Genomic DNA, 54,005 nt, shown 5'->3' with positions numbered 1-54,005 from the left:
AAACGCCCGCAGCGCGGGCGCTACTTAATCAATTCACCGTAAGCCTAGGCTCATGCTTCTGCCCAGGCTCACCACGTTGCACAACGCCGTGCTCGCGCTCCGCCAGCAGCCGACAAATCTCCGCGTGCTTCTCCTCGGTAAAGGTAAAGCGCGACATAAACACGATTCGGATCAGCGACCCTATCGCCGGCAGCAGGCAGATCCCGAAGAACAGCCCCGACAGCACGCCTTCGCTCTGGATTTGCGCCTGCGGCACGTAGCCGATCGTCGTCAGGAACACGCCGATTAACCCGCCGCCCACCGCCACCGACATCTTGCCGGTAAAGGTCTGGCCGGAGAAGGTGATCGCCGCGCAGCGCTTGTGGGTGTGGTACTCCGCGTACTCGATGGTGTCGGCAATCATCGACGAGGTGAGGATGTTGGTCATCATCACGAACAGCGTGCTCAGGCCGAGCAGACTAAACAGCATCGTCACCTGCTGATACCCGACAAACCACATAACCACGCGCACCGCCACGTCCAGCCCGCAGAGGATCATAAACAGCTTCCGCTTCTGCATCCGGCGCGTCAGCATCGGCGCGATCAGGCACAGCACCGCCGCCACAATGCCCATCACGCCAATCGCCATCTGCAGGCTGCCGTCGCCCAGGTTGTTGATAAAGAAGTAGATATACAGCCCGCCCGCCACGTTGTGGAACACGCAGAAGAAGAACGACAGCAGGACGATAAACAGCGGCTTGTTCTGGCGCAGGTTGTGGAAGGTGTCGCGGATGGTCACCTTCTCCGGGCTCGGCGGCACGCGCTCTTTGATCTGCATAAAGCCGTTGAGCATCAGCGGCAGGCCCACCAGCATCATCACCAGCGCCGCCATAAAATAGCCTTTATCGTTGCTGTACTGGGCGAAGAACGCCGCCAGCTTCGGGAAGAAGATGTTGGCGCAGGCAATCCCCGCGTTCACCCCGAGCATCGCCGCCGTTACCGCGCGGGTGCGCTGGGCGGAGTCGTTGGTCATCACCGACGACATCGACCAGAACGGGATATCGGAGATGGCGTACAGCGTCCCCCACAGGATATACGTCACCCCGGCGTAGAGAATTTTTGTGGTCATGTCCGCTTCGATTTTATAGAACGACAGCAGCGTGACGCCGGTGATCAGCAAAGGGGCGATCAGCAAAAAGTGGCGAAATTTTCCGAACCGGCTGTTAATGGTGTCCATGATGCTGGCAAACAGCGGATCGTGAACTGCGTCCCAAGCGCGGGCAATCAGAAAGATGGTGCTCGCCGCCAGCGCCGAAATCCCCAGCACGTCGGTGTAAAAATAGTTAATAAACGAACCCACTAAACCAAAGCTAAAACACTGACCTAAACCATAACCAAAATAAGACCACAACTCGCGAGACGGTATTTTCATTGTCGTTGCCATTGTTATATGCCTGCCTGGTTGCCCGGCGGTGGTCCGCCGGGTCGATATTATTAGCCCTTAACTTTCGGGGCGATCTTGCGCAGCTGCTGCATTAATGCGATTTCACGGCGCGAGAACGGAATGCCGTTCTCCTCGAACACGTCGTGGAACCAGAGGCGGCAGTAGTCCGTGGACTCTTTCATCACCACCGGCCACGGCAGCCAGGTCTGGGTTTTGCCGCGCACCAGCCCCCACTGGTACGGCGCGACCTTCGCCGCGTACATCAGCGGGAGCTGCTCTTCGATGGTGCTGCCCACGTGGCGCGCCAGCCATTCGGTGCAGAACAGCGGGCGGCCGAGCTTTTGCAGCTGCTGGATAATCGCCGTCATCCGGCCCGTGTGGGTGTAGGCGTGGAAGCTCACCACGTCCGAGAGCGCCAGCGCGGTCTGGTCCAGCGGATGCCGGAAGAACGTCTCTCCCTCCTCCTCCGGCGGCAGACGCCACGCGCAGACGGTGAGCGGCTGGGTCGGGTCTTCTTCACGCACCCACTGGAACGCCAGCTTCATCAGCGCGTGGGCGCAGGTCTCCAGCTTCGCGTCGTACTGCACCTCCTGCGTGCCGGTCGCGAAAATGCCGCGATTGCCCGGCTCGTTGTAGAGATCCCACACCAGGATGCGCTTATCCTCGCGGAACTGGCGGACAACGTCGCGGATATAGCGCTCAATGTCTGCCCAGCAGTCGGGATCGCACACCTTATCGCGCCCCGGGCTCGCCGCCGCCTGGCTGTTGTGCTTGCCCGGCACCGGCGGCTTTTGCGGGCCGAGGTACGGCTCGTCGCCGGAGAAGCCGCAGTCGTCCATCAGGGTCAGCATGGTGCTGAACCCGCGATCGTCGGCAATCGTCAAAAAGCGGTCGATGCGCGCCATCAGCCCGTCGCGATCGTGCTCCCAGACGATAAACGGCAGGTTGATGCGCAGGGTGTTGTAACCCGCGTCCGCCGCCCAGCCCAGCTCGCGGTCGATGGTTTCGGCATCGAAGGTTTCAGCCTGCCAGATATCGGTCCAGTTCACCGCCGTCGACGGCAGATAGTTAAACCCGCACAGCCAGCCTTTTTGCTCATACCACGCCTGTGCCTGCTCCCTGCTCCACTGCTCTTTCATTACGCGTCCTCTTACTGATAATATTTAGCTAATAAATATTAGTTGCAGGATAAATGCGCAAATCATGGCGTGAAGAAAAGCGATGCCCCTCACAAAGTTCACGCTTCGATGAATGAGAAACGTGATCGACGGCGCTAAAGCGTGCGGTTAGGGTATGATGCGAAGTCGCGAAAGGGAGAGGACGGATGAAGCGAAAAACAAAAGTGACGATGAACGATATTGCGCGGGCGGCAGGGGTGTCGCAGGCGACGGTATCGCTGGTGCTTAACCAGTCCCGCAACATCAAGCTCAGCGACGACACCCGTCATAGGGTGATTAGCGTCGCCACCGAGCTCGGCTACGACCGCCTCCCCGCCGTTCACGCCCCGCGCAACCAGGAAGAGATCGCCCTGCTGGTCAGCTCCATGCAAAGCTTTGACCCGTTTATCGACGCCATCAGCCAGGCGCGGGAAGCCGCGTGGCGCAACGAGACCCTGCTCACCGTCTACGACTACGGCGACGACATCGAGCTGGCGCTGAACATCATCCGCCAGTTGGAGAAGCGCAACTGCATCGGGATTATCCTCGCGTCTCCGGTCACCACGCTAGTGGACATGACGGCGTTTCAGGACTGCACCCGCATCCCGCTGGTGCTGCTCAACCAGCGCGACCCCGGCTCGCCGCTGCTGCCGTCGTTTATCCCGGACGACTACGCCAACGCCTTCCAGGTTACTAAACACCTCATCGCCTGCGGGGCCACGCGCATCGCCCACATCACCGGCGAGAGCTGGATGGAGGCCTCGCGCCAGCGTCTGGCGGGCTACCAGGCCGCGCTGCAGCAGGCCGGACTCGCGTGCGACGACGACCTGGTGCGCCAGACCAACTGGCAGTTCAGCGAGTCCTTTACCGCGACAGCTTCCCTACTTGAACTGGCCGAGCGCCCGGACGCCATCTTCTGCGCCAGCGACTGGCTGGCGATTGGCTGCTATCAGGCGCTGGCGGTGAACGGCGTGCGCATCCCGCATGACATGCTGCTGGCGGGCTACGACGACCAGAAGATCTCCGAGCAGCTCACCCCGCCGCTGACCAGTATCCAACTGCCCTACAGCGAGCTGGGACGGCTGGCGGTGGAGTACCTGTGCAATCAGGAAGATGCCGCCACGCACGTGACGCTGGCGGGCAGGCTAAAGGTGCGTGCCTCAAGCCTCGTCTGAGGTAAACACCATGCCCGCATAGGGCTTCTCGCGACACGCCGCCAGCCGCGCGGCGAGGCTGCCCACGTGCAGCTCCAGCTTGTGCCCGTCCGGGTCGAGAAAATAGAACGACGCTCCCTCGCTTTTGTTCTGCTTCCAGACGGTGACGCCCGCCTGCTCAAGCCTTTGCGAGAACGGTTCAAAATCCGCTTCCGCGACGGTAAACGCGTAGTGGGTGTAGTCGCTCTCCTGCGGCGGCACGAACTGGCGCGCCTCATCGTACGACAGGCAGACCCACAGATCGCCGCAGGTGAGATAGGCCCCGGTATTCCAGTGGGCGTGCAGCGCAAGCCCCAGCAGCTCGTGCCAGAAGGTGACGCTTTTTTGCAGGTCGCTGACCGCGAGAGTCAGATGGTTGAGAGATTGCAGCATGACGTGCCCCATATGACTGAAATTTAGATAATTGATCTTACTTCTACAGAGCCTTTTCAAAACCATTTCGGAGTAATTTGCATTAAGTAAACTCCCTATTTAGCCCCCCTATAATTGACAGCAGTAGATGCAGAGGATCTTGTTATATGATACTCGCTATCATATACCTCGGACATATAACCAAATGAAAAAAATCATGAAATATCGTTTAAGTAATCTTCAGACATTCATAATTTCTTTTTTCTTAATAATTATCGGTTGTAGTATAACGCGGTATACCAGCTTTGAAACCGCATGGCTTTTTTTGTTGGGTGGGCTTTTTTTAGCATTTATATCACTTCTGGAAAGCAAGCGTCTTTCGCGCGTTGAAAAAGGGGTTTCGCTAATTTTATTTGGGATATTCATGGGATTAGGAATTCCAGAACTGTTCCAAAAAAACTATAAAGACTTAATGCCCCCTGATTTCAACGAGAACCTTGCTATATTTACTCAAATGGCTTTTTTTGTTTGTGCCGGAGCCGGAGGAGGTGTACTCGCCAACCATGCTGAGAATATTAAGACGGTCGACGTCACACCAAATACTCAAAATGGAAATGTTGATACAGCATTAAACTATATAAAAACATTGCAAGTAGAAGCCATATCACAGCGTAAAAAAATAGAGCAGTTAAGGTTAGTTATAATCGTAGCTGTAGGCTTGGGTTTGGCAAACCTTATCGTAACCATTTTAAAGTAGAGAAGGATGCAATTGAATTGTTCAACAATTATGATACTGTAGTTCTATGAACATAAACCACGCCGTGCTCACCGTAAACCGCTGGTGGCTGCCTTCTTAAAGGCGGCACGGAGTAGTTTTCCCCATTTTCAGATAGCCGCCGAAAGGCGGCTTTCTCACATCTAAGACCCCTTTCGGCATTACAACGTTAAGGAGTCTTTATGAACCCGCAAACCATCCTCACCGGCGACCGCCCAACCGGCCCGCTGCACCTCGGCCACTACGTCGGATCGCTGCGCCAGCGCGTGGCGCTCCAGCAGACGCACAACCAGTTTGTGCTGATTGCCGACCTGCAGGCGCTGACCGACAACGGTAGCAACCCGCAGAAGATCCGCGACAACATCCCCGAAGTGCTGGCCGACTACCTCGCCGCCGGCATCGACCCGAACCTGACCACGATTTGCCTGCAGTCCGCCCTGCCCGCCCTCGCCGAGCTGACGATGCTGTATATGAACATCGTCACCGTCGCCCGCGTGGAGCGTAACCCGACGGTGAAAAACGAGATTGCGCAGAAGGGCTTTGCCCGCTCGCTGCCGGTCGGGTTTATGGCCTACCCCATCAGCCAGGCGGCGGACATCACCGCGTTTAAGGCCGAGTGCGTGCCCGTCGGCGACGACCAGCTGCCGATGATTGAGCAGACCAACGAGATTGTGCACAAGATGAACAGCCTGCTGCCCGCCCCGGTGCTGCGCCACTGCAAGGCGATGCTGAGCGACACCAGCCGCCTGCCCGGCATCGACGGCAGCGCCAAGATGTCGAAATCGCTGGGCAACACGCTGCTCCTTTCGTCCAGCGAAGAGACGATTCACCGTGCGGTCAGCGCCATGTACACCGACCCGAACCACCTGAAGGTGAGCGACCCGGGGCAGATTGAGGGGAACGTGGTGTTTACGTACCTTGACGCGTTTCATCCGGACAAGGAGAAAGTGGCGGCGATGAAGGCGCACTATCAGGCTGGCGGGCTTGGGGACCGGGCGTGCAAGAACGAGCTGGAGGCGTGTTTGCAGGAGCTGATTGCGCCGATGCGGGAGCGGAGGGCGATGTATATGCAGGATAAGGGCGAGTTGATGGCGATGCTGAAGCGCGGGACGGAACGGGCGCAGGGGGTGACGCAAGGGACGTTGAGGGAGGTGAAGATTGGGCTGGGGGTGCCGGTGTTTTGAGAGCGGCATAAATAAATATCCCGGCGCAGGGCCGGGATATTTATCAGACGTTGCGCTTAATCACCGGAATATCGCCGGTGTCATTCAACGCGCCCGGAAACGTTTTTAACCACTGCGCGACTTTCTGCTTATTTATATTCACCACACTCATCCCTTCCAGGCATCCCCATAATTCTCTTGTATGCTGCGGCGTAATCACAATGCAGTCTTTCATGGCGCGGATTTTTACCGGCATACCGTTGATAAAGCCTGCACGGGTTAACCAGTCGCCGCCCAGAAGAAGGTATTTCATGTCTATGCGCGCATACAGTTCGCAGCAAGCTGCACTGTCCTGCGGCGTTTCCGCGCGAGGATGGACGGGGGCCGCGTTGGGCGGGTTGCCGTGAAGACGGCGGGCGCTGTTTTTGCGTACCAGCTCGCGGTTTTCAATCATGCCGGTGAAAGCGTCTGATTCTGTTTTGCAAACAGTAAACTCTGGCTTAAAATTCGTCGCAGCCATTTTCAACTCCTTTTCAGTTGTTGGTGGTTAGCGGTATGGGGGTGTTGCAGCACCTTCATATCGCGAATTCTTCTTTAATATTCTTTGATACTTCCTTTTGCCGGTTGGCGTAATTTCTGGTGCTCATTATACAGGGCTGAATATAAATACAGCGGTTTGGTGTTGGGTAAATTTGGAATTTGCGAGGGGGATTCAGGAAATAGGGTTGGGTGCGGTAAAGTGATGTTTTTATTGATTGCGGGTTGATTGGTCTGGGTTTTGCGAGCATCATCGCAATTATTTACCTTCTTCCGTAACGCAATGGCTTCCAGTAAAACTCTCGAACAGGCAATTGCCGACATCACCATCTGGCGCAAAGGCGAACAGCGTGCGCCGCATAAGCCTTTATTGCTGCTTTACGTGCTGGCGAACTATCAGCAGGGGCATGCGCGACTGTTTGATTACGGAACTGAGGTCCACAACCAGCTACTTAACCTGTTACAACGCTTTGGCCCGCAGCGGAAGACGCATAAGCTTCAGCGATGCAGCTCACGTAATAACGGACTATATCGTTGGATATTACAGCGAGCTAAGACCGCACGAATATAATGGTGGATTACCGAAGAGCAATAAAAATACCTGAATCCTGAGCATCAACATCGTTTTCGTCGTTTCCCATTGGTATGGCCCCCCAATAGGAACAAAATATGAGCGTACACGACGAAAGACCATCAGGGAATAACATGTCAGAACATTAAGAACCAAATACTAATTTAGACAATATAATTTAACTTCAAATCGCAAAATATGACTTCAGTATAAAATTTGTGGTACAATCTCTTACTATAGTCAAGACAACTACAAGAGGCATCGCCATGGTCCGCTGCTGTAGCGCGGCGAAATTTTTCGCACCGAAACGCATAAAATTATGCACCGCAGCAACCGAGCGAAATACCGCTATTGCGCACAGTGCAAATTAAAACGCCACGCAACTCACCTGATTAAAATGATGAAGCCGGGAACCGACGATAAAGAGTGGATATACCGGCATCGAAAATAAGCGCAACTCGCTGCCGTGTTTCTCCGGCTGCAATTAGTCTCCCCATCTGATCCCACTGTTCAGCTGTAAACTTCGGGCGTCTTCCTCCCACTCTGCCTTGAGCCCTTGCTGCTGCCAGACCAGCTCTTGTACGTTCCACAATTAATTCACGCTCCATCTCAGCCAATGCGCCCATAACGTGAAAGAAGAAACGTCCCATTGGGGTAGACGTATCTATACTGTCGGTCAGGCTGCGAAAATTGATATCTCGAACCCTCAACTCCTCTACCAGCAGGACAAGATGGCGCATGCTGCGCCCAAGGCGATCTAGTTTCCAGACCACAAGCGTATCCCCCTTTCCCAGCGTCTTAAGCACACGTTTTAGCCCTGGACGCTCCGAGGTTTTACCGCTGATCTTGTCTTCAAATATCAGTTCACATCCTGCGCATTCCAGCGCGGTTCGCTGCAATGCAGTGTTCTGGTCATTTGTTGACACCCTTACATACCCAATAAACATGGTTTTATCCCCTGCAAAAGGCAGAAAGCATGCCACTGGTGAGCTGGATGGTCATTCTCAAAAATGTTGGTTTGGGAACAGCGGCAACAAAGAACGTCGGAGTCGGTGCCGGACAGATACCTGATATGTCCAGTTTTACCAACGCGAGTGGGTGGCAAAAATTGCCAGGTGGGAAAATCTTACAGTGGGGAAAAGCTGGTTTCCCTGTAGGGCAAACACAGATTTCAGTTCCATTCCCTATCAATTTCCCCAGTGTGGTAAGCAATATTCAGCTTACATTTTCCGATATTAACTTTTCTGGTGGAACCCCCTCGCCAACTTTGGCAGTGGTGAATAACACCGTTAACGGCGCAGGGTTTGGGGCGTACATGTCCGGTGCAGGGGGTTTCAATGCATACTTTTTTGCTATTGGGAGCTAACGTGAACACATATTTTTATAGCGCTAAATACAACAGTTTTTTCCCTCTTGAGCTTAAAGATGATTATATCAATGGCATCGGTTGGCCAGAGGATGCAGTCGAGGTAACAGAGCAGATATATAACGAATTTACGGGTGAGCCGCCTAAAGGACAAAAAAGAGTAGCTGGAAAAAAAGGATTACCTGGATGGGAAGACATTCCTCCTCCGACCCATGAAGAAATTGTAGCGCAAGCGGAGGTTGAAAAGCAGAGCCGTATTGATGCTGCAAACGACTACATAAACAGCAATCAGTGGCCAGGAAAAGCGGCTATGGGCCGCTTAAAAGACACTGATAAAGCGAGATATAACGCGTGGCTAGATTACCTGGATAATATTGAAGCCGTTGATGTCTCAACGGCCCCGGATATTACCTGGCCTATCTCACCGGAGATGTAGGCCACTTGATATTGGGTGCTCCGGAGGTGTCAACCGCCTCCAGCGCATCAAGGTAATCCAGCCACTGATTATATTGAGTTAAATCGCCACCCTTGAGGCGTCCGATCGCTGCCTTGCCGGGCCATTGCTTACTGTTTATGTAATCGTTAGCCTGGCTGAGCAGTGATTGTTTCTCTGCCTCAGCTGCTGCCAGCTGTTCCTCATGGGTCGGCGGCGGCGTATCAGCCCATGAAGGATAGCCTTCATTATCCGCAAGCCTCATTTTACCCTCTGGCGGATTCTGAAATTCTGCAAAAATAACTTCGTCAACCTCTACGCCATTTTCTGGCCATATCCCCTTGGCAAGGTAGCTATCTTTTAACTCAACAGGATAGAAAGCATTCGTTTTAGCATCATAAATATATTTCATTTTATCTCCCTATCGCTATCCAGTTACACCCGGCGTTTACGCCATTAGTTCGTGAACTCATAAAATAAGCCCAATTAACCGCCTGTGGAGAGACTGCAAAACTAGGGCAATCGTTTGAAGTACCAGAGGCCTGATCAAAAGATGTAGTGACCTTGTAACCCATCTGTGTAAATGGGATCGGAAATGAAATAGCCGTTGGTGATGAAAGGGACCCTACAATAGCCGTTCCTGTCTGGATAATGGTTCCGTCAGGGAAGCGCACCCAACCTGGCCCGGATGTAAATTCGCTATGCTGTACGGCGTTAACGATACGACTATCATTACCCGCTGCTACGGTATTCGCAGTTGTACCGACATCGCGCGTAGCTGAATTACCCAGCCCAAGGTTAGTACGTGCTCCAGGAGCATCTTTTGCACCTGTCCCACCTGATGCTAATTGCAATGCAATATTTCCCGCTGGGGAATTTATCGAATACGCCCCCCAAACCCCATTCTGAATAAAAATATAGGACTTTTTATCTGGTGACCAAATGCGGGTTTCGCTTGAGTCCTGGTCAAATCTTCCCAAACCAAGGTTTGAGAGAGCGGTCGCAATAGCAGCCGCACCATCGGATTTGATATCAGCAAATGGATTTGAGCGACTCAGTAACAGCGCTTTAAGTGCTGTTAACAACTGATTTTGTTTAGATGGATCAACATTAACACCGGCAGCGGTCAGGACAGTAATAAGCTCCGACTGCGCATCTCTGACAGCCCCCTGCACGTTATTCAGATGCTCAGCATCAACAATGGTCCCCAACTCACCTGTGAGCGGATTACCATCATGGAAAAGATTATCCGGCGTCTGCACCGGTGGCATTAAGGGCCGCATTATTCATTCTCCTGATATGCGAAGTAGCAAAATGTATGGGCTGGTTTGAGATCACGGAAGACTTCTTCAATAATCGGATCACCAAACGTTGTCAGACGCTCACCTGCAGCTGAGCTGCCTGAGCGAAAGCGATAGGATTGCGTTCCTGAGTTCTGAATATTGACGCGCCAGACCCAAATAATGTCTTCAACCCAGAGGCGATCACCGGCGCGGTTAACTCCCGCTCTGAAAGGTTGCGGTTCATCAATTGTGATGATGTAGCCAAGGTTACTGGCCAACTGAATAAAGTACGGAATACTAAGGCCGCCGACCTCGGCCAGTTTAGCCAGAACACGCTGCTGGCGTTGCTGGTATGTGGCATCTTCAGCAGGAGTAAGGTCAAGAACGCGCTCCCAGTCAGCTAAAAGGCTGCGGGCATAAAATGGAGTAACGCCACCTTCGACAAGTCCTGCAGACGTATCGAGAGTGTCGAACACGCCTGCTTCTGATCGCAATGATGCATCAAGCAGGGGCTGACCCGGACTGTACGAAATGAGTGGCAGCAGGCGATTTAACAGCGTGAAGTAGCTCATAGCAGCTCTACCTCAACATTTCCTAATCTGAGCCATTCGACTTTCGTGGCATCGATTACCGGTTGAATATTTGCCGATGGTGTAACGATGTCATAGTCGGTGATACCCGGAATTAGAGAAATTAATGTCCCCGCCTGGCTGCGAATAAATGCCACCCCAGGCTCACGGCGTGAGTCATCATCCTCCAGCGTTGCGGTGACTTCCTGTTTGGCGGTTGCAAGGGTGATGCCTTCCAGTGATACCTTCACGAGCACGTCAAATGTACGGATGACAGGCATGAGCACCAGCGTGTTTTTTGCTGTAACAGGCCGGACATCGTCAATGTGAGCCTGCACCCTGTCGATCACATCCTGAGACGGCAGCCCACCTGCAGACGTGATCACGACATCAACGGTACCCAGCCCCCGCCGCAAAGGGTAAACATATGCGGCGGATACGCCCGATACCTCCAGCGCCCAGCGTTTGTAATCATATTTATTACCGCCTGCAGGAGGCCTGCGGATGATTTCAAGCAGACGGGCAAGCAGCTCTGCATCCGTTTCCTCATCCGTCCCGCCAGTCATCAGACCGACTGTCACTGTGCTGTCAAACCCGTCAGGTGTAGTGGTCAGTGTGGCCGATGTGACGGAGGTGGTGTTACCAGTGGTTCCGGCCTGAGAAGACACTGCGTTTACCGATGATTTTCCATCTGCCCCGACAATAATATCTTCGGTTGTTGTCCACGAAACACTGTCGCGTTTGAACACAAGACCGGCAGCGGCCACCGCTCCTGGTTCGCCGGTAAACGTGGCAGGCCCGGAGGCGCTGTTGGCTGCTTTTTTGCTTAAACCACGTAAACGGGCGTGCAGATAGAGGAATTCCGAATCAGCAGTATCCGGGAAGATCTGACGGACTATCCATCCCTGATGCTGATAAAGCCCCTCGGCAACGCTGGCTACACTCGATGCCCTGATGTACCAGTCGCTGTCCGGGCCCAGCTTATCATCTGACAACTGCAGGAGATTTTTGATATCCCGCAGAATGTCAGTGCGTATTTGCGCGGCATTTTTGGTAATGAATGGCATCAGCTGACCTTAACCGGATATTTCCAGGTCTGCGGCGTTCCGCTCGCGGACGTGACGGTGATATGAAGCAGCATCCAGCCTTTTTGCCAGTGCTCTGCAGTAACGGAAATGGACTGGGCGCGACCGTCGTCAATAATCGGCTGCAGGGCCTGCTGCGAATACTGCACCGCGAGTTTCTGAACGCGAGACACATCCTTTTCGCGGCGGAGTGTATGCAAAAGAGAGCCCAGAGTTGGATCTGCCCACCATGAGCCAAGGGGCGTCATCAACCGTAAGTAGACGGCATTCGCTAAAGAGTCTGAGCTGTCGCCGGTATAATCGCCGGTCGTTGGATCAATCAACATTTCCATGCCGTAATACTATCGGCATGGAAATTTAAATTATCGGTGAAGGGGTTCAGTGGGTATTGCTTTTGAAGGAGAACTTACGTTACCACAAATTACATTTGCTGATTAGGTTTCTGCGTTGTGCCTGCGTCGCCGCCGTGGTTGTGGTCGTGACCGTCATAAGTCTCACGCATGGTGTTCAGCGTAGACTTACCGTCAGCGACTTCATTACTGCCTTTCAGCAGTGGTGTATCAAAATCTGCCCGCTCTGAGGCTGTGGTTTTATACGTTCTGGTATTAACAATATGTTGTTCGGTATTCACCGTGTGCTTTTTAGTATTAACGATATATTCATCGCAGTTTACTTCAATTATTTTTCCGCGCTTCAGAATAATGTTGCTGCCTTCATCAGAATAAATGGCAAGCTCACCACTTTTCAGGCTCTTTAGCCTGTATGCAGCGTGTTCCGTGGCAATCACCACACTATGACTGGTGCGCCCGTTAAGCGGGAGCATAATGGCTTTAGTCCCCCTGGGCGGGTTGGATGTAAAACCGTACTGCTGGAACATCTCCACATCCTGCAGAGACTCAGTAGCCAGACCTTTACCCTGAATGGTCTGAATATCACCGCCGCTGTTGACCCTTATTAAAACTCCCCTGAAGGCTTGTCTTATACGGTTTAACGCCGTGTTAATACGAGAATCAATTTTGTTCCACATCGATAATCTCCAGCTCTTTATTTACTTTGGCGCGACGCTTACGTGATTTGCGTTTTTTCGGATAAGCATCTGGTATCCATATGGCGTCCTCTTTGAGACGCAGGGTGGTAATGGTGTTGTCTGGCCGTCCACCTGAAAACTCTCTTCCCATAAGGAAATAAATGTCATCTATGTCGTGTGGCTCGCTTCGGACACGTATACGCTGGCCCGGTTGCCATAACTGACCGTTATCCATGCGATGGCCTTTAACAATAGCCGTCAGATCAAACCCGTTCAGACGGGCGTCAGCCATGGCCTTTCTCGCGCGATAATCAACCTGCGCCTGATTATCAGCATCACCGGCAACCATAATCTGCGGACGATAGAAAGGTACTGTACTGTCGCGAACGGTACTACGTAAGCCATGAAAGCCATTCTCTGCAGAGCCAGTGCTGTCATAAATTGCGTCGGCATCATCATCATCGTCTTCAGCCTCAGCGCTCTGGTCATCAACGTCAATAACTTCCAGTTTCCCTGACTTTTTCCCCTGACCGTGTCCCTGTGCCAGCATTGTCAGTTCAGAGAACGCCCCGGTAATGGATGACCGGTCACTGAGATCGAGGACATTATTTCCCCGACCGTCACGATTCAAAACAAGCGTGGCCACGGGGTCTTTTGTGTAGTCCGGCCCTCCAATTACCAGCGTGCCATCTGGCTCAAACCATGGCCATAACCCGCGTGCAGCAGCTGCACGTTCAAGGGTATCCCACGCACGTTCTCCGGGCTCCACGCTGACCTTGTCATTACGCAGGGATGATTCAGCCTCGATGCGGATGTTCGTTATCCCCAGCGGTCTGACAACCTGCGCGATCACTTCTTCAAGACTGAGCTGGCGGGAGGTAAAAACGGGTGAAGCGCAGTCAACAAGCACGGCTGCGCCATCGCGACCGGAAAGCGATAAAGAGACCTGCTGACGGGATACCCGGCGCTGAACCACATCCACCCGACCGGACATGACAACATCATTACCCACCCTGACCAGCACCGGCACACCACGTTTAATGGCCGGAGGGAAAATACCATCAGGCAGCCCAAGCGTTACGCTCCATGCATCGGAGGGGATCAGAAAATCGGAGTCAATCTGATAACGGCTCCATGCACTATGGATTTTGCCATCAATAACCAGGCTCACTGTATTCTGCGAATCTTTATCTTGAGTAGGCATTCAGAACGTCACCGGCTTTGATATTGTTAGGATTACGTAGTGTCGGATTAAGGCGCAGCAGCTCGGCGGCGCGCGTGTAGTCCTCGTACCACAGGTGGGCCAGCAAATGCAGGTTAGTGTCGGACAATGCCACTCGCGTAGTCAGTGGTGGTCTGCTGGTAATAACCGCTGCGCCCAGCTCCTGAACGGTCAGGGCGATATCCTTGAGTCCTTCAACCACGGGTTGCCAGGTCACGCCACCAGGTGTTTCACCGGCACTCACGTTTTGCGTATCGGCAGCAAAGGTGTCCCGCGTCTGGTCGATTGCCTCCTGAATGGCCGTCCTGGTGTCATTGGTGATTTGCTCAATATCGACAGGAGACAGAATATCGCTGATGCTGCTGTCACTGAGTATGTCTGAAGCATCAAGTGCCAGCTGGATTGCAACCTGAATTTTTACCGCCGTTACCAGCTCGGTAATATCCGAGGTTGATGACCCTGCCGGAACGGAAACAGCAACCGTCTTTTGCCCGGTCACTATCTGCTGAGGTAATGCGGCCACATCCTGCAGATTATTACGGCCATTCTTCCAGTCGGCCATCACGATGCCCGTTGTGCCGGAAACGTCTGAGGACTGTGAATAGCTTCCGGGATTATTACTGACACTTGATTTGGACTGAAACGACGTCAGACTCAGCGCACTCTGCAGGTCATTCATGAACGCTTTTGGGTAATTAACAAAGTCCGAGGTGGTACTGACAAATCCCGTCAGTTCCCCCTTAAGCACGGTCACCATATTCAGCGTCGTGGTTGCCAGCGATTTCGCTTTCTTCATCCACTTTTTCGCAGTACGCAGAGGCGAGAGGATATTGTCGATAGCCGTCTGGGCTTTCTCCAGAGCAGATTGCGCCTGGTTGAAAATGATATCGGCTTTCGACAGCGGGAAGTCGCTGCCAAAGAAAGGCAGATTAAGCCCTCCCTGGATAAAGACCACCTCGACAACGCAGTAATCAACGTTCTCCGCTTCATGCGAAGCCTGATACTCAATGCACTGCATGCCCGTCATGGAGCCGAAAACCGGGTGGATTAACTCCGCGCTGCCGCGTGTATCCAGCGCGGCCAGAAACGCCTGCAGTCGCACATCGTAATCGTCGCCCCAGAAAAGGACCGTCATTCGCAGGTTACGAGGCTTGCGGCCAAGGTCATCAACATCGCCACCGTCCACATAGGGATACTCATACGTCGCAATGTCGCGGCTGGCGCTGTCACGGGTATTAACCACATCGAAGCGAACGCCCCTGAATGAGGCATCCTGTAATGAATCTTCCCAGCTCACTGCGGGCCTCCTGTTGAGCCGCGAACGGATTGATCGCCGTTATACTGATTGACGGCCTCGGCAATCTGACGCTCATCGAGCATGACTTTAGTGGTGATGTTTACTGGCTGAGGCTTTTGTTGCTGCTGAGGCAACAGATAAGACGGCACGCCTGTTGTTGCTGGTGTGTTTTGCCCCATTGTGGCCGGAGAACTCCACCATGATTTGACCTCATCCACGGCATCCAGCAATCCGGGGCGGGCTTTTACTGCATCTAGCATGCGTGCTGACTCATTGGAATAGTTGTCAACCTTAAGTCGTTCACGTGCATCTGAATCACCTCGCTCAACGTGAACGAGTGGGGCATCCTGCATACCCTGATAAAGGGCCAGTGGAGCTAATACCTTGCCAGCTCCGCCACGAATAACGGACCAGGCACGTCCCAGAGCAGAACCTCCTGCAGATGGCACTCCACCTCCAGGAGAGCCTGGCATTTTTATTCCGCCGCCCGTCAGGAAATTGAGCCCTGCAAAAGCTACCGCAGCCGCTGTCATGGCTTTAATGCCAGTAGTGGCACCAGAAATAGCCGTGGTTAGCTCAGGATATTCTTTAGCGTAATCGGTGAGTTTTGACGTCAAATCACCGTATAAATCGGCAAGAGGTTTCATTGCATCCTGCTCGGAGAACATTTTCTCTGATTCAAATTGTTGCGATTTAAAATCATTGGTTGATGACATTACTTCAAAAGATGCAGCTCCAGCCCCGGACGAATTCTCAGTTCCTTTTATTTGATCTTTTATAAACTCACGCTTCATTATATTTGTTTTCAAAGCAGTACTAGCTTGCTGGTCAGCAATTATTTTTGACGTGATTGAAGAAACAACAATATCCAAAGCTGCGAGGATATCGCTTTCTTTATCAGTGCCTTTATATTTCTTTGCCTCGCTCCTTAGTTTTTGAACTCTTTTATCTGCTGATACAATCCCCGATACGGCATTCATAACGATATCTGGTGTACTTAACCCATTTGTCTTTTGCTCAGCCAAATAGTCAATGTAACCAAGTGCCTTTCCACCTTTTCCTCTGAATTTATAATTCTTCAAAGTATTTTGAATATCAGCACTTGTGATTTTATCAAGTAAATTATTTACGTTAGTAGATGCAGCACTGTTATCACCTGCTGTTTCCGCATTTGCCTGTAATAAGGCTAATATCTTATCAAAATCACCAAGACCAGACATACCGATACTCTTAGCTTTGGTGAGCGTTAATGATAAAGATGACGCCATATCGGCAAGTTCATACTTGCCATTTTCCCCTGAACGAATCGACTTATCATAAACAGTAGGTAAGTCTTTCGGATCAATGTCAAAGTTTTTTATAGCGCTGATACCAATTTTAGCCAGGTCTTGTGGGTTAGCACCTGATGCTGAAGCATAACGAGTAATATCAGGCAATATTTTCATAGCCGTCTTTTCATCAAGACTACCTGCAAACAGAGCATTCAGCGTATCCTGTGCTGCTTCAGGCGTACCGCCACCGTAGCGCACCGCATTGCGGATAGCGTTATTGATAACGGGGATTTTTTTAATACGCTCAGGTCCAGACAGCTCGTTATATGCAGTGTTGGCTATTTCTGCATTACGTCGTTCGAAGGCCATCTGACGCTGAACCGGGTCTTTAATAATCATACCCGCAGCGGTTAACCCACCGGCTACTGCTGCCACGGTTGAACCTGCAGCACGGAAGCGCTGCATGCGCGTCATTGAGTCATTCACGCCACCAAGCTCAGTCCGCAGCGTTTTGACCCTGTCAGTCATCGCCCTGAAAGCCCGATTCTGCTCATTCGCGGACAGCATACCTGTGCGGGTAAGGCGGTTATAGGCCGCCATGGTCTGCTGTATTTCACGCTGAATCTCGCGCTCTGAGCGAATGCCAAGAGTTGATCGCGCCGAACTGGCGCGGCGGTATTCCTCAATCAGAGAACGGGAGGCGCGAATCGCTGTGGCTGAGTTCTGCTGGCGGGATTTCGCCAGCTCGTCATCGGTCTTTTGCGCCGCTTTGGTATCACGGCTGATGCCCTGCACCGCCTGCTTAAGCACTTTGGAGCCGGTGTCACGGGCAAGCAGCTGCAGCGCCAGTTGTAAGTTACGCGCCATGGATTATCTCCGTTTGCCGACTTTCTTCCGGCGTTGCGATTTGACAGTGCGGGTTGTGCGGGTGGTGGTTTGCCCGGTTTTCTTTCCATGTAACCGGGCAAGTGCTTCGGTGTAGCCGTCGAGTTCCGTTCGGGTCATGCTTCCGATTTGTTGTTCACTGATCCCGTATCGCCCGAGGGCGAGGACGAGGGTTCGGTACCCGGTGAGCTTTTGTTCAAATCCATCCGCTTTTTTTTAATGGCTTCAATCTGAGCATCGATGAGATCGAAATCATCGTCATTCAGCTCGTTAAGGAGCAGCTCCGCCGTGATTTCTTCCTTCGGCAGGTCTCCGAGGGAAGTAATTGCACACGCCATCACTGCAACGCGATAATACATGTTTGCGGCGGCACCCTCGGTCGTGCCGCAGGCTTCATCGGTTGCCCGAAGCGCTTCAATGGTATCGCTCACCACAGGCAGCCTGACGGCAAAGTCAAAATGGACTTTATCACCGTATTTAACGCCATATAAAAGCTGCTGCTTTTCCATTTATTCCTCCACCCGACGAAGCGCATTCATGGTGATATCGCGCTTCGCTTCGTTGTCGACGGTGTACTGAGCCCCGGCCTGAGTGCTGAAACAGTCCAGGTAAGAAACACGTTTACCGCTGCTGTTAAGTGGATACTGGGTGATTTTCGCACCTTCAATACCGCCCCAGTTCAGGTCGCCGGACTGCGGGATGACTACCGTAACGGTCAGCTGAATCTCTTCGATGCCACGGGAGAAGCCTTTGGCGCGGCCCGTTTTATTCATCGTCTTCACAAGCTTTCGCCCGGTGGTCACATCTTCCTTGAGGTCGGTCACTTCAATTTCCTGGCCGTCGACTTCCATGACGATCGCGCCAACATATTCTTCAAGAGACATTCTGGTTTACTCCTCAGAGCAGCAAATCAATTCGACCGGCAAAGACGTGCAGGCCATTCACAACATCCGCAGGAATGCGAGCGTTCAGCTGGTTAACATCCTGCAGATCGCGCTCCACAATAAGACCGTCTTTGTTGGTATCCACCTCCTCGACAATCTCCAGCTCCTCCAGCTTGTAAAGCACATCAAGCAGTTCACTGCGCACCTTCGGAGGCGTCCTTGAGCTGAGCTTGTCACGCGGGAATCGCAGAGCGATGCGTTCACGGCAGGCCTTGCGCACGTAGTCCAGCGTTCGGATGGTGGTGATATCCAGCAGCGCCACATCATCCACGCCCTGGGCGTTTTTGGTGTAGGTGCTGATAGCGCGAACGATCTGCACTTTGTCACCGGGGCCAATCTCAAACGGCGTAAGACCATTACGCAGGGCGTTCTCCTGCTCGGTTCGCCCTGGCTGACTCTCTACTGCAGTCACGTCCAGCGTGCTCATCGCAAGGGTGTTCAGCGGACGGGCCGGGTCCTCTTCACTGGCGATAACAGCTGCATAGGCAGCGGCAATCTGCGCCGGTGTTTTTACTGAACCGCTATGCCAGCCCAGCGTGATACGCCCGTCATTAAGTGAGGCTGCCAGTGCAATGCCGGTGGAAAGCGACTTGCGCCACCCACCCACACCGATTGCGCCGCGCTGTTCCATCGCATTGCTGACGTTTGTCAGATGGTTACGCAGCGCCGTCATCGCCTCCTGGGTGGAGAACGGACAAACAACAATGTTATGACCTGCAGAGAACGCCGCTGCCAGCGCTGGCGTAATATCCGGATCAACATTGCCGCCTGCAAGAGTGGTCGCCGCCGCTGTGATACCCGCTGCCGTCACGCCGGAAGAGACAATAATGTCGTTACCAACCGCCCCTTTATGGCGGCAGGTCAGGGTCACTTCCCCCGCGTTTGCCGTTGCCGTCACTGGCAACCCGTCTTTCTGGGTAATCAGTTCCGTCAGCGCTGCCGCAATGGTCTCCGCCGTATCTGCTGCCGAAATACCGACATCAATACGGGTGCCATTAATGGTTACGCTCAGCTTCCCGCTGGAAGATGCTGTGCCGGTCAGGGTGACTTTGCCCGTCGCGGCTGTTGCAGTGGCCGCATCGCTGACCCCGACGATCTGCAGCTGCAGATAGGGGTAGGCACCGATGGCCGCTGTGGCCATCAGATGCGCCAGTGAGCCACGGCCAAAGTACGTCGCGGCCTCTTCATCAGAAAAAACAGACTGAATGACAAGCGGTGCAGACGAACCGGAGGCAAGCATTGGCGCAATCATCAGCACCTTCTGGGTGTTACCCGGCAGGGTACGAACGGCCAGGCGGGTGTTGAACTCAATATACTGACCCGGCTTGCGGTTCGTACCGATAGTGTCAAAGCTGATATTAGGACTGCTCACCGTTCACCTCCGCGCTGGGCTCGCTGCTTTTGCTTTTGGTGTTCTTGTCACTGCTGGTGACAATAATCAGATCACCGGCCATTACCTGACGCTGGTAATAAGCGGTGTTCTCCACCTCAAGGGGTTCCGCATCGGTAATGTAGCGGCGCGCATTATCTTCGCGCGGCACGCTCAACCCTCTGGCGGCTTTTACTTTAATTTTGCTCATGACTGATAATGTCCTCTGCTGCATTGTCTTTATCAGGCTGCTTAAGATCGTAACTGAGTCGGGTTCTCAGCCATGCCGGGTCATCGTCGGTGGTGGCACCGCCATAAATCCGGAACATATGGTCAGCATGACCTTCCGGTGCATCCGTGAGCGGGTAACGCCCGTTCTCCAGCGCCGACTCAATCCACTTTGTGTCGAACTCACAGGCAAAAACGGAAAATGCCTGAGACTCTATCTGGGTGTTGAAGAGCGTGCGCACGCGACCGGGGCTGAGCGGGTCGATTTTGATACCCGTATCGGCCATATCCTGACCCGACAGCAGACGACGAACGGCGGCGACCAGAATATACGTCCCCACCTCCTGCACATGCGGCCCACCCATTCGGGCCGCTTCTTCACTGCGCAGGCTGCGCTCGCCAACCACCACGACAAAGCGACCGTGGGTGACAAACCGTTGCCGGGCTGTGCTGTATGGCTCGGTTTTTTGTACCCCGCCGAAGGTCACCCAGACCGCAGGGAGCTGGCGCAGTACCTCCGCAGGTTCGCCGTCCAGCTCGCCGCCGTAGGAGCGCACGTTCTTCGCCATACGTCCCATACCTTTGCGAAGGCGCTCCACGATGGCTTTTTCAATATCCGTAACCACCATCAGAAACTTCCTCCGCCAGTCTGGTCACGCCCGAAGACGCGACCACCTGACACCATCCGCGCACCGGTTCCGCTTTTCACCACTTCCCCCGTCGTCGTGCGGCCCAGATTGATTCGCCCGGATGCAACTTTTTCCAGGTAACGAACGGTGTCCTCATACCGCTCGCGGATTTCCGCTGTCATCTGGGTCTCAGAGCCGCACAGAAGATAGCGGGCGATGTTGCAGCAGCGACCGACGAGAACACGGGGCTCATCAGCCCAGGGCACCGGATAGCGACCGCAGAGATAACCGTCGATTTCAGCGCTGGCCTGAGTGAGTGCGCCGTTCAGCACATCATCGTCAATCTGCCCGGTGTAGTTGCGGTCGGTGAGCGACACGCATTCGCGCTCACCAAACGCCCTGACCATGTCCTCCCGGTTCGCGTACATGGCTTACCCCTTGGCCTTTTTGTCCGGGTTTTCCGAACCGGCCTGCAGCGCATCCAGCTTCTGACTCAGTGCATCACGTACCGTCTCCAGCTCCGTGATGGTGCCGTTTGCACTGGCAAGCTGCTGCTTAAGCGCGTCGCCATCCTGGTTGAGCTGCAGAACCGTCGCCTCCAGCTCGCTGACGCGTGCCTTGAGGCCGTCACGCTCAGCGGTCAGGGCGGAAACAGCATCATCACCCCCTGAGGTTTCAGGCACATCCTGCAGGCGGACCACAATCAGATTTGGATCGTTTTCCAGAATCTGGAGTTCGTTCTCGCTGAAATGGTCATCCGGCCAGGTGACAGTATTCGCGCTGTGGGCGATGCCGAGACGGCGAAAACCATCGCGGCGGGCAGTGATTTGAATCGGCATTATGCGTCCTCCCCGGTGGAGCCATACGCCATCTGCCAGAAGCCGTAGCCACCGTTTGCACGGGCTTCAGCACCGAAGATGAACTTCTTGCGCATAAAGACGTTGTCAGCGTTGTAGTCGGTCTGCTCGACAAAGACCGGTTTTTTACGCTCCTGATAAATCAGGGGCTTCACGGGCTTGGTCGTATCCAGCAAGAACCAGGCGGTATCCGAGGTCAGCTCAGGCACAACCAGAACCTCTGCCGTTCCCTTGTAAGGGTTTGGCGTATTGTCCGGGAAGCGGTCAGCCGTCATCAGATAGTTGGCATCGTCTTCAAGAACCGGAGGCACAACCAGGATGGTCGGGCGAATTTTCAGGGACGCGCCTTCATCATCCTTCAGGCTGCGCATGGCGGTTCGTGCAGCGCCGTAACTTGCTTTTGCTGCGGCAAGCGAGGTGACGGCAAGCTTTTTCGTGCCTTTGTTAGAGACCGACTTGCCACCGGAAAGGTGGTCGGTATCAAAGAAGGGCTGACCGTCGTAGCAAAGGTTGGTGAAGCCGTTGTTCAGGAGCGCAAAGACGATATCGGCTGGCAGTTCGGCTGCGGACTGGCCCGCACCTTTCGCCTGCAGGGCATAGCCCATAATCTGATCGTCTTCGATATCGTTACGCTCAACTTCAACCGTCGCTTCCCAGTCTTTATTGCGAATGGTGTAGTTGAACGCGGCGAACGCTTTAATAACCTTGTCGCCAATCCACTCACGCATTTTCGGGAAACGGCTCAGCCAGCTGTAGTCGTTCTCTTTCCCGGTCGACGGCACCACCATCGCAATCTTCTGCCAGTCGGACGGCGTCTGATCAAAGGCGTTCTGGAAGGTCGCTTTCAGATTAATGAAAATCTGACGTACATTTTTTACGTTAATTAACACGGTTCTCTCCTTATTAAATCAGAACCCAGACGCCATCATTCTCAAGACCCAGCACCTTTCCGGCGACCGGGCGGGCGTTGGTATCACTGGTTTTAGCCACTGTCTGGCTGTCCACAACGTAGCAATCCTTGCCGATCTGCGTCTGCGTGACCGCGTCAGCAGTGCTGTTGGCCAGGAACCAGGCTTTACCGCGACGAACCAGCACGTTCGCATCACCGGCTGCACCGGCTTTGTTATCCACCCAGCCATCACAGATGCCGAGGGTGGTATTGGCTGCAGTGGCGCTGCCTGGTACAGCAAAGCCCGCTGCGTTGGCCGCAATAATGTGGCCGCCAAAGAGTTCAGTGGCTGCCGCAACCGGGACGGCAAACAGCTGGCCGTCCCGATAAGGGGTATGACGATCCATTTCGCTCTCCTTTATTTGAGGTATTTCGCGACGCTTTCCGGGTCATTGCCCATCATGGAGCAGATGGCCGGGTCAATCGCATCATCTTCAGCACCCTGTGACGGGCGTGACGGAAGGCCCGCTGGCGGTTGCCCCTGCGTCTGACTGGTCGTCAGTGCGGCAATCTTTGGCGCTTTTTCGATAAAGGCGGTAAGACTGGCCGGATCGGATTTCGCCAGTGACGCAGCCCATGCCTGCTGAGCCGGAAGCAGACGACCGTCGCCAAGGGCAACCGTAATCAATGCTTCAGCCTGCTGCGTGGCGAGTGCGGCGGTATTACCCGCACCGGCTCGCTCTGTTGCCTGCTGAACGGCTGAATGCATGACCTCTACCGAAACCCACTTAGCCGGGTCAGGCGTGTCGAGTTTCGCTGACAGGTCGGCGATGCTCTGCGCGTTCTGGTTCAGGATATCCAGCAGACTAACCGACGCCGCTGCAGTTCCCTGGCCATTGGAAATCATGGTGATGATTTTTTGCAGCTCAGCCATGATCTCTTCTTTCGTTGAAGCGGTTGGCAGATTGAGCATCCAGCGCAGGTTGCTCAGTAGCTCGTTGAGAAATTCTTCATCCATTTCGGTCTGACCCTCTGTGGTTAAATGCGCGGCCATCAGGGAGGCGGCAGCAAGTAACACTTCCTCCATCCCGTCCACCGCAGGTGTATTGGTCAGCGCGGCGTTGAGCAACTCCAGCACCTGACCGGTTTTGTCGTAAGAAAATACGGGGGAAATAAAGCGATACTCTTTCGCCTCGACCATCGCAGCCGCAGCGGTTGTCCACTCGACATCGATGGCGAACAAACCTTCACCTTCACGCCACTCCAGTTTTTTGAAGAATGCAGCTGCAGGCGCAGGCAGACCGTTTTTAGCGGCCCGAAGGGTCTGGTGTTCGTAATCCAGGACGTAAGGGGTATCGCGGGCATCAGCTGCGGCAATAAGGCGCTCTGCAATTTCCCGCGTCATCAGCCAGGCGGCGCATTCGGTCGGGCGACCATCACGGGCGCGGAATTCACCAGCCGGAAAGAGCTGAATGACACCGGGGGTAGCGGTGTTTATTTCCTGGGTGAGTGAAGCGATGAGTGTCTTTTTCATGGTGCCGACGATACGGCACCACTGCGGGGAGGTTCAGATGAAGAGGTTCAGTGGATTAGGGCTGAGGATCGTTTTCTTTGGTTGTCGGCTTATCGGGTTTAGCAGACTGACGCTTCTGATGCCTGCGGGAAAAGTATCGGTCAGTGAACCACTCAGCAACCTTTATAACCAGGCCCCCAAAGATGCCAATGAAAACCCACTGCTGCGGGGTGAAATAATCAAGGAAAGCTTTGAATGTGTCCAGTTGCTCGCTCCCGTAATGCATTTATGAGCCCAGACCTTTTTAAACCGCTTTTAAAAACGTCTGAACACCTCTTTGGCGAATCACTCTAGCACAATCAGACTGAACGCGTCACAGCGCGTTACAGGACGAATTTGCCCTCAGTCTAAAATACGTTTCAGATACTGCTCAGCCGTACTCTCCATCTTCTCCACGTCATCTTCGGTGAGATGCAGGAAAGGACGCGCGGGCATCTTAATTTTATACGCCCCGATAGTGTTCCACTGCTCAAAGTTGGAGCGGGATTTTTTAACGAACCGGTTACCCACTGAACCATCCTTGTTCTGGCGGTACCAGGCTTTCTGGCTGCGGGCCGGAATGCTGATTTCCCCGCCCTCCTGGTGGATGCGGGCGTATTTCACATTGGTCCCGACCGTCGCCTCATCATTCGTGCTGTACTGGGTGATACTTGCCGCCAGTCGACCGCTCTTCTGGAGAATTTTACCGCCCCGGCGCTGACGGGCGTATGCCGGGCTCCATCCCATCCACGCCGGTCGACCCTGTTGCGCGAAGTTTTCTTCGACGGCATCGCCCATGGCAGCGGCCATCTCGCGCATCAGGGGGGCGCGGTTTTCCAGCTTTTTAATGAGTTCACCGAGTGAGCGCTCAAAGTCACCAATGTCATACTTGATGGCGTAACTCATGGTTTCAGCTCCAGCAGCTGCGCCGCGCGTTCAGATAACACATCACCAGGTGTGACGGTGGCACCGGCGTTCATCAGCGACAGACGCCAGCCATCGTCAGACGGCACACCACGTACCGCGCGGATGCCGTTCTGCCCGGAGAGGAGCCACACCAGAGCATCATCATCAAGCCAGACACCAGCTGGCTGACGGAGAAGAACGGGAAGCTCTGACCACATCGGGCCCGGAGCCAGCCGGACATCCTCTTCGTGAATGCTTAATGTGATCGCACCGTTAACCCCACGCTCTTCGAGGTGATTCAGCAGCTCAGGCTGGATTCCGCCAACGCGCCTCAGGTCGCCACGGGTCTTCTGCCGCACGCTGACGGTGTCGACCCAGCGACGCACATCATCGCTGACGGCATCCAGCACAGCAGGTTCGGACAGGGTTTCATGGATGGCCTGAGAGGCAATCCGGGGCGTGGTGGTTGCAGATTTATCCATAAGACGCTGTCCGAGAGAAGAGAGCCAGCCCTGACCTGGATTGTGCCCGAATCCGGCATCAGGCGTGTAAAGCTCGCCATTGAAGCGTAACGCCTTAACGTCACGGGTTTCTTTCGGTCCCCATGCCTGCTGTACCGTGACAATGTCCTGCTCCCACGATTTAACCTCAATCCCCATGCGGTCTGCATCCGCCTGAGTTCGGGCACGAATGCGGCAGCGGCAGTGGTATCCGTCAGGCGGGTACATGAACTGCCACACAGGATCGTCATAGCGGGCTGTGAAACCATTAAGTCTGGCGTGGAGTGGCCGGGTGTGCATGTCCATGACGGCCACGCGTTCCCATATGGGGCGAAACTCCGCGTTGGCCATCTGCTCCGCATAGCGACCGGCACCATACGCCGCCTGCATATTGGTTTCAAATATGGTGCGCAGACGGCGTGGTGTGAGTTGTTTACCCTCCAGAACGCCATCTTCATCGGCGACCAGCCTGGCACGGTCGGCAAGCCAGCCCTTACGGATCAACGTTGGGGTAATCTGCCGTTCGAAGTCCCGGAGCGTGCCGCCGTTAACAATATGCTCGCGCAACGATTTATGAATATCCTCAAGCACATCCTGTTTAAGGACGCCCGCCACGGTGAAACTGGTGGCGTGGGCGCGGGCTTCAATATCGTGCCAGTTAAAGCCGGTGGCGTAGCCCTTCGATTCGAAGTAGGCAATCGCTTCTTCGGGCTTTAACCCGATGGCGTACCCCAGATCAACATCAGCTTTCGGCATTGAGTCGCCCCCAGACCTCGCTGACAAACAGCGCCTGCTTTATCAGCTGTTGCAGCTGCGCATCATCCAGCTGAGGATAACTCGCAGCAATGATATCCAGTGCCTCATCAGGGCTTTGCCCCTTGCTCAGAGCCGAGACCAGCGGCGCAATCAGCTTATCCATGGCCACCGCGATGCTCTCCCCAGGCGATGTGGCGCTGTCCAGCGCATCCTGCGCAGGGTCAATAACCTCACCCGTGGTGCTCAGTGCCGTGAAATGGCGGAATACCGGCGTGGTGCTCAGCCCCACCGGAGAGGGTGCAGCAGGCGGCGTAAGCACAGCTTCGTTATCTTTTGGTACCGGAATCCCGACCTTTTTGTGTATCCATGAAGTCGGAATAGTGTCCATCCCGGCGCGTACCAGCGCGGAAACACCATTGGCGAAGGTTTCAATGCTCTCCAGCTCGCGGGTATCAAATACCAGGCGCGGCTGACGGCGCGGGCTGACGTTATAACCATTAATGGCCAGTAACATACGAATGAAGCCACGATAAAACCCTTCCAGCTGTCGGGCATCAGCGGTCAGCAGATCGTGGCGGACTTCGTTATGCACATTACCAAGGGCGTTTGTTGAGGACTTACCGTCCGCCTGTGACGTCAGCGTGCCGCCAAGAATGACTTTTGACGCGGTGCGTTCGCACCAGTTAATCATCGCCATGAAAGGATCGGACTGCCCCTCGGCGGCATCCTTAAATTCGATTTTGGTGTTGTCAGGAATAATCCCCGATGCGTTATGACCGATACTGACCAGCGCTTCCATGAGTTTATCCTGCTCATCCTGGCTGGCCCCGGACATATACGACCCGATACGCGGCGGCAGTCCGTAGATTTCCAGGAACTCAGCGAGATCGCGCACGCTGTAGTTTTTAAACAGATACGGCCAGACCAGCACGCGGTATAACCCTGACTGCGCGATATAACCTGACTTGGCGTTGTGCGTATGCACCAGCCAGCCAAACGGCCAGAGTTCTTCTCCACCCAGCGTGCCGGTGTTAAGACGCACCTCGTCCCCGGCTTCCGGCGTGGTACAGAACCAGCGATGCGGACGCAGTTTGATTTTGACGGGCAGCCACAGATTGCCGTCAAGTTCCCATTTTTCAATCTCCTGAGCGGAAAAGCCATGCCCGATAGCTTCCGCCGCGTTCAGGGTAATATCTTCCATCTCCTGAAGGTCAGCGAACCAGCTGGCCACCATCGCGGCGATCTGCTTTTCTTCCGCCGTCGCGTTCGGCGGTGGCTCGATGCTCCAGTCCAGAGTAAGCAGCGCATTCTTGCGCTTGGCCATTTCAGAAAAGATATGCCCGTCCCGCTCAACCATATCTTCGAAAAGGTCAGCCTGAGCTGCCAGGTCGCCGCGCTCTGCCGCTTCAAGCAAACGAGGAAGACGGGCAATAGTCATTCCCCGTGAGGGGTGAGTTGGCCAGTCACGCTGCAGCTCGAACGTGCGGGAGGACTGGGGGGCTTTAAGCACCTCTTTATTTAGCGGGCGACCATACTGGTCAAGAATCTGAACCATAATCAAAATCCTCCTGAAGGACCGAACCTGTCCCCGCTATGGCCACGGCGGGGAACAGCTTTAAACTCGAAATTACCAGCACCGGAAACGGCCAGCATCCAGAGCATATGCAGGGCATCAGGCCCGTCATCATGGTCAGCTTTGGGGAAATGCCGGAGCTGGTCGATAAGTGTGGTCTGGGAAGGATGCAGGCGTATCAGGCCGTTGGCCATATGTGGCTGCAGTGACTCAATGCGCAGGAGCTTATCAACCGAAGGCGTGACGGCCCTGGCAGGAACGGGGATACCCATCGCAGCGGAGCGCTTCACCAGTTCTGTGCGCAGGAACTCCTGGAACTGGACGGACTCGACCGCCCAGACCTGGCAGTTATATTCTCGCTGCAGCTCGATAACGTCAGAGATAATTTTGTCCGGCACACGCTTGCGGATACGCGCTTCAACAACATCCAGAATGCCGGTGAAGCGGTTGAAACCGCCGACCAGCAACGCAGAAGGGTCACGGCTGTTACCGTGTTTACCCAGACTGGGGTCACATGCACCATAGAAGCGCCACTCGTTAAGGCGGTTGACCCAGAAGTTAATGCAGCCGGTAAATGGCGCATCTTCGCCGCTGACGGGATCGTTCTGATATTCCGCATCAAAGGTGCTGTGGCCATCACGGGCACGGATGAGCATCAGGGCATAAAGCGGACGCGCAGCCCATGACACAACAGCTCCTTCATCCATCTCAGCCTGATGCTCACGGTAGTATGCCTGCGCCAGCATCTGACCATCTTCGTCGTTGTTGCGCAGGATCTCTTCCCATTTATCCCACAGCGACATATTGTGCGGCCAGCTGATGAGCGCTTTGAACCGGGCCCGCGTCCATAGCGGATTTTTAAGGGTGCGGGAAAGCACGGAATCGTAGTGCAGGATTGTCCCGATATACACCACATCGAACTTGGCTCCCGCGCCGCCGAGCGGCAGGACGGTTTTTTTGAGCCAGTTATCGAGCTTGTCACGCTGCTCAGGGTTACGTACCAGCTCATCGTTCTCGATATCATCGAGCACAGCCAGGTCAGGACGATACGGGCCATGGCGCAGGCCACGCAGCTTTTTGCCACTACCGGCGACCTGCACCTTAATGTCGTTGCGGGTGAGGATTGTCCCGGCCTGCCAGACGCGGCCACCGCCCGTCGCTTCAGGGAAGTCCATCAGCAGGCGGGGGTTAAACTGCAGTTCCGCCTTTATCGCCTCCAGCATCGGATAGGCCTGGTCGATGGAGTCCATAATGATGACCGGGTAATGCTTGAGCGCCAGCACAATGCACCAGATGACAAAAAGCTGACTCACGATGGTGGATTTGGCTTCACCACGGGGAGCCGCTATTGCATCGTTCTGGCTCCCCGTGGCCTGGATGATTTCAGGCAGGCGCTTGTAGAGATAGTTATGCAGCTCACTGCGGGCGGAATGGCGGACATAGTGCGGGAAATAATGCTGCACAAAGTATTCAAACCCCGTTACAGGGTCTGCAACGAGGCCGCGACGTTCAGCAATTGCCGCTGCGGAGGGGTCAAAGCCCACATCTTCGGCTTCAATGGTGCGACGAAGACTGGCGGAGAGTTCCGCCAGTTCGGCAAGGAAGTCTTTGCTGGATAATTTACTGGTTCTGGCCACTCGATTAATTCCCGTTTAACGCATCGTTAACCGCCTTTTCAAAGCTATCTCTTGTGCGGTAACAATCCCCCATGAATGAAATCTCATGGTGTTCACCATCGACGGTTGAGACAAAGCAGTAACCTGACGCGATGTATACAGATGCCACGGTACTGGCCATGACGCTGACTTTTTCGTTAACGCGGATCAATTTGTCAGCCATAATTTTTCTCCATCTCTTTACCGAAGGGCTCAAGGATCTCCACGAACGCGGCCAGGTGCTTCGGATAGTGCTCTGCGACAAACGCGCTGAGCTTCTGGATAACATCCAGCGCTACCGCCAACTGACTCACCTCCGGCAGTATTTTCTTGTTGGCTGCGACGGCTTTGTTAAATGCATCGGCAAGGCTTGCCAGAAGCTCGACGCGCTCTCCCGGAGGGAGCTGAGACTCGGTTGTGAGCAGTTCCAGCGTGGTCTGATACTGGGTCATTAACCCGGTGAGAATGGCGCGGCCAATCTCTTCAAGCCCATTCCCGGCCATAAGGTGAGCGGCGCGTAACTTATCCCAGTCATCGCCTGCGTCCTGGGCTTCCTTCTTCCAGCGGCGAGCTGTCGCAAATGCCACGCCAGCCTGAGCGGATGCGATTTCAAGCGACATCTGGCCGAAGATATAAGATCGTCGCAGTTTTTCCCGTGTTTCCTGCGGATGCGCCATATCACAGCTCCAGTTTTGCGCGGATGAGCAGAATCGCTACCGTGATGACACCGCCTGCAATTCCACCCGTAATCGCACCGGCAGACGCACCACGGCGAGCAGCATCGTCGCTGATGGTCGTGAGGCGAACATCAATCCGGCTCAGCTTGTCATTAATTCCGCCCAGAATGTCCGGGCTGACGGGGGCCTGCAGGCGGTCGAGCTGAGCGGAAATCCGGCTCAGCGTCTCCTGCTCGCTCTGGTTGATTGTCGCGCGGCGGGTTCGGCGCTTATGTCTGGCTTTCATTTGTCCTGTTTCCTGTCCAGTTTGTTATCAATGCGCTCGATAGCCGCTCGCAGCTCCCTCATCGCATCCATCATTGCGGTGTAGTTACTTTTCGCATCCTCACGGCGCTGGTATTCATCCCGGATGCGATCAACCGCCTTCTCCAGGTCGGTAATGTCTTTTTGCAGACGACGTATCCAGATGGTGCCGAAGGTTGCAGCCAGCGCCAGCGCAATCTGAAAGGCCATATCAAGAGTCATAATGTTTTTCACTTCCTGTAATACTCATTTATTGCCTGTAGCCTGCCCTCAAGGAGCTGGCACCATGCGCCGTATTCCGCTGAAAACGACACTATTCCCGTGGGGGAGAGTCCGCCACCGGTGCCTGTGGTCTGGCCGGTATGACCAGAAGTGCCGCTGGCGGTGGCTGGCAGATGCTGACCAGCGGGGAGGCTTTCGGCTCCTGGGTAGCCGAAGGCTTCCCGGAAGAGCTGCAGGCCGCCAGGGCCAATGCCGGTATAACCAGGACCATCTTTATCAAGTGCATCTTTAAGCCTCTTTTTAAGATCGCGAACAGTCTCGTCATGTGCCTTTTGCTTTTCAGCCAGCTCGCGGGTCAGCGCATCCGCTTTCTGCTGCCAGGCGTTCTGCTTATCAAGTGCAGCCTTCAGGTCAGCTGCATACTGATTCGCAGCGCTGAGCCTCTCCTGATCCCACTGCCGTTCTTTTTCACTGAAACCATCAGTCAGGCGCTGCTTCTCCTTGCTGAAGGCCAGCGCCTGAACGTCCAGCTTGTTGCCTGTGATGAAGGTGCCGAACCATATCCCGCTGCCTGTCAGAACCACGACGACGAGCAGCGGTTTCCAGCTAACCTTCAGGATTTTCAGGGCTGCTTCCCACATCGCGCACCTCTCTGGCTCGTTTTATGGACATATGCTTTGATGCCTGGCTCTGTGCCACCCATGCGCCCAGATAGGTGAGATACAGCTCACCAGGAGTTTCGGGGCGTGTAACGGTGAGCCAGACCAGCACGAAGGAACTGACCAGGAAGGCCAGAAAAACGATGGTGTCTGACGTTGAGAGACGACCGGTGGCCGGGTTCGTCACCAGATCGCGCAGAGATATTTTCATAGCGCCGCCTTAGCGACATTCAGCCGCGCCACGCGGTCAGCCTGACCTTCAGCCGGAGGGTTGATACGCCGGGTGACGGCCAGAAAATCGCCTTTGTCAGCCAGCTCGTTGCAGCCATTTGCCTTCCAGTACCAGGCAGCGCTGCGGGCTGCGTTGAGATACTCCAGTAACAAATCGGGATTCGCGATGAGGTCGAGGCCCAGCGCCTTACCGCAAAGGCGGTAATTATTGCGCAGGGTAATCTGAATCAGGCCACGTCCGCGAAAGCGCCAGCCATCGCCTGACGCTTCATTACCGTTACCACCCTGATTTGCGTAAACATAATTGGCCATTTTTTCAGGGTTACGGGTATAGCGGCGGGCAAATTCAACCTCGCTCGGCTCGATAATACGATTCTTATTGAGATCGAAGTCGCTGCGGAAAATACGCGCCACGCGCTCAGCATCTGAGTAATAGAGATTTTCACTGAGCCGACTGAAACCCGCGCTCTCATGGCCGGTTTGAGCAATAAAGGCGGCAAGTCGGGCGGGTGTATTAATTTCGAATTCAGCGGTGGCTTTACTGAATGGTTCAAACCATCGTTGCGCCATCACTGGCGAAAGGCCTGCGGCTCGCTGAAATTGTGGGAGTGTTAAAAGCATAACGCCATCCGGTTAAAAAGGGATGGCGTCAGTATTTCATCGGGTTAGGTGAATAATCAGGTGAAGGGGTTCAGTGGTTTATTCAGTCACATCTATTATTATGGGTTCATTCGATTCTGGTTCAACATCTTTTTTCACCATGTATTCCCCCTTTGCTTTAGCTTCATCAATCAATGGGAGATATCTATAAACAATTTTCCATACCTCTTCATCTTGTTTAAAGTCAAGATTGCGGCATGATTGCCTCTCATTCATAGGGTCTGTTGAGTTCATTTTATCAGGATTGGAAACCAACAAAATTTTTCTCCACGCGCAAGATTTTGTTTCGTTTTTCTTTATGAAATCAAATCCGCCAGTTTTAGAACTGCCTGTCTGATATGCAAAAGCCAAATTCCTTTGTGTCTGATAGCCGTCTTTAATCGCCGCGTTAATGAAATCATTCTCAGTCTTAATCGATTCCTGTGCTTGCTCAGGAATATTTATTTTTTTTAATTGGCCGTTGTTAGCCATGCTGTTAAAGCTAATTAAAATAAAACCAGCAGCAATCAAATATTTCATAACCATTCCTAAAAAAGTGAGTTTTGTGTTGAGGTTCCATTACTCTTTTGCGCAGCAAGAAGCTGCCACCCGAAGCGATCACTAAAACCATACTTAGGGCAAAGAAAGGTCATGGCCATAAGAGAGGATGAACCTTGTTCACGCACTTCGGCGAACTCGGCGAGAAAGCGACGGTTGCGTAATTCACGAAGGGCACGATCACAGCGGGGTAAATAGAGAACTTCGCCGCCGAAATTCTTGATGAGTAATTGGGTTTTATCATCGCCGATAGTATCGCGCAGGAGGGCTGCGCGGCTGGCCCCCATAGCGCGGAGGCCTTTACCTATCGGGAAGGTGGTGCCACCAAAAGCAGACAGGAGTTGCTCGGTAGCCGGGAAGCCTATCAGGTCAGCTATTTGTATCACTGCTGATGGCAGCAGCTCTGTTACCTGTTCCAGATTCATTATTACGCTCCCGTTTTCTTCGCCGACTCGCATCAATGCTGAGAGCCTGCATGAGTTTGGTTAACTGTTCTGTCGTCAACCACTCGATGTATTTGACGTGGAACATATGATCGCACATTTTCTCGGCATAATTCCACGGACGTTTTGCATCTGCAAGTAATGCATGAATTTTAGCAAGAATTGACTCGCGCGTATTGGCAACATTTGGGCGTCGACCGTGTTTTGCTGAGTAGCGAGGAAAGCCCTTGTCATGCATATATTCCCTGACAGCCTGCAGCTCTTCGAGGGTGCATTTAGTGGATGATGTTTTACCGTTACATAAGCGAGACAGAACACTACGGTAGGTTACATCATCCCACCCCAGATATGCCTGACCGGCTTTAATTGCCCCTATAAGGCCTCGTTTTGCTGGCGTGGACATAATATTTCTCCTGTTGGTTGCCATTATCGCAGGCACTTTATGAAGTGCCTGCTGTAATGACTACTTTAAAGGTTCCATTTTGCTGACTGATATACCACCGATTTTCCCTTCGACCCTGACAACCAGACGACCATTGCGCATATGCCAGGCTGCTGAGCGGGTTATTACAGTTTCCCGCTCCGATACACCTGGCGTCAGGTAATAATGGAACTGTGAACCAACGGGAAAGCGCTGGTTAAAGGTATTTGCTGTCAGATTTCTCAGGAGATGTCTCATCGTTTTCCTCCAGATTCGCATCGGTCGCGATAATGCTCAAAGGCCATAAGAGAAAGGCAAACCAGCAATTCTGTCGCGATAAATTAGCTAATCCCACTAATCGGACCAGAATGCATATCCAGCAACAGCCAAGTGTTAAATACATCGTCAGCAATATGATAATGAAAGCTATATCCATCACTTTATCCCCCGAAGTTTCTTGAAAGATTCAATCGCCTTTTTCATATCAGCCTGAGTACCCTTATTGCGAACTGTACGGTTGCTGGCGTCGTAATAGTTGAACCGCAGCTTAAGTGGCACCGCCAACAACTCGACAACCTGGCTGTTATCGCGGAAGAACCAGACACGGCGATTGCCGTTATCCTGGAACTGGCAGCCCGTTACGCTATGCATAACTCACCTCCGTTAATGGGTGACGCTTACGGTGGATCGCAATCGACACGCTTTCCCAGTCCTGGTAAAGGAACAGCAGCCCTAGCTCACAGGCACGATCAAACTCCCTGGTAGCGCCGGTACTCTTTTCCCAGCCGTTCAGGAGGAAAACAGCATCAGCCTGCTCAAGCATGGACAATGTAATTAGCAGGTACTGCTCATGCTGCAGGCCGTCAGGAAGAATGGCCGGGTTAAGAACGGTGAAGCCGCGCTCTTCGAGAATGCGAGCCTCAGCATTGAATTCATCGCGGTTAAAGTTGTGATAACCGGTCATCGGGCCTGCGATAAAAACAACAGGGTTACGCTGTAGTTCGCTCATGCTACCTCCTGAGTTCTATGTAAGACATTACGAATACAGCGGCAGTGTAGATATCGGATCGAACATCATCGCCAGTCGCCATGAAAAAGATGGCCAGCACTAACGCCAGGGCATAAAACAGATATTTCACATGTCCTCTCCTGCATTGCCTTTCACCAATTCCAGCAGTTCGAAATGCTCAGGGCGCATACCATTAATACTGACCTGCACGCCACAGCACCGACACGGGTTACTAACGAACTCCAGACCCCGTCGCGAACCTTTCACCGTTCGGATTGTTCCCTCCGTGCCAGCGGGCAATTTTGCCCAGCCATTAGCTGTTTCTTGCTTAAGAGCAACGGTTGCTCCGTGCCACTCATAAAGGCGTTTGGGTTGCTTAATGGCGATTGCACTCCCTCCACCATACGGCAGTGGTTTAACCAGCGCGTTTGCCCGCGCGAGCTGGACATCAAGCGCTGTAGCCAGATTGCGGACCAGCGCGGCAGACTCAGCGCAATGTAGTTCTTTTGCCAGCGCATGCCCGGCTGCTACGAGTTCTTTGACTGGCGTAGTTTCCAGTTGAGGCGAAATTTTCATTTTGTCACTCCAATCTGTTCGCATTTATTAGCTGAACTGCTTACCGCGTGATGCAGCTGCGCATTGCGGCCAGCCAGATATCCCTCGTTTTCCGCCTTATCCGTTCCCCTGGCTTTGCCGGGTTTGCGCGGCTCCAGCTTTTTCATTCCTTCACTTAATTTCCTGCTGCGGTAGCACTCCATCAGAGTTGTCTCCGCCTCCGTGACGGCGAAATCACTGACAACGGCATAAGCACCGTTGACCCAGGCGGAGCAGAAGGTATCGGCGCGGGCAACTTTTGTGGCCTGTTTGATGTTCTTGCGTAATGTGGAGAGGTAATCTCGGCGGGCTTTCGCCAGTTGCTTACCCAGGACTTCGAATGAATATGCCGCTATCTGAGGGCGTTCGTCGGGGCCGTAATAGTGTATGGTGCGTTTTGCTGGCTTGCCCCACTGCTCAGTGCCATGGCTGGTGTAAAACTTCACGCCAAAAACGCGGGCGACCATCTCTGCCAGTATTGCCATATATTCCGGCATCTTCTCAGCATGAGAGGGGGCCTTCTGGGTAGAAGCTTCATTGATATCCATCAAATCAGCATCAGCCTCAGTCAGCTTGTGGGTTTCCATCAGACGCTGAGCGCGGCGGAGGGCAAGTGCTGCTTCTTCGACGCTGGAGTTATTACGCGCCATCGCGAGCAGCTTTTTAATTCTCTGGATATATTTCTCTTTATTTTCCATTGTTCAACTCCTGAATTTGGCGTAAGCCAGCCCCTGCGGGTTTACGCCATTTTTAAAAGTGATTTAAATTACGGTTAAAATCAGTTCACGGGTTTCAGCGATTTAATATTCGCGAAATATGGCTCCTGATTTATTTCCACGACCGTGACCTTATAAAGGTCATTTGCCACATCTACCGTTCTGACTACACGGCCACCGCGTAAACCTGTGGCTGGCTGATAGATAAATGAACTGCCTTTAGGGTAAAGGGCATTGAATTCTTTAGCTTTCATACGGTACTCCCCATCCGCGATGCGCAGCGTGGCGGCAGAATTCCATACGCGAAGCCGCATAAATTGAGTTCACCTCCAGTTTTGCCAGACTGAATGCCTGCTTCCATGAATCCGCCGCCCGCTGAAACTCGCCGTTCTGTTCGGCAATGACAGCGCTGGTTGCATACGACATGAATGGGCTGCAAGGCTTGCCCGCTTTAGCACGATCAAACAGAATGGCCATCTCACACCCCCACGCCAGCGATATCGAGAGGAATTGCGCGATACTGATCGCTTTCACCAACGCGCTCATAAACACGGATATAAGAGCGGCTTCCGACAACCTGAACGGCCTCGCCGATAGCCTCCATCGCCTTGACCCAGCGAACGTCTGTAATATCGAGGCGGCGCAGGGCAAGTACAGCGCCGGTATTCACTTCACCTTCTTTTTCCGTCTGGAATGCACGGGTGATGATGGCGCGAATCTCCGGGCGGGCATTCTCGGTCCAGTCTGCCAGACATTCATCAATCAGTGATTTAGCAGCCTGCAGGCGCTCGTCAAATGCGATACGGTCCTGCATGGCACGCTGAACCTTATAGCGGCCATCATAGCTGTAGAGCGTGACGTTACCTTTTTTGCCGCCCAGGTTGACGCCGTACTGACTGGCGGAGATATCAACGAAGGCTCCGATATCGGAAAAGCCGCTAAGCTTGAACTCTGCCAGTGCAGCACTCAGGGCTATCGCTTTTTCGACGATGCTACGCACCAGATCGTCACGCATCTGGTCGGTATCTTTAATCAGACTGACAGGGGTCAGTACGCCCTTGGCGTCAATCCAGTAACCCTCTGGCGCTGTTTTTTCAGTGAATTGCTTGTTTTCAGTGGACATTTTTACTCTCCTTAAATTGACGCGCTACTTTCTTAACTGCTTCGTTAACCTTTGCCAGCACATGACCAGCCAGACCTTTACCCACTTTGTCAGCCACTTTGCTGACGATATCGCTGTCGCCGTCATCAGGGATAACCCTGCAACCGACTTCAAAACCGCGAGATTTGTCTTTTATTTCAATAACAATCTTTGCCATATATCCCTCTGCTTAATGAAGTGATTCAGACCAGACCACCCGACATCCACTTTCATCCTGATAAACGCCCTGGCGAAAGCGCCCGTGGCGGTCATTGCCTGTGATATCAAACCGAGCCAGACCCTCTTTTTTCATCCGCTCGCACCATGCATGGCGCACGATACGAATGACCGGCTGTGTGTTGCGCAGGGATACACTTTTCACCTGAACTCCCTGTGCTGACAGAAATAAAATCAGCGTTTCTGCCCGGATCAACGCAGAGATAACGCCTGCGTTGTCGGTGTTTCCTGATGTTCTGGTCATGGTTAAATCCTCAGTTAATGAGCATTTCTGCGAACTTGCGGACAGCGCCTGCGCTGACTGCATGGCCACTGATATCGCTGTGACGGCTGACACCGCGCACCAGTTTGAAAAGACGTCTGGCGTTTCCGTTGCTCGCCCGGAATAGCGCCTCAGATACGTCAGGGTTCTCAGCATCCGGCAGCATACTGATCGCGATATCGCTGATATCGGCCTGCGGCAGGGATTCGCCGATGTTGAGCGCCAGACCCACGCGGCTGAAAAGCTGCTGATACTCACCGCGCTTGCCTTTAAGGTTGATAATGAGGCGAGGCATCCCGGCCAGAACGACACCGATACCGGCTTTGTCGTGGATGCGGCGCAGTGTTTCCAGCGCACGGTATGGAAGGTTCTCAGCCTCATCGACCATCAGGAGGCGACCTGAATCACGCAGGGCAGCAATGCAGGCTTCGCTGAGTTCATGCATGTTGCCGCGTTTGCTGAGGCCAAGCAGCCCACACAGCTCTTCGAGCACAACACGGGCGGTATAGCCGGGGTCGGCCTCTATCAGCAGCGCATCACGATGCCTGGACGCGTATTCACGCAAAATCATGGTTTTACCCAGGCCAGCAGCGCCATAGAGAACGTTAATCTCACCATCCAGGTGCGCCAGGCGAATGACCTCGATCCCCTTGCGGGAGGTCACTGTGGGGATATAGCGCGGCGTGATGCGACGCGATTTTTCCTTGTCGGCTTCGCGGGCAATGAAGCTGCGAGCCAGCTCGTCGATGCTGTCCACATCACCCTGATATTTTCCCTGCAGGTACTGATTAACGACTGCCGGGCTTTTACCAAAAGCGCGGGCCACCTGTGTCTGGCTGTAACCCTTGCGGGACATAAGTTCATTCAGTTCTGTTTGTAGGCTCATATGTCTCTCACTTACCGGGTATTACCGGTTTTTTTCAGATATTCATCGCGGTCGGTTTCGAGGAAGAAGAAATGCTCCTCTTCCGTAATCCGGCTGAATTCAGCCGGGATAAAGCTCCCCAGATCGTCGAAGCGCTGGCCCGGTAATACAGAGCGGCCCTCTGCCTCAATTTCCTGGCGTTTGTCTTCAATACGGTTGAGGCGGCGCTGGCGGCGTTTCTCAACTGCCACATCCATTGCACTCACCGGTATTGCGGCACGTTTATTACCGTTCCAGATCGCAGTACAGACGTAGGTACCATCCATCCGGCGAACGATAACGGAAGAGGGATCGTGAATATCGAAAGCCACGCGAACCTCTTCGCTATCCACCTGGATCAATTCTTCAGAGAAGTAGTCGTTGTTGAACAGACGCAACCAGCCACGCTGCGCGGTACGTACCATCTCCGGCATAAAGGCTTCGCGCAGCTCAACATCAGTCAGATATTCAATGTCGTCGCCTTCAGCTTCGAGAACGGCCCGACGATAGGCCGACGGTGTCATATGACGCCCGTTACGTTTTGGAAGCTCACGGTGTTCATGCGTGTTGTTGTATGCGTCAACTTCGCTGGCGATTGCGTCAAGCAGCTGCTGCCAGGAGGGTAATTTACCCAGAGCATTACGTTGCACAGGCGTCAGCTCCCGTCCGTTCTCCTGCGCTTTGATGGCTGACTGGATAGCACGCGACGTGATGCGGGCATGCTCCCGGTCAGCACTGTCGCCGCTGAACGTATCGAACTGCATCGCAACACGGCGGGGAACACCCTTGTTAAGCCGTTCGATGATGCCGCGAGACTGAGGACGCCCCGGAATACTGGTCGGGTGCTCAATACCGAGGCGGCTGAAAATACCCGTCACATCGGCATCAAGCGTTTTGTTTGTTTCACCGCCGCCGTTATCGGAATACACAAATAACGGTTTGCCGAAATGACGCATGGCGTAACGGTAGGCATCAGCCACAGCAATAACGCTTTCTGAAAGTGCCAGGCTCCAGCCCGTAATAAAGCGTGTCCGGCCATCAATAATTAACGTCAGTTCAGGAGTGAACGGGCGGCCATGGTCAGGGTGTGCCACCTTCATCTCCAGGGATTTACCATCCGCAATCCAGCAGCCATTAACCGGCATAAGGGACCAGTCACGTTTCTGGAAGCATTCATAAGCCAGCGCAGCGGAACCGCTGACGCGACCGCGCACACGCTCGCGCTTTGGCAGTTTTGCCATGGCGCGGCGAACGGCATCATATGACGGGCAGGCGGCTGCAATTGCCGGCTGGTCGGCATACGTGTTTTCCCATTCAGCTTTAAAATCACTGTAAGCATCCCTTAGCGTCGGCCCCTTTCTTGATCGCCAGTGGGCCAGAAAGTCAGGAAGCCACTGGATCTTTTCAGGCGTCCTAGCTTTCAGTTGTCCAGGAGCAAGCAGCGTCAGACGCTCAATACCTGGCCGGGACGCCTCGTAAATAGACACCCACTCTTGAAGGCTGCGCTCACCAAAACCTTTACGGGTTGAACCCTTGCGGGCGTTGGCGATAACCGCAGCATCTTTAAGGTGCTCTGGCAGTGAATCGGTGCGTGCAGCCTTCACGATAAATTTGACGGCAGCGGTGCGTGATGAACCCGCATTCCGCAGACGTTCAACCTCCATCGCCAGCGCCGCGCGGGCATCGGCGATCTGTTTTTGTTTAATGGTCAGTTCGCCGACCTTCTGCTCAAGAATGACCGGGCACTGGCGCAGCAGGGCTATATCCTGACGGTCTGCGGTGGCCTTACGTGCAACAACCGCACGGAGTGCATGCTCGCCTGGCTTAGAGGCCAGCACTGTCTGATACACTTTTTCGCGGATGGCTGACTGCATATCATGAGGAAGGCTTTCGATGAGAAATTCATAGGCGATACCTTTAACGCCTTCTCTTTTCCTGCATGTCCACTGTTCATTTTTTGCTTTGCGCAAAATGGTGCTAACGGCAGAAGAAAAACCGGGTAACTCAGTTATCTCTTTAGCAGTAACCCAACCATTAAATGAAGACATATCAATATCTCCCAGGCCAAATATCTTCAGGAGTCATACCGATTGCTTCAGCAATAATTTTTTCAGCTTTTGGGTATGGTTTATCTAGGGCATTTTTTAATGTGTAAGGCGATAGGTTGTGCTCCCGCCCCAAACTAGAGAGAGACATGTTTCTTTTGCGCAAAGCCGCGACGATATCCGCTCTGTGCATGTTTTCTCTTTTTTCGCATTTCATTTCATGCCATCCTTAAAAGTTAACCACTTAGCTAGCCTGCAAAGTACCCAGCTAGCTACTTAAGAAGATACTTTCATTGCATTGTGATTGCAATGCGTGCAACGACAAATAATTGTCAATGTTGGCAATATAATCACTATGTGATTGTTTTATTGAATTTAAATTTGTCATTTCATTTATCTTCTGCAACGACAAATGAAACCACAAAGGGTTTTTGTGATGGCGTTTAATGAATGGTTTTCGGCAAGTGAGCTTGCAGGGCTTCCGGGAATGCCTGGTGATAAGAGCAGTGTCAATCGGAGGGCTAATAAGGAGGGTTGGAAGAAGCGTCAGCGCGCTGGTGTTAGGGGGACGGCTTTTGAGTTCCACATCTCATCTCTTCCCTCTGCAACTAGAGAGGCGATTGGTACAGAACAGGCTGACATTGGAGAAAGCGAAATCGATACGGAGTTACTATCAAAAGTTATCGAATCTGTTGAATTACTTTTGATGAGTAGGAAAAAAAAGATAAGCCCTTCGACCAAAGCAAAGGTGATCACGGTGCTTTACCGGGCTTTTAAATCAAGTAGTTACATAGACATGAAGTTGATACAAGAAACGATCGAGCTTGTTGCTTAGTCTGGGAGGCTGTAATGAAAGACGACAAAGTTGTACATCTTGGTAGAAAGAAAAATGCATTTGAGGACGAGTTGTTAGAAATTGCTCAGCTTCTTTCGCAGGATAATGAGGATGCAGCTGATATTGATGGGGGTAATCAGACAATCCCATCAATCAACGTCAATGGTTCAGCCAATGTGATTGGCAACGGAAACACCGTAAATAATGTAATAACCTTTACAAGATCCATACAGAAAAAAATTCAGGTCAAAACGGCAGATGGAGTTATTGATGCGACACAAAAATTCCAGATAAAAAGCCTTGTAGATGAATGGGTTGAAAATTTTAACGCTATAAAGAAGTCAAAACTCACACACCAAAAAGCATGGTCACTTCTTAATCGCCACATGAAAGTGAATAGTTATCATGAAATCAAAGACATAAACCATGCTAAAGCAATAAAATTCCTTCGTTCAAGACTGGGCGAATTGCGCAACATGCCATCCGCTCCGAAAAAAGTTCAAGACTGGAGAGCACAAACAATTAAGTCAATCCAAGCCAGGTGCTCTGAAAAAGGGTGGCAGGCATGGCGTAAACTCTATATGCAACAGAAATTTGAAAAAAATTCGATGACTGAACTTACCGATGTAGAACTAAAACAACTGTACCAAACTGTATGGAATAAGAGGTGAGGTAGAGCTGAAGAACCGCATTAGGATCGTTTAAAAGTGATTTAAACGGTTCTAATGCGTGCTAATTTTAGTGCAGAATATTTCGCCTTTTTTACTATTTTTGCTCAAAATCCAGTAGCGTGTGCAGAATTACCTCACAGCTGTCTACCCCTTGATAGCTCTGCCTTTCAGCCTATTACCCCTCGTTTTCCCTCTATGCAGAAACGATCACCTCCCCACACTGCCACCTCGCCCGCATGATGGGTGAACGCAAAATGCGTATTGCAGACGTTGTCAGAGAAACAGGACTCAGCCGCACTACGGTGACTTTACTCTACAAAGAGACAGCACAGAAAGTGGATCTGGAAGCGCTCGATAAATTATGTGAACTATTCGACTGCGGCATTAGTGAACTGTTAGAACGTGCGACGCCGACAGCCAACAAATATTAAGTGCGCAACGACAACCAGTAGGTAGGGGACTTGAAGCATGGTCAATCAAAATCCAGAACAAAAAGCTCGCGACCAAATAGACGTGTTGCTCGCGCAAGCGGGATGGTTAGTACAAGACAAGAAGAAGATCAATTTTTCCGCTTCTACTGGTGTTGCAGTGCGCGAGTATCAAACCGACGTAGGGCCTGCAGATTATGTGCTGTTTGTTGATAAGCAAGCAGTGGGTGTGATTGAAGCCAAACCTGAAACTTGGGGTGAAAAGATCACCACAGTTGAAGATCAGTCACAAGGATATGCTAACGCAACTTTGAAATGGGTAAACAACAACCACCCTTTGCGCTTTGTATATGAAAGTACTGGAGTTATTACACGCTTTACTGATGGTTTAGATCCACTTCCACGCTCCCGCGAAGTGTTTAACTTCCATCGCCCGGAAACCCTTGCCAAGTGGCTCAAAGAACCTAAAAGCCTGCGCGGTCGTTTGCAAGATTTCCCACCACTGATTAAAGAAGGTTTGCGTGATTGCCAGATTACGGCCATCACCAACTTAGAAAAGTCATTCAAACAAGACAGACCCCGTGCACTGGTGCAGATGGCCACTGGCTCCGGAAAGACCTTTACTGCTATTACGGCCAGTTATCGCCTGCTACGGGAGCCCGTGAATGCTAATCGCATTCTGTTTCTGGTGGATACCAAAAACCTTGGGGAACAGGCCGAACAAGAATTCATGAGCTTCGTGCCAAACGACGATAACCGAAAATTCACCGAACTATACACAGTTCAGCGATTGAAAAATCAGTTCATCGCCAAAGATGCACAGGTTTGTATTAGTACTATCCAACGTATGTACTCCATTCTAAAAGATGAGGCGCTGGATGATTCTCTCGAGGAGCAAAACCCAGCGGAGCAATCTACTAAGCCCAAAGAGCCACTGCCGGTGGTGTATAATGAAAAGATTCCACCTGAGTTTTTTGATGTAATCATCATTGATGAGTGTCACCGCTCTATTTACAACCTGTGGCGGCAGGTGCTGGAGTATTTTGATGCCTATCTGGTTGGTCTGACCGCCACGCCGGACAATCGTACCTACGGATTCTTCCGCAAGAATGTTGTCAGCGAGTATAACCACGAAAAAGCCGTGGCCGATGGTGTTAACGTGGGTAACGAAATCTTTGTGATCGAAACCGAAAAGACCAAGCAAGGCGGAAAGATTGAAGCGAAGCAGCAGGTGGAGCGCCGCGAGCGTACTACCCGCCGCAAGCGCTGGGAGCAACAGGATCAGGACGAGGCCTACACTGCAAAGCAACTCGACCGCAACATCGTGAACCCGGACCAAATTCGCACTGTCATCCGTACTTTCAAAGATTCACTGCCGACCATCTTTCCCGGTCGTCAAGAAGTACCCAAAACCCTTATCTTTGCCAAATCCGACAGCCACGCTGATGACATCATTCAAACCGTGCGCGAAGAGTTTGGCGAAAGTAACCAGTTCTGTAAAAAAATCACCTACCGTGTTGTCAATGACAAAACTGATGCTGAAGGCAAAGTGATTGAAAAAGGTGAAGACCCTAAATCTGTGCTCGCCCAGTTCCGCAATGACTATTACCCACGTATTGCGGTTACCGTCGATATGATTGCCACCGGAACCGACGTAAAGGCGCTGGAATGTTTGCTGTTTATGCGTGATGTAAAAAGTAAACACTACTTTGAACAAATGAAGGGGCGCGGTACCCGCACACTCGATAAAGACAGTTTGCAAAAAGTCACTCCATCCGCGCAGAGCGCTAAAACACACTATGTGATTGTCGATGCTATTGGCGTCACCAAGTCGGTTAAGACCGCAAGCCAACCTCTGATCACCAAACCTAGCGTACCGCTCAAAGACTTGGCAATGGGCGTAATGATGGGTGCAAGCGATATTGATACTGTATCATCGCTAGCCGGACGCCTGGCGAGGTTAGACAAACAGCTTGATGACAAAGAACGTGCCCGTATTGCTGAAAAAGCTGGTGGCACGCCTTTACTTACGATTGTTGGTGAACTCTTCAACGCCATCGATGGTGACCGCATAGAGCAAAAAGCGTTGGAAATCGTCGGACAGCCGGTCGGCACCGACCCTGGTGATTATGCCCGTAACAAAGCTCAGCAGCAGTTGGTCGGCCAAGTGGCAAACATGTTTAGTGGCGAGCTGATTGAGCTGATCGATACTATCCGTCGCGACAAAGAACAAACCATCGTGCACGAAGATCTTGATACGATACTCAAAGCCGAATGGGATGGAGAAACAACCGAAAACGCTAGGGTGCTCATCCAAGAATTTGCCGACTATCTGCAAGAGCATGCCGACGAGATCGATGCGCTTGACATCTACTTCCATACACCTGCGCGCCGCAGCGAAGTGACCTTTACGCAAATCAAAACTTTGTTAGAAAAGCTAAGGCAAGATCGCCCCAAGCTGGCACCGTTACGTATTTGGCAGGCTTACGCCCATTTGGATAACTATCAAGGCGAAAATCCTTTAACTGAACTCACCGCCTTAGTCGCTCTGGTCCGCAGGGTGTGCGGCATAGATAGTGAAATCAAGCCATTTGACAACACCGTAAGAAAGAATTTTCAGGATTGGATTATGAAGTACCACTCAGGTAATTCAGAAAAATTTAATGAACAGCAAATGCAATGGCTACAAGCTATTCGCGACCATATCGTGAGCTCTTTTCACTTCGAACGTGATGATCTGGATATGACCCCCTTCGATGCTCAGGGTGGTTTGATGGGCATGTATCAACAGTTTGGGGACAAGATGGACTGGTTGCTTGAGGAATTGAATCGGGAGTTAGTGGCATAATGGCTATTGAAACTATTGACACTGTTGTATTTAAAAAAGTTGAATCAAGAATTTTAGATGTTATTCCAGAAAGTTGGGTAAAAACAACGTTGGGTGAATGCTTTAAATGGGGAAGTGGTGGCACTCCCAAAAGCGGTAATCCAGAGTATTACGGTGGAAACATTCCTTGGCTGGTTATTGGTGATTTAAACGACGGCATCATTAATGAATCCACCCAAAAAATTAACGAGAAAGGCCTGCAAAATAGCTCCGCCAAACTAGTTGATGAAGGTACATTACTTTTAGCAATGTATGGCTCTATCGGAAAACTGGGAATAGCTGGTATGAAGTTAGCGACCAATCAAGCAATAGCTTTTGCTGAAAAAAATGAGATCGAAACAAAATATCTATTTAATTTCCTTCGATATGCCAGATTAGAACTGGCCGGTTTGGGAAAGGGCGCGACACAACAGAATATAAGTCAAACAGTTATTAAGGCCTTTCCATTTCCATTAGCTCCGGTAAATGAACAAAAGCGCATTGTCGCTAAAATCGAACAACTATTCTCTGAGTTGGATAATGGAATTACCGCGCTGGAAACTGCCCGTGAACAGCTTAAAATCTACCGTCAAGCCGTTCTCAAACATGCCTTTGAAGGCAAGCTCACTGCAAAGTGGCGTGAGAAAAATGCCGATAAACTGAAATCCACTGAACAACTTCTAGCCCATATCCAGCAAGAGCGCGAATCCCGCTACCAGCATCAACTGAATGATTGGAAGACTGCGATAAAAGAATGGGAAGCTAACGGTAAAGATGGAAAAAAACCGGGTAAGCCTAAGAAACCATCCCATCTTACCCCGGTATCTGAAGCATCAAAAGAAGAGCTTCCACAGCTACCAGCTAGCTGGTCCTACATAAGGCTTGGAAACTTAATCGACGAACCTGCTTACGGTACATCCGCCAAATGTGATTATGAAACAGGCGATCAAAGCGTACTTCGTATTCCCAATATTTCTGCGGGAAAAATAGACGACTCCGACTTGAAGTTCGCTAACTTCCAAAAAGGTGAGGTTGACCATCTTCGCTTGATGTCTGGTGACATTTTAACTATACGTTCCAATGGAAGCATATCGCTGGTTGGTAGTTGTGCACTTATCAATGAAAAGGATACAAAACATATATTTGCAGGTTACTTGATCAGATTAAGGACAAATAAAAAAACGCTAAAACCAGAATATTTATTGGCTGCTATGAGCAGTCACTTTATTCGGAAACAAATAGAATCATCCGCAAAATCAACGAGCGGCGTGAACAATATCAATAGTGGGGAATTACAAAATATTATTCTTCCTTTGACGACAGTAGAAGAACAAGAAGAACTGATGTCACGGTTAGACTCTATTCTCCCGTTGATTAATTCAACTGAGATTGAAATTGATAAGCAACTAGTGAAAGCTGAAATACTACGTCAATCTATCCTGAAAAAAGCATTCTCCGGAAAGTTGGTAACACAAGATCCCCACGATGCACCTGCCAGCGAACTACTGGCGCATATCCAAATGCAAAAAAATGAGCGAAAAAGAAGAGCAATCAAAAGATGACAATTAAATACAAAGAATATGCTGATTGAAGTATGATCTTCAAATGAATACTCCCACTGATGCACATTAATGGCGAGGAGGCCGTCTTAAGAGGCCTTTTGTCATTGGCAGGAAAAGTGCTAATTTTGGTAACATAACGCTTATATAGAGCTAGCTTTTTGGAAATTTTGAGACTAAAAAAATGAATACATCAACAATTATCTCCAGAGTCTGGAGCTTCTGTACTACCTTACGCGATGACGGAGTGGGTTATGGCGACTATCTAGAACAACTCACTTATCTGATCTTTCTGAAAATGGCTGATGAATACTCTAAACCGCCATACTCTCGTGACGTGGGCATTCCTACAAAGTACAATTGGCAGGCGCTCACCAGTAAGAAGGGGGCAGAGCTTGAAGTCCTTTATGTAGAGCTGCTGCGTGAATTAGGCAAGCAGAAAGGTATGCTTGGCCAGATTTTCACTAAAGCGCAAAACAAGATTCAAGACCCGGCCAAGTTGTACCGCCTTATCGATATGATTGATAGTACCCAGTGGGTCATGATGGGTGCGGATATTAAGGGAGATATCTATGAAGGGTTGCTGGAAAAGAATGCTGAAGATACCAAGTCCGGTGCGGGGCAGTATTTTACACCGAGGGCTTTGATCCGCGCCATGGTAGCATGTGTTCGACCAGAACCAGGCAAAACAATTGCCGACCCCTCATGCGGTACAGGTGGTTTTTTTCTGGCGGCCTATGACTTTCTAACAAATCCAGAAAATACTTCACTCGATAAAGAGCAAAAGCACTTTCTGAAGCACAGCACTTTCCATGGTAACGAAATCGTCGCCAATACTCGTCGCCTGTGTTTAATGAATATGTTCCTACATAACATCGGTGAAATTGATGGCGATAGTCTGGTTTCCCCTAATGATGCGTTAATCGCAGCCAGCCCTGTTAGCGTGGACTATGTGCTCGCTAACCCACCGTTTGGTAAGAAAAGTTCAATGAGCTTTACCAATGAAGAAGGCGAGCAGGAAACGGATGAATTGACCTATAATCGTCAAGACTTTTGGGCCAAAACTTCTAACAAGCAGCTCAACTTCGTTCAGCATATTCGTAGCATGCTGAAAACTACCGGCAAGGCCGCAATAGTTGTACCGGATAACGTCCTATTTGAGGGGGGCGCAGGAGAAACGATCCGTAAGAAGCTATTAGAAAACACAACGTTGCATACCATTCTACGGTTACCCACCGGAATTTTTTACGCACAAGGCGTCAAAGCGAACGTGTTGTTTTTCGATAACCAGCCAGCCAGCCCAAAGGCATGGACGAAAGAGGTATGGTTTTATGATTACCGAACCAATATCCATCACACGCTGAAGAAAAAGCCAATGCGCTTTGAGGATTTAGCCGACTTTATTGAATGCTACAACCCTAAAAATCCAACCAACCGCAAAGAGACTTGGCACCCAGAGAAGAACCAAGAAGGCCGCTGGCGGAAATACAGTATCGAGGAGTTGCTTGCACGTGATAAAACTAGCTTGGATATTTTCTGGTTAAAGGATAAAAGTTTAACCGATCTTGATAACCTGCCAGAACCGGATGAACTGGCAGAAGGAATCATAGAAAATCTCGAAGCTGGATTAAACAGCTTCCGAGAAGTGCTTAGTGGCCTATCTAAACAATCCACATAAATATTAATTTCTAGTGCAGGATACTGGCCGTATCTTGCCTGAAACGATATTTACACTTACAAAATTGTGGTTCAGATCGACAATCGCATAATTTCATTGTTTAGGTTTGAAATAATTAGCATAAAAAGAGGGGCATAAGCCCCTTTTACATTAAGCACGCAAAATAATTTGCTGCTGAACCTGGATAGGCTGCAATGTCTGATATTTTTGCCTTATCAGGTTATATAAATCAGGCATTTCCTCAGCGGATAAGACCCTGTACACGATTCTGTGTAAATGCCTTTTCTCAGAAGTGACCGTCCAGGCGGTCACCGAACTCGATAATAAAGCGGCTCATTGCCATACGCCAGTCCCTCAGCGGCATCGTCCATTTCTGTGAGGCCGCCTGGATTGCCAGCCACACCACCTTTTTCACCGCGTCGTCCGTCGGGAACACCTTACGCTTTTTGATAGCATGCCGGATCACGCTGTTCAGTGATTCTATGGCGTTGGTGGTGTAGATGACTTTGCGGATGTCTGCCGGGTAAGCGAAGAACGTCGCCAGGTTGGCCCAGTTTGCCTGCCAGCTTCGGCTTATCTGCGGATAGCGGCTGTCCCAGGCTGCGGCGAACGCTTCCAGCGCCTGCTGGCCTGCTTCTTCCGTCGGTGCCTGGTAAATCGCTTTCAGGTCGCGGGTGACGGCTTTGTAGTCCTTCCAGGAGACGAACCGCAGGCTGTTGCGCACCATATGCACGATGCACAGCTGGATGCGGGCCTCCGGATACACCGCGTTGATGGCGTCCGGGAAACCTTTCAGGCCGTCAACGCAGGCAATGAGGATATCGTTCAGGCCACGATTCTTCAATTCTGTCAGCACATTCAGCCAGAACTTCGCCCCTTCATTTTCGGCCAGCCACATCCCCAGCAACTCTTTCTGGCCTTCGATATTAATGCCCAGCGCCAGGAACACTGATTTATTGATGACACGACTATCCTGTCGGACTTTCAGGACGATACAGTCAAGATAAACAATGGGATAGACTGCATCCAGCGGACGATTTTGCCATTCGACAACCTGCTCCATGACCGCATCGGTGACCTTTGAGACCAGCGCGGGTGAGACATCCGCGTCATACAACTCTTTGAACGCGGCGGCGATCTCGCGTGTGGTCATCCCTTTGGCATACAACGATAAAATCTGGTTATCCATGCCGGTAATGCGGGTCTGGTTTTTCTTCACCAGTTGGGGTTCGAAGGAGCCATCACGATCGCGTGGGGTACGTAGTTCCAGAGGGCCATCGCCGGTGGTAACGGTCTTTGTGGAATAGCCGTTACGGGAATTAGCCCCCAGTTTGGGCTGATTTTTATCGTAGCCCAGATGGTGGGACATTTCGGCGTTGAGAGCCGCCTCAACGCTGATTTTCTTCAGCAGGCGATCGAACTGGTTGAGATCGTCAGGGGTTTTGAGATTTTTGGCCAGTTCGTTAGCCAGAGCCTGCAACTGTTTTTCGTCCATAAATTAACCTGCTTTTGATGTTGGATTGAACATATCAAAATCAGGCAATTACACAAATTTATGTACAGACTCGCGGATAAAGTTACAATAAGAACATAAGGCAATTCATCTAACTCATCCACGTTAACAGGCATCCCGCAATCGCGACCATAATAAGCTATATCAAAGCAAGGATTAGTTAACTCACCTTCTTTAAAGGTATGCTCGCTTCTTAATGTCGTCTCCCATTTATGGGCATCAATGCGCTGCTCATTTTCATCAGCATAAACATTTTTCAGGTTGAAAAGAGGGAATGTGAGTCCATCACTATCCGAAATGCCTTTACGCATAGTCACTTCCAATCCACTTCTGGTGTAGTTTAAAGGGTGTTCAGCATCTACTGGACTTGAGAAGCAGAATGTTGCCCTCAAATTCACACGACCTTTCATTAGAACATCGGGAACAGGAATAAGCGCTCGCATGTGTTGGGATGGCTTCAGTTTTCCTTGATAGATAACTTTTACCTCATCATCCCCGCAGAATATCACTTGACTCAGATCATGAGGGAAACGACCCCAACCTACCTCATGGCGATTAAGTTTTTTACATTCAGCATGATGTATAAGGAGTGCCTTAGCAGTCAGAGGTGTGATGTTGTATTGCAGTGATGAACTTAACGCTATCGCCTGTCGCAACACCAACGGGGCTGAAAAACTCGTTCCAGCAGTGCTGGCAAGCCCATTATGCATTGGACTATATACTTGAAAAGGTTCATCCTCATTCCCACCAAATGCGACCCCATCAGGCTTTACAAAGCCGGGGCTTCGCCCAGGACCGATGCAACTGTAAGAACAACGCTCCCAGTGATCAGATAAAGATGTCGCCGCACCGACAGACAAACCATTAACTAAGTCTGCTGGAGGCTGGATTCTGTTCAATTGAGCAGGGAGATGACCATCATTTCCTACAGCGATAGTGCAAAGCGTTTCACCAGTTGCCAGAATTTCCTCAAGCGTAGAAGTCCACACATGGACATCATCATCATCTACGGGTAATCTTGGCCCTAAGCTTAAATTCACATAATCATAATGATTCTGTTCCAAAACACTTTTAATTCGGATCAAAACATCAAAAAGATCAACATCCGAATTATTTACATTGGAGTCCAATACACGATAATGGTCAATATTACAAAATGGCACCGTCAATTTTTCTGTTTCCGTACCCAGAACACCAAATAGAACGGTAGAAGTTACATCCTGCCCATGGGAGAGTAGCTTAGCACTTGTGGCAGAATTACCATTAAAGGTGTATTCAGTAACCCACGGGCTGAAATCATCTACCCCAAGGCCGCCGTCAAATATAGCCACCTTCAAATTTTGGTTTACAGCCCCTTCTGTCGGCAAACTAAGATGGGATGTTTGTTCCACAGAGCGCGCGATAACTGGTTCACTCAATCTTAATTCTGGAAGTTCTCTTAACGTTCTAAGGAAAGAAAACTCCGCAAGTTTCAAAGCAACACCTTTACTTGCTTTAATTGGCATAAAGGTTAAGCCTTTAACCTTTATGCTTCTTGCTGTATCAATGACGGCACCATTTTGCAAAGCAAAGGATTCAAATGTATCAATTACGCTTGAAGTATTTTCTGGTGTATGCAGTGCCACCTCAATGCTCATCACTTCATGACCATTGATTGCTTTTACTTTATCAGAAACTTCAAGCATCGAAATGCTTTCCAGCGTAATAAAATCATCCTGCTGCCCCTTGGTTAATGCATCTTTATTGATAGCATCAAGGAATTGCTGAAAATCTTCCTGCTTACCGGAAACATAAATACAGGCCGTAGTATACTCGTCTTTTCGCCCTTTCTTCTTGATATCCTTTCTAGGCTTAATTTTAATAGCTTTACTACCGATGCTACCAAGAGAAAATCGGTCCAACAACCCTATAGGAAAATAGCTTTTAGCCAGAAATGTTGGGTGTAATACAAATTTTGCCACAGCCTTACCTTCCGGCATTGCTGAAATCGGAATTTTATTGATTTCAGCAATCAGCACACTCAACTGTTCGGATATAACAGGTTTATTTTCAGAGTAGGTATAAGGTTTATTTTTATTACCACCGCCCCGGTTCAATTTAATTGAACCCGTAAGAGTTTCCCCATACCCTAGCAACATATTTTTATCATTCATTTCCTTCACCCTCAGCCTTCACAAACTTACTGACCTGAGTTCTAGGTATACCTAGGTCACGTGAAATCTTCCTTTGCGAAACATCTTCAGCCAACATTGTTCTAATAACATTTTCAATAGACTCATCTTCTAATAGCTCATCTATCAATGATGAACTTAAAGGAGAGTTTTCTATAATAGAATTACGCTTCGCCTGGTTAATTGCTCTTTCAATTACAGCATAAGAAACCTTATCCAATCTAGCCGAAATATACTCAGCCAAATCATCACCAATATTTTTAGACATTAAATATCTTTTGATTAGGTCTTTTGTTGGATAGTCAAAATCAATCACTCTATCAAATCGTCTCCAGGCCGCTGGATCGAGTAATTCTGAATGATTTGTAGCAGCAATTAGTACAGAAGTATTAGGCCACTCGTCAATAGCTTGTAAGAGCACAGTAACTAATCGCTTGAGTTCTCCAACATCTGTTGCATCATCTCTTTTCTTAGCAATTGCATCAAATTCATCAAGCAGCAGCACACATGGAAATGACGAAGCATAATTAAGAACCGCTTTTATGTTATTCCCCGTTTTGCCTAAATAGCTGCTCATTACGCTCGCAAGATCAAGTGTAAGAAGAGGCATATCAAGCTTACAAGCCAACCATTTTGCAGCTAACGTCTTCCCAACTCCCGGAGGCCCTCCCATGAGAAGAGACCTGGAAGGGTGAAGCCCCTCTTTATAAAGACGTTCTTTCATTTCCCATTCGATCACAAACCGATTTAATTGCACATCAGTTTTGCTAGGCCAGACAGGTTCTACATCAATAACCACAGGATAAGTTTCAACTAACAACTTTTGCCTACTGTCAGCATCAACGGGAGCGGCTTTAGGTATAAGTGGCTGGGCGCGCTCAATAGCGACGGCACCACTGGTATGCAGCAGCAGGCTTTCCAGTTTGTTCGCTAACTCTGGAGATTCTTTCTTGAGTTTTTTTGCCATAACTCTCAGTCGCATGAGAAGGCTTTCCCTCTTCCCTGTAAGCGCATCACTGACTACATCAATGAGCATTTCATTCGTAACATTAATCATTCAACCACCTTTACAGCAAACGCCGACCATAATGAAAACAATCATACACCAAAACTGCTAAATAGCAGCCAAAACAGAGCCAAAAAACCAAACAACCCAACCAGTTTGACCAAAAACCGAACCACATCACACATGCAATGAGAATGATGTAAAAATTACACCCAATTACTGCCATCAGCGCGCACTCATATCCTCGCCACGCCTGCCCACTTTATGTAGCGATCATACATATGCATAACTGGTCTAACCCGCCAAGCAGACAATTCTGCCCTATAGTTTGAGCAAAGGAGGACTGTATGGGCACACCACGATTTAGACCTGAATTTAAGGAAGAAGCCGTCCGTCAAATAGCGGAGCGTGGCTATTCCGTGCCTGAAGTTTCCGACCGGCTGGGCGCTTCTGCACAAAGCCACTACAAATGGATACGGGCTATCAAACCTGACGACAATAAAAAGCACATCCACGATCTTCTGGAAGCCAAAAGTGAGATCATGAAGCTCAGTGCTAAGCTGAAGCGTACTGAAGAAGAATGAGATATTTTGAAAAAAGGCCGCGCTATACTTTGCAAGGGAGCCCGACTGAAGTACCGCTATTTTGATTAGCACCGCACTGTATGGGTTGTGATGACAATGTGTCGGGTACTGAATGTCGCCCGGGCCGGGTTCTATGCGTGGCTGCA

At 51.4% G+C, this 54,005-nt stretch carries 66 protein-coding genes and 1 pseudogene; 13 read left to right on the top strand and 54 right to left on the bottom strand.

Annotation, left to right across the window (positions count from 1 at the left end; all coding sequences use genetic code 11):
* Positions 1–28: 28 nt before the first annotated feature.
* On the bottom strand, positions 29–1,423 hold the full coding sequence (locus tag ADJ24_RS22455) for an MFS transporter (RefSeq protein WP_023310232.1): 1,395 nt from the start codon (positions 1,421–1,423) through the stop codon (positions 29–31).
* A 50-nt stretch (positions 1,424–1,473) separates the two neighbouring features.
* Complete coding sequence (locus ADJ24_RS22450) at positions 1,474–2,562, bottom strand: cellulase family glycosylhydrolase (protein WP_023310231.1); 1,089 nt, start codon at positions 2,560–2,562, stop codon at positions 1,474–1,476.
* Positions 2,563–2,747: 185 nt separating this feature from the next.
* Between ADJ24_RS22450 and ADJ24_RS22445 the strand changes: the two genes are divergently transcribed.
* A complete protein-coding gene (locus ADJ24_RS22445; RefSeq protein WP_023310230.1) occupies positions 2,748–3,755 on the top strand; it encodes a LacI family DNA-binding transcriptional regulator in 1,008 nt (335 codons plus the stop codon).
* Here ADJ24_RS22445 and fosA read toward each other — a convergent pair.
* Positions 3,741–4,166 carry a FosA/FosA2 family fosfomycin resistance glutathione transferase gene (fosA, locus tag ADJ24_RS22440; RefSeq protein ID WP_032668046.1) on the bottom strand — a complete coding sequence of 142 codons (426 nt, stop codon included), beginning with the start codon at positions 4,164–4,166 and terminating at the stop codon, positions 3,741–3,743. The genes ADJ24_RS22445 and fosA overlap by 15 nt on opposite strands.
* Before the next feature lie 196 nt (positions 4,167–4,362).
* Here fosA and ADJ24_RS22435 point away from each other — a divergent pair, with 196 nt between their 5' ends.
* Both ADJ24_RS22435 and trpS read left to right on the top strand, forming a co-directional pair.
* Positions 4,363–4,902: a hypothetical protein gene (locus tag ADJ24_RS22435; RefSeq protein WP_032668044.1), complete on the top strand. Its 540-nt coding sequence runs from the start codon at positions 4,363–4,365 to the stop codon at positions 4,900–4,902.
* 200 nt (positions 4,903–5,102) lie between these two features.
* Complete coding sequence (gene trpS / locus ADJ24_RS22430) at positions 5,103–6,104, top strand: tryptophan--tRNA ligase (RefSeq protein WP_023310227.1); 1,002 nt, start codon at positions 5,103–5,105, stop codon at positions 6,102–6,104.
* 43 nt (positions 6,105–6,147) lie between these two features.
* On the opposite strand, the gene ADJ24_RS24690 is transcribed toward trpS, so the two are convergent.
* The 3 genes from ADJ24_RS24690 to ADJ24_RS22420 all read right to left on the bottom strand — a co-directional run bounded on the left by ADJ24_RS24690 (position 6,148) and on the right by ADJ24_RS22420 (position 8,138).
* Positions 6,148–6,603 (bottom strand): SymE family type I addiction module toxin, encoded by a 456-nt coding sequence (locus ADJ24_RS24690; RefSeq protein ID WP_023310226.1) that lies wholly within the window; start codon positions 6,601–6,603, stop codon positions 6,148–6,150.
* 74 nt (positions 6,604–6,677) lie between these two features.
* Entirely contained in the window at positions 6,678–6,944 is a 267-nt protein-coding gene (locus tag ADJ24_RS25395) for a hypothetical protein (protein ID WP_162200811.1), read from the bottom strand.
* Between the two features lie 639 nt (positions 6,945–7,583).
* Positions 7,584–8,138: a recombinase family protein gene (locus tag ADJ24_RS22420; protein ID WP_047063683.1), complete on the bottom strand. Its 555-nt coding sequence runs from the start codon at positions 8,136–8,138 to the stop codon at positions 7,584–7,586.
* A gap of 29 nt (positions 8,139–8,167) precedes the next feature.
* Between ADJ24_RS22420 and ADJ24_RS22415 the strand changes: the two genes are divergently transcribed.
* Both ADJ24_RS22415 and ADJ24_RS22410 read left to right on the top strand, forming a co-directional pair.
* Positions 8,168–8,557, top strand: coding sequence for a gp53-like domain-containing protein (locus tag ADJ24_RS22415; protein ID WP_048703868.1), 390 nt, complete (start codon positions 8,168–8,170; stop codon positions 8,555–8,557).
* Positions 8,529–8,993 (top strand): tail fiber assembly protein, encoded by a 465-nt coding sequence (locus ADJ24_RS22410; protein WP_080974987.1) that lies wholly within the window; start codon positions 8,529–8,531, stop codon positions 8,991–8,993. Before ADJ24_RS22415 ends, ADJ24_RS22410 begins: the two co-directional genes overlap by 29 nt.
* Here ADJ24_RS22410 and ADJ24_RS22405 read toward each other — a convergent pair.
* The 19 genes from ADJ24_RS22405 to ADJ24_RS22315 form a co-directional block, all read right to left on the bottom strand.
* Positions 8,974–9,402, bottom strand: a complete 429-nt coding sequence (locus tag ADJ24_RS22405) for a tail fiber assembly protein (RefSeq protein WP_048703865.1) — start codon at positions 9,400–9,402, stop codon at positions 8,974–8,976. The genes ADJ24_RS22410 and ADJ24_RS22405 overlap by 20 nt on opposite strands.
* A gap of 1 nt (position 9,403) precedes the next feature.
* Positions 9,404–10,273, bottom strand: coding sequence for a gp53-like domain-containing protein (locus ADJ24_RS25390; RefSeq protein WP_053085142.1), 870 nt, complete (start codon positions 10,271–10,273; stop codon positions 9,404–9,406).
* A complete protein-coding gene (locus ADJ24_RS22395) occupies positions 10,273–10,845 on the bottom strand; it encodes a YmfQ family protein (RefSeq protein ID WP_048703862.1) in 573 nt (190 codons plus the stop codon). The genes ADJ24_RS25390 and ADJ24_RS22395 overlap by 1 nt, the downstream gene beginning before the upstream one ends.
* Positions 10,842–11,909, bottom strand: coding sequence for a baseplate J/gp47 family protein (locus tag ADJ24_RS22390; protein ID WP_048703859.1), 1,068 nt, complete (start codon positions 11,907–11,909; stop codon positions 10,842–10,844). Before ADJ24_RS22390 ends, ADJ24_RS22395 begins: the two co-directional genes overlap by 4 nt.
* Positions 11,909–12,259 (bottom strand): phage GP46 family protein, encoded by a 351-nt coding sequence (locus ADJ24_RS22385; protein WP_048703856.1) that lies wholly within the window; start codon positions 12,257–12,259, stop codon positions 11,909–11,911. The genes ADJ24_RS22390 and ADJ24_RS22385 overlap by 1 nt, the downstream gene beginning before the upstream one ends.
* Before the next feature lie 89 nt (positions 12,260–12,348).
* Positions 12,349–12,954 carry a phage baseplate assembly protein V gene (locus tag ADJ24_RS22380; protein WP_048703853.1) on the bottom strand — a complete coding sequence of 202 codons (606 nt, stop codon included), beginning with the start codon at positions 12,952–12,954 and terminating at the stop codon, positions 12,349–12,351.
* Positions 12,938–14,158, bottom strand: a complete 1,221-nt coding sequence (locus ADJ24_RS22375) for a phage baseplate assembly protein (RefSeq protein WP_048703851.1) — start codon at positions 14,156–14,158, stop codon at positions 12,938–12,940. Before ADJ24_RS22375 ends, ADJ24_RS22380 begins: the two co-directional genes overlap by 17 nt.
* Positions 14,142–15,473: a DNA circularization protein gene (locus ADJ24_RS22370; RefSeq protein ID WP_048703848.1), complete on the bottom strand. Its 1,332-nt coding sequence runs from the start codon at positions 15,471–15,473 to the stop codon at positions 14,142–14,144. Before ADJ24_RS22370 ends, ADJ24_RS22375 begins: the two co-directional genes overlap by 17 nt.
* The gene (locus tag ADJ24_RS22365; RefSeq protein WP_048703845.1) at positions 15,470–17,611 is read right to left on the bottom strand and encodes a phage tail tape measure protein; all 2,142 of its coding nucleotides are present in this window, start codon (positions 17,609–17,611) and stop codon (positions 15,470–15,472) included. The genes ADJ24_RS22370 and ADJ24_RS22365 overlap by 4 nt, the downstream gene beginning before the upstream one ends.
* A gap of 134 nt (positions 17,612–17,745) precedes the next feature.
* On the bottom strand, positions 17,746–18,138 hold the full coding sequence (locus tag ADJ24_RS22360) for a hypothetical protein (RefSeq protein WP_048703841.1): 393 nt from the start codon (positions 18,136–18,138) through the stop codon (positions 17,746–17,748).
* The gene (locus ADJ24_RS22355) at positions 18,139–18,513 is read right to left on the bottom strand and encodes a hypothetical protein (protein WP_048703839.1); all 375 of its coding nucleotides are present in this window, start codon (positions 18,511–18,513) and stop codon (positions 18,139–18,141) included.
* Positions 18,514–18,526: 13 nt separating this feature from the next.
* Positions 18,527–19,945, bottom strand: coding sequence for a phage tail sheath subtilisin-like domain-containing protein (locus ADJ24_RS22350; protein WP_048703836.1), 1,419 nt, complete (start codon positions 19,943–19,945; stop codon positions 18,527–18,529).
* Entirely contained in the window at positions 19,932–20,153 is a 222-nt protein-coding gene (locus ADJ24_RS22345; protein ID WP_000034926.1) for a hypothetical protein, read from the bottom strand. Before ADJ24_RS22345 ends, ADJ24_RS22350 begins: the two co-directional genes overlap by 14 nt.
* Positions 20,140–20,799 (bottom strand): DUF1834 family protein, encoded by a 660-nt coding sequence (locus tag ADJ24_RS22340; RefSeq protein WP_048703828.1) that lies wholly within the window; start codon positions 20,797–20,799, stop codon positions 20,140–20,142. Before ADJ24_RS22340 ends, ADJ24_RS22345 begins: the two co-directional genes overlap by 14 nt.
* On the bottom strand, positions 20,799–21,227 hold the full coding sequence (locus ADJ24_RS22335; protein WP_048703824.1) for a gp436 family protein: 429 nt from the start codon (positions 21,225–21,227) through the stop codon (positions 20,799–20,801). Before ADJ24_RS22335 ends, ADJ24_RS22340 begins: the two co-directional genes overlap by 1 nt.
* A 3-nt stretch (positions 21,228–21,230) precedes the next feature.
* Positions 21,231–21,638 carry an HI1506-related protein gene (locus tag ADJ24_RS22330; RefSeq protein WP_048703821.1) on the bottom strand — a complete coding sequence of 136 codons (408 nt, stop codon included), beginning with the start codon at positions 21,636–21,638 and terminating at the stop codon, positions 21,231–21,233.
* The gene (locus ADJ24_RS22325; protein WP_048703818.1) at positions 21,638–22,546 is read right to left on the bottom strand and encodes a Mu-like prophage major head subunit gpT family protein; all 909 of its coding nucleotides are present in this window, start codon (positions 22,544–22,546) and stop codon (positions 21,638–21,640) included. The genes ADJ24_RS22330 and ADJ24_RS22325 overlap by 1 nt, the downstream gene beginning before the upstream one ends.
* A 13-nt stretch (positions 22,547–22,559) precedes the next feature.
* Positions 22,560–22,952, bottom strand: a complete 393-nt coding sequence (locus ADJ24_RS22320; protein WP_048703815.1) for a hypothetical protein — start codon at positions 22,950–22,952, stop codon at positions 22,560–22,562.
* Positions 22,953–22,963: 11 nt separating this feature from the next.
* Entirely contained in the window at positions 22,964–24,079 is a 1,116-nt protein-coding gene (locus ADJ24_RS22315) for a phage protease (protein WP_048703812.1), read from the bottom strand.
* A gap of 37 nt (positions 24,080–24,116) precedes the next feature.
* On the opposite strand from ADJ24_RS22315, the gene ADJ24_RS25870 reads away from it, so the two are divergent.
* A complete protein-coding gene (locus ADJ24_RS25870; RefSeq protein WP_233424606.1) occupies positions 24,117–24,350 on the top strand; it encodes a hypothetical protein in 234 nt (77 codons plus the stop codon).
* Positions 24,351–24,460: 110 nt separating this feature from the next.
* Here ADJ24_RS25870 and ADJ24_RS22305 read toward each other — a convergent pair whose 3' ends face one another.
* The 26 genes from ADJ24_RS22305 to ADJ24_RS22180 form a co-directional block, all read right to left on the bottom strand.
* Positions 24,461–25,003, bottom strand: a complete 543-nt coding sequence (locus ADJ24_RS22305) for a phage virion morphogenesis protein (RefSeq protein WP_048703805.1) — start codon at positions 25,001–25,003, stop codon at positions 24,461–24,463.
* The gene (locus ADJ24_RS22300; protein ID WP_048703801.1) at positions 25,000–26,259 is read right to left on the bottom strand and encodes a phage minor head protein; all 1,260 of its coding nucleotides are present in this window, start codon (positions 26,257–26,259) and stop codon (positions 25,000–25,002) included. Before ADJ24_RS22300 ends, ADJ24_RS22305 begins: the two co-directional genes overlap by 4 nt.
* Entirely contained in the window at positions 26,246–27,814 is a 1,569-nt protein-coding gene (locus ADJ24_RS22295) for a DUF935 domain-containing protein (RefSeq protein ID WP_048703798.1), read from the bottom strand. Before ADJ24_RS22295 ends, ADJ24_RS22300 begins: the two co-directional genes overlap by 14 nt.
* Before the next feature lie 2 nt (positions 27,815–27,816).
* Positions 27,817–29,469 (bottom strand): phage terminase large subunit, encoded by a 1,653-nt coding sequence (gene terL, locus ADJ24_RS22290; RefSeq protein ID WP_047747845.1) that lies wholly within the window; start codon positions 29,467–29,469, stop codon positions 27,817–27,819.
* 4 nt (positions 29,470–29,473) lie between these two features.
* Positions 29,474–29,671: a hypothetical protein gene (locus ADJ24_RS22285; RefSeq protein WP_047747844.1), complete on the bottom strand. Its 198-nt coding sequence runs from the start codon at positions 29,669–29,671 to the stop codon at positions 29,474–29,476.
* On the bottom strand, positions 29,664–30,164 hold the full coding sequence (locus ADJ24_RS22280) for a DUF1804 family protein (protein ID WP_047747843.1): 501 nt from the start codon (positions 30,162–30,164) through the stop codon (positions 29,664–29,666). Before ADJ24_RS22280 ends, ADJ24_RS22285 begins: the two co-directional genes overlap by 8 nt.
* A 1-nt stretch (position 30,165) precedes the next feature.
* Positions 30,166–30,450, bottom strand: a complete 285-nt coding sequence (locus ADJ24_RS22275; RefSeq protein WP_048703795.1) for a hypothetical protein — start codon at positions 30,448–30,450, stop codon at positions 30,166–30,168.
* Positions 30,447–30,689, bottom strand: coding sequence for a hypothetical protein (locus tag ADJ24_RS22270; RefSeq protein ID WP_000171281.1), 243 nt, complete (start codon positions 30,687–30,689; stop codon positions 30,447–30,449). Before ADJ24_RS22270 ends, ADJ24_RS22275 begins: the two co-directional genes overlap by 4 nt.
* Before the next feature lie 8 nt (positions 30,690–30,697).
* Positions 30,698–31,330 (bottom strand): hypothetical protein, encoded by a 633-nt coding sequence (locus ADJ24_RS22265; RefSeq protein WP_048703792.1) that lies wholly within the window; start codon positions 31,328–31,330, stop codon positions 30,698–30,700.
* Entirely contained in the window at positions 31,296–31,559 is a 264-nt protein-coding gene (locus ADJ24_RS22260; protein ID WP_000703566.1) for a DUF2644 domain-containing protein, read from the bottom strand. The genes ADJ24_RS22265 and ADJ24_RS22260 overlap by 35 nt, the downstream gene beginning before the upstream one ends.
* Positions 31,556–32,200: a glycoside hydrolase family 19 protein gene (locus ADJ24_RS22255; protein WP_048703789.1), complete on the bottom strand. Its 645-nt coding sequence runs from the start codon at positions 32,198–32,200 to the stop codon at positions 31,556–31,558. Before ADJ24_RS22255 ends, ADJ24_RS22260 begins: the two co-directional genes overlap by 4 nt.
* A 78-nt stretch (positions 32,201–32,278) precedes the next feature.
* The gene (locus ADJ24_RS22250; RefSeq protein WP_152681773.1) at positions 32,279–32,758 is read right to left on the bottom strand and encodes a hypothetical protein; all 480 of its coding nucleotides are present in this window, start codon (positions 32,756–32,758) and stop codon (positions 32,279–32,281) included.
* An 8-nt stretch (positions 32,759–32,766) separates the two neighbouring features.
* Positions 32,767–33,201 carry a Mor transcription activator family protein gene (locus ADJ24_RS22245; RefSeq protein ID WP_048703887.1) on the bottom strand — a complete coding sequence of 145 codons (435 nt, stop codon included), beginning with the start codon at positions 33,199–33,201 and terminating at the stop codon, positions 32,767–32,769.
* The gene (locus ADJ24_RS24675) at positions 33,146–33,622 is read right to left on the bottom strand and encodes a gp16 family protein (RefSeq protein ID WP_075204439.1); all 477 of its coding nucleotides are present in this window, start codon (positions 33,620–33,622) and stop codon (positions 33,146–33,148) included. Before ADJ24_RS24675 ends, ADJ24_RS22245 begins: the two co-directional genes overlap by 56 nt.
* Positions 33,623–34,075: 453 nt before the next feature.
* Positions 34,076–34,291, bottom strand: coding sequence for a hypothetical protein (locus ADJ24_RS22235; RefSeq protein WP_048703781.1), 216 nt, complete (start codon positions 34,289–34,291; stop codon positions 34,076–34,078).
* Complete coding sequence (locus ADJ24_RS22230; protein ID WP_048703778.1) at positions 34,284–34,649, bottom strand: DUF4406 domain-containing protein; 366 nt, start codon at positions 34,647–34,649, stop codon at positions 34,284–34,286. Before ADJ24_RS22230 ends, ADJ24_RS22235 begins: the two co-directional genes overlap by 8 nt.
* 126 nt (positions 34,650–34,775) lie before the next feature.
* Entirely contained in the window at positions 34,776–35,225 is a 450-nt protein-coding gene (locus ADJ24_RS24855) for a hypothetical protein (RefSeq protein ID WP_048703774.1), read from the bottom strand.
* On the bottom strand, positions 35,222–35,941 hold the full coding sequence (locus ADJ24_RS22220; RefSeq protein WP_048703771.1) for a DUF2786 domain-containing protein: 720 nt from the start codon (positions 35,939–35,941) through the stop codon (positions 35,222–35,224). The genes ADJ24_RS24855 and ADJ24_RS22220 overlap by 4 nt, the downstream gene beginning before the upstream one ends.
* 80 nt (positions 35,942–36,021) lie before the next feature.
* Positions 36,022–36,213 carry a hypothetical protein gene (locus ADJ24_RS22215; RefSeq protein WP_032663812.1) on the bottom strand — a complete coding sequence of 64 codons (192 nt, stop codon included), beginning with the start codon at positions 36,211–36,213 and terminating at the stop codon, positions 36,022–36,024.
* Positions 36,203–36,436: an ANR family transcriptional regulator gene (locus ADJ24_RS22210; RefSeq protein ID WP_048703766.1), complete on the bottom strand. Its 234-nt coding sequence runs from the start codon at positions 36,434–36,436 to the stop codon at positions 36,203–36,205. Before ADJ24_RS22210 ends, ADJ24_RS22215 begins: the two co-directional genes overlap by 11 nt.
* Position 36,437: 1 nt before the next feature.
* Positions 36,438–37,082 (bottom strand): DUF3164 family protein, encoded by a 645-nt coding sequence (locus ADJ24_RS22205; protein WP_048703762.1) that lies wholly within the window; start codon positions 37,080–37,082, stop codon positions 36,438–36,440.
* The gene (locus tag ADJ24_RS22200) at positions 37,072–37,278 is read right to left on the bottom strand and encodes a hypothetical protein (RefSeq protein ID WP_048703759.1); all 207 of its coding nucleotides are present in this window, start codon (positions 37,276–37,278) and stop codon (positions 37,072–37,074) included. The genes ADJ24_RS22205 and ADJ24_RS22200 overlap by 11 nt, the downstream gene beginning before the upstream one ends.
* A 12-nt stretch (positions 37,279–37,290) precedes the next feature.
* Positions 37,291–37,581, bottom strand: a complete 291-nt coding sequence (locus tag ADJ24_RS22195) for a hypothetical protein (protein WP_023311925.1) — start codon at positions 37,579–37,581, stop codon at positions 37,291–37,293.
* A 10-nt stretch (positions 37,582–37,591) separates the two neighbouring features.
* Positions 37,592–38,485: an AAA family ATPase gene (locus ADJ24_RS22190; protein WP_023311926.1), complete on the bottom strand. Its 894-nt coding sequence runs from the start codon at positions 38,483–38,485 to the stop codon at positions 37,592–37,594.
* Positions 38,486–38,496: 11 nt separating this feature from the next.
* Positions 38,497–40,551 (bottom strand): Mu transposase C-terminal domain-containing protein, encoded by a 2,055-nt coding sequence (locus ADJ24_RS22185; RefSeq protein WP_048703756.1) that lies wholly within the window; start codon positions 40,549–40,551, stop codon positions 38,497–38,499.
* A 1-nt stretch (position 40,552) separates the two neighbouring features.
* Positions 40,553–40,765 carry a helix-turn-helix domain-containing protein gene (locus tag ADJ24_RS22180; RefSeq protein ID WP_023311928.1) on the bottom strand — a complete coding sequence of 71 codons (213 nt, stop codon included), beginning with the start codon at positions 40,763–40,765 and terminating at the stop codon, positions 40,553–40,555.
* A gap of 219 nt (positions 40,766–40,984) precedes the next feature.
* On the opposite strand from ADJ24_RS22180, the gene ADJ24_RS22175 reads away from it, so the two are divergent.
* The 6 genes from ADJ24_RS22175 to ADJ24_RS22150 all read left to right on the top strand — a co-directional run bounded on the left by ADJ24_RS22175 (position 40,985) and on the right by ADJ24_RS22150 (position 48,585).
* Positions 40,985–41,383, top strand: coding sequence for a DNA-binding protein (locus tag ADJ24_RS22175; RefSeq protein ID WP_048703754.1), 399 nt, complete (start codon positions 40,985–40,987; stop codon positions 41,381–41,383).
* 14 nt (positions 41,384–41,397) lie between these two features.
* The gene (locus tag ADJ24_RS22170) at positions 41,398–42,054 is read left to right on the top strand and encodes a hypothetical protein (protein ID WP_023311929.1); all 657 of its coding nucleotides are present in this window, start codon (positions 41,398–41,400) and stop codon (positions 42,052–42,054) included.
* Positions 42,055–42,290: 236 nt separating this feature from the next.
* A complete protein-coding gene (locus ADJ24_RS22165) occupies positions 42,291–42,485 on the top strand; it encodes a helix-turn-helix domain-containing protein (protein WP_048703752.1) in 195 nt (64 codons plus the stop codon).
* A 37-nt stretch (positions 42,486–42,522) separates the two neighbouring features.
* Positions 42,523–45,330 (top strand): DEAD/DEAH box helicase family protein, encoded by a 2,808-nt coding sequence (locus ADJ24_RS22160; RefSeq protein WP_048703750.1) that lies wholly within the window; start codon positions 42,523–42,525, stop codon positions 45,328–45,330.
* The gene (locus ADJ24_RS22155; RefSeq protein WP_023310221.1) at positions 45,330–46,910 is read left to right on the top strand and encodes a restriction endonuclease subunit S; all 1,581 of its coding nucleotides are present in this window, start codon (positions 45,330–45,332) and stop codon (positions 46,908–46,910) included. Before ADJ24_RS22160 ends, ADJ24_RS22155 begins: the two co-directional genes overlap by 1 nt.
* Positions 46,911–47,091: 181 nt before the next feature.
* Positions 47,092–48,585, top strand: coding sequence for an HsdM family class I SAM-dependent methyltransferase (locus ADJ24_RS22150; RefSeq protein ID WP_023310220.1), 1,494 nt, complete (start codon positions 47,092–47,094; stop codon positions 48,583–48,585).
* A gap of 286 nt (positions 48,586–48,871) precedes the next feature.
* Here the strand turns inward: ADJ24_RS22150 and ADJ24_RS22145 are convergent, their stop codons facing one another.
* The 3 genes from ADJ24_RS22145 to ADJ24_RS22135 are packed head-to-tail and all read right to left on the bottom strand — an operon-like array spanning position 48,872 to position 53,326.
* The gene (locus ADJ24_RS22145) at positions 48,872–50,080 is read right to left on the bottom strand and encodes an IS256 family transposase (RefSeq protein WP_015386429.1); all 1,209 of its coding nucleotides are present in this window, start codon (positions 50,078–50,080) and stop codon (positions 48,872–48,874) included.
* Complete coding sequence (locus ADJ24_RS22140; RefSeq protein ID WP_080974988.1) at positions 49,990–52,251, bottom strand: S8 family peptidase; 2,262 nt, start codon at positions 52,249–52,251, stop codon at positions 49,990–49,992. Before ADJ24_RS22140 ends, ADJ24_RS22145 begins: the two co-directional genes overlap by 91 nt.
* On the bottom strand, positions 52,244–53,326 hold the full coding sequence (locus ADJ24_RS22135; protein WP_023310217.1) for an AAA family ATPase: 1,083 nt from the start codon (positions 53,324–53,326) through the stop codon (positions 52,244–52,246). The genes ADJ24_RS22140 and ADJ24_RS22135 overlap by 8 nt, the downstream gene beginning before the upstream one ends.
* Positions 53,327–53,622: 296 nt before the next feature.
* Here ADJ24_RS22135 and ADJ24_RS25215 point away from each other — a divergent pair.
* A pseudogene (locus ADJ24_RS25215) lies at positions 53,623–54,005 on the top strand (transposase); the annotation flags it as partial.

The organism is Enterobacter sp. 940_PEND (assembly GCF_001059415.1).
In the GTDB taxonomy this organism is placed as follows: Bacteria; Pseudomonadota; Gammaproteobacteria; order Enterobacterales; family Enterobacteriaceae; genus Enterobacter; species Enterobacter cloacae_M.
Note: the sequence above shows the minus strand (reverse complement) of the source record. Positions and strands in the feature narration are given on the sequence as shown.

What these genes read in the sequence shown, in the direction of transcription:
- ADJ24_RS22230 (WP_048703778.1), bottom strand. Translation starts at nt 34,649, where the DNA reads ATGAGCGAACTACAGCGTAACCCTGTTGTTTTTATCGCAGGCCCGATG.
- ADJ24_RS22245 (WP_048703887.1), bottom strand. Translation starts at nt 33,201, where the DNA reads ATGAATCTGGAACAGGTAACAGAGCTGCTGCCATCAGCAGTGATACAA.
- ADJ24_RS22275 (WP_048703795.1), bottom strand. Translation starts at nt 30,450, where the DNA reads ATGAAAGCCAGACATAAGCGCCGAACCCGCCGCGCGACAATCAACCAG.
- ADJ24_RS22255 (WP_048703789.1), bottom strand. Translation starts at nt 32,200, where the DNA reads ATGCTTTTAACACTCCCACAATTTCAGCGAGCCGCAGGCCTTTCGCCA.
- ADJ24_RS22165 (WP_048703752.1), top strand. Translation starts at nt 42,291, where the DNA reads ATGATGGGTGAACGCAAAATGCGTATTGCAGACGTTGTCAGAGAAACA.
- ADJ24_RS22345 (WP_000034926.1), bottom strand. Translation starts at nt 20,153, where the DNA reads ATGAGCAAAATTAAAGTAAAAGCCGCCAGAGGGTTGAGCGTGCCGCGC.
- ADJ24_RS22455 (WP_023310232.1), bottom strand. Translation starts at nt 1,423, where the DNA reads ATGGCAACGACAATGAAAATACCGTCTCGCGAGTTGTGGTCTTATTTT.
- ADJ24_RS22170 (WP_023311929.1), top strand. Translation starts at nt 41,398, where the DNA reads ATGAAAGACGACAAAGTTGTACATCTTGGTAGAAAGAAAAATGCATTT.
- ADJ24_RS22180 (WP_023311928.1), bottom strand. Translation starts at nt 40,765, where the DNA reads ATGAAATGCGAAAAAAGAGAAAACATGCACAGAGCGGATATCGTCGCG.
- ADJ24_RS25390 (WP_053085142.1), bottom strand. Translation starts at nt 10,273, where the DNA reads ATGCGGCCCTTAATGCCACCGGTGCAGACGCCGGATAATCTTTTCCAT.
- ADJ24_RS22175 (WP_048703754.1), top strand. Translation starts at nt 40,985, where the DNA reads ATGGCGTTTAATGAATGGTTTTCGGCAAGTGAGCTTGCAGGGCTTCCG.
- ADJ24_RS22450 (WP_023310231.1), bottom strand. Translation starts at nt 2,562, where the DNA reads ATGAAAGAGCAGTGGAGCAGGGAGCAGGCACAGGCGTGGTATGAGCAA.
- ADJ24_RS22145 (WP_015386429.1), bottom strand. Translation starts at nt 50,080, where the DNA reads ATGGACGAAAAACAGTTGCAGGCTCTGGCTAACGAACTGGCCAAAAAT.
- fosA (WP_032668046.1), bottom strand. Translation starts at nt 4,166, where the DNA reads ATGCTGCAATCTCTCAACCATCTGACTCTCGCGGTCAGCGACCTGCAA.
- ADJ24_RS22285 (WP_047747844.1), bottom strand. Translation starts at nt 29,671, where the DNA reads ATGGCTGACAAATTGATCCGCGTTAACGAAAAAGTCAGCGTCATGGCC.
- ADJ24_RS22375 (WP_048703851.1), bottom strand. Translation starts at nt 14,158, where the DNA reads ATGCCTACTCAAGATAAAGATTCGCAGAATACAGTGAGCCTGGTTATT.
- ADJ24_RS22195 (WP_023311925.1), bottom strand. Translation starts at nt 37,581, where the DNA reads ATGACCAGAACATCAGGAAACACCGACAACGCAGGCGTTATCTCTGCG.
- ADJ24_RS22235 (WP_048703781.1), bottom strand. Translation starts at nt 34,291, where the DNA reads ATGCATAGCGTAACGGGCTGCCAGTTCCAGGATAACGGCAATCGCCGT.
- ADJ24_RS22160 (WP_048703750.1), top strand. Translation starts at nt 42,523, where the DNA reads ATGGTCAATCAAAATCCAGAACAAAAAGCTCGCGACCAAATAGACGTG.
- ADJ24_RS22270 (WP_000171281.1), bottom strand. Translation starts at nt 30,689, where the DNA reads ATGACTCTTGATATGGCCTTTCAGATTGCGCTGGCGCTGGCTGCAACC.
- ADJ24_RS22200 (WP_048703759.1), bottom strand. Translation starts at nt 37,278, where the DNA reads ATGGCAAAGATTGTTATTGAAATAAAAGACAAATCTCGCGGTTTTGAA.
- ADJ24_RS22360 (WP_048703841.1), bottom strand. Translation starts at nt 18,138, where the DNA reads ATGGAAAAGCAGCAGCTTTTATATGGCGTTAAATACGGTGATAAAGTC.
- ADJ24_RS22445 (WP_023310230.1), top strand. Translation starts at nt 2,748, where the DNA reads ATGAAGCGAAAAACAAAAGTGACGATGAACGATATTGCGCGGGCGGCA.
- ADJ24_RS22205 (WP_048703762.1), bottom strand. Translation starts at nt 37,082, where the DNA reads ATGTCCACTGAAAACAAGCAATTCACTGAAAAAACAGCGCCAGAGGGT.
- ADJ24_RS22385 (WP_048703856.1), bottom strand. Translation starts at nt 12,259, where the DNA reads ATGGAAATGTTGATTGATCCAACGACCGGCGATTATACCGGCGACAGC.
- ADJ24_RS22415 (WP_048703868.1), top strand. Translation starts at nt 8,168, where the DNA reads ATGCCACTGGTGAGCTGGATGGTCATTCTCAAAAATGTTGGTTTGGGA.
- ADJ24_RS22250 (WP_152681773.1), bottom strand. Translation starts at nt 32,758, where the DNA reads ATGAAATATTTGATTGCTGCTGGTTTTATTTTAATTAGCTTTAACAGC.
- ADJ24_RS22315 (WP_048703812.1), bottom strand. Translation starts at nt 24,079, where the DNA reads ATGAAAAAGACACTCATCGCTTCACTCACCCAGGAAATAAACACCGCT.
- ADJ24_RS22340 (WP_048703828.1), bottom strand. Translation starts at nt 20,799, where the DNA reads ATGGTGGTTACGGATATTGAAAAAGCCATCGTGGAGCGCCTTCGCAAA.
- ADJ24_RS22355 (WP_048703839.1), bottom strand. Translation starts at nt 18,513, where the DNA reads ATGTCTCTTGAAGAATATGTTGGCGCGATCGTCATGGAAGTCGACGGC.
- ADJ24_RS22185 (WP_048703756.1), bottom strand. Translation starts at nt 40,551, where the DNA reads ATGTCTTCATTTAATGGTTGGGTTACTGCTAAAGAGATAACTGAGTTA.
- ADJ24_RS22420 (WP_047063683.1), bottom strand. Translation starts at nt 8,138, where the DNA reads ATGTTTATTGGGTATGTAAGGGTGTCAACAAATGACCAGAACACTGCA.
- ADJ24_RS22215 (WP_032663812.1), bottom strand. Translation starts at nt 36,213, where the DNA reads ATGAAAGCTAAAGAATTCAATGCCCTTTACCCTAAAGGCAGTTCATTT.
- ADJ24_RS22365 (WP_048703845.1), bottom strand. Translation starts at nt 17,611, where the DNA reads ATGGCGCGTAACTTACAACTGGCGCTGCAGCTGCTTGCCCGTGACACC.
- ADJ24_RS22330 (WP_048703821.1), bottom strand. Translation starts at nt 21,638, where the DNA reads ATGCCGATTCAAATCACTGCCCGCCGCGATGGTTTTCGCCGTCTCGGC.
- ADJ24_RS22140 (WP_080974988.1), bottom strand. Translation starts at nt 52,251, where the DNA reads ATGAATGATAAAAATATGTTGCTAGGGTATGGGGAAACTCTTACGGGT.
- ADJ24_RS22155 (WP_023310221.1), top strand. Translation starts at nt 45,330, where the DNA reads ATGGCTATTGAAACTATTGACACTGTTGTATTTAAAAAAGTTGAATCA.
- ADJ24_RS22435 (WP_032668044.1), top strand. Translation starts at nt 4,363, where the DNA reads ATGAAATATCGTTTAAGTAATCTTCAGACATTCATAATTTCTTTTTTC.
- ADJ24_RS22150 (WP_023310220.1), top strand. Translation starts at nt 47,092, where the DNA reads ATGAATACATCAACAATTATCTCCAGAGTCTGGAGCTTCTGTACTACC.
- ADJ24_RS22190 (WP_023311926.1), bottom strand. Translation starts at nt 38,485, where the DNA reads ATGAGCCTACAAACAGAACTGAATGAACTTATGTCCCGCAAGGGTTAC.
- ADJ24_RS22280 (WP_047747843.1), bottom strand. Translation starts at nt 30,164, where the DNA reads ATGGCGCATCCGCAGGAAACACGGGAAAAACTGCGACGATCTTATATC.
- ADJ24_RS22210 (WP_048703766.1), bottom strand. Translation starts at nt 36,436, where the DNA reads ATGGCCATTCTGTTTGATCGTGCTAAAGCGGGCAAGCCTTGCAGCCCA.
- ADJ24_RS22135 (WP_023310217.1), bottom strand. Translation starts at nt 53,326, where the DNA reads ATGATTAATGTTACGAATGAAATGCTCATTGATGTAGTCAGTGATGCG.
- ADJ24_RS24690 (WP_023310226.1), bottom strand. Translation starts at nt 6,603, where the DNA reads ATGGCTGCGACGAATTTTAAGCCAGAGTTTACTGTTTGCAAAACAGAA.
- ADJ24_RS25870 (WP_233424606.1), top strand. Translation starts at nt 24,117, where the DNA reads ATGAAGAGGTTCAGTGGATTAGGGCTGAGGATCGTTTTCTTTGGTTGT.
- ADJ24_RS22265 (WP_048703792.1), bottom strand. Translation starts at nt 31,330, where the DNA reads ATGTGGGAAGCAGCCCTGAAAATCCTGAAGGTTAGCTGGAAACCGCTG.
- ADJ24_RS24855 (WP_048703774.1), bottom strand. Translation starts at nt 35,225, where the DNA reads ATGAAAATTTCGCCTCAACTGGAAACTACGCCAGTCAAAGAACTCGTA.
- ADJ24_RS22300 (WP_048703801.1), bottom strand. Translation starts at nt 26,259, where the DNA reads ATGCCGAAAGCTGATGTTGATCTGGGGTACGCCATCGGGTTAAAGCCC.
- ADJ24_RS22395 (WP_048703862.1), bottom strand. Translation starts at nt 10,845, where the DNA reads ATGAGCTACTTCACGCTGTTAAATCGCCTGCTGCCACTCATTTCGTAC.
- ADJ24_RS22295 (WP_048703798.1), bottom strand. Translation starts at nt 27,814, where the DNA reads ATGGTTCAGATTCTTGACCAGTATGGTCGCCCGCTAAATAAAGAGGTG.
- ADJ24_RS22220 (WP_048703771.1), bottom strand. Translation starts at nt 35,941, where the DNA reads ATGGAAAATAAAGAGAAATATATCCAGAGAATTAAAAAGCTGCTCGCG.
- ADJ24_RS24675 (WP_075204439.1), bottom strand. Translation starts at nt 33,622, where the DNA reads ATGTCCACGCCAGCAAAACGAGGCCTTATAGGGGCAATTAAAGCCGGT.
- ADJ24_RS22335 (WP_048703824.1), bottom strand. Translation starts at nt 21,227, where the DNA reads ATGTACGCGAACCGGGAGGACATGGTCAGGGCGTTTGGTGAGCGCGAA.
- trpS (WP_023310227.1), top strand. Translation starts at nt 5,103, where the DNA reads ATGAACCCGCAAACCATCCTCACCGGCGACCGCCCAACCGGCCCGCTG.
- ADJ24_RS22305 (WP_048703805.1), bottom strand. Translation starts at nt 25,003, where the DNA reads ATGAGTTACGCCATCAAGTATGACATTGGTGACTTTGAGCGCTCACTC.
- ADJ24_RS22380 (WP_048703853.1), bottom strand. Translation starts at nt 12,954, where the DNA reads ATGTGGAACAAAATTGATTCTCGTATTAACACGGCGTTAAACCGTATA.
- ADJ24_RS25395 (WP_162200811.1), bottom strand. Translation starts at nt 6,944, where the DNA reads ATGTCGGCAATTGCCTGTTCGAGAGTTTTACTGGAAGCCATTGCGTTA.
- ADJ24_RS22390 (WP_048703859.1), bottom strand. Translation starts at nt 11,909, where the DNA reads ATGCCATTCATTACCAAAAATGCCGCGCAAATACGCACTGACATTCTG.
- ADJ24_RS22410 (WP_080974987.1), top strand. Translation starts at nt 8,529, where the DNA reads ATGCATACTTTTTTGCTATTGGGAGCTAACGTGAACACATATTTTTAT.
- ADJ24_RS22260 (WP_000703566.1), bottom strand. Translation starts at nt 31,559, where the DNA reads ATGAAAATATCTCTGCGCGATCTGGTGACGAACCCGGCCACCGGTCGT.
- ADJ24_RS22320 (WP_048703815.1), bottom strand. Translation starts at nt 22,952, where the DNA reads ATGGATCGTCATACCCCTTATCGGGACGGCCAGCTGTTTGCCGTCCCG.
- ADJ24_RS22405 (WP_048703865.1), bottom strand. Translation starts at nt 9,402, where the DNA reads ATGAAATATATTTATGATGCTAAAACGAATGCTTTCTATCCTGTTGAG.